Source organism: Candidatus Bathyarchaeia archaeon (assembly GCA_038873195.1).
GTDB lineage: Archaea > Thermoproteota > Bathyarchaeia > Bathyarchaeales > Bathycorpusculaceae > DSLH01.
In genome coordinates, this window is sequence record JAVZEV010000002.1 from 1 (window position 1) to 57237 (window position 57237).

64 protein-coding genes, 1 other RNA gene and 1 CRISPR repeat array (1 of these 66 only partly in view) are annotated in these 57237 nt (G+C 41.3%); of the genes, 38 read left to right on the plus strand and 27 right to left on the minus strand.

Annotated features, from left to right (window positions below):
- On the minus strand, positions 1-894 hold an 894-nt coding region (locus tag QXW63_08135), incomplete at its 3' end, for an HAD-IC family P-type ATPase (protein MEM3461859.1).
- Positions 895-1019: 125 nt separating this feature from the next.
- Positions 1020-1406: a Mov34/MPN/PAD-1 family protein gene (locus QXW63_08140; protein ID MEM3461860.1), complete on the minus strand. Its 387-nt coding sequence runs from the start codon at positions 1404-1406 to the stop codon at positions 1020-1022.
- A gap of 100 nt (positions 1407-1506) precedes the next feature.
- On the opposite strand from QXW63_08140, the gene QXW63_08145 reads away from it, so the two are divergent.
- From QXW63_08145 to QXW63_08170, 6 genes are all read left to right on the plus strand, one after another.
- On the plus strand, positions 1507-2505 hold the full coding sequence (locus tag QXW63_08145) for an ATP-binding cassette domain-containing protein (protein ID MEM3461861.1): 999 nt from the start codon (positions 1507-1509) through the stop codon (positions 2503-2505).
- Positions 2506-2511: 6 nt separating this feature from the next.
- A complete protein-coding gene (locus tag QXW63_08150; protein ID MEM3461862.1) occupies positions 2512-3273 on the plus strand; it encodes an ABC transporter permease in 762 nt (253 codons plus the stop codon).
- 75 nt (positions 3274-3348) lie between these two features.
- Entirely contained in the window at positions 3349-5949 is a 2601-nt protein-coding gene (gene mgtA / locus QXW63_08155) for a magnesium-translocating P-type ATPase (protein ID MEM3461863.1), read from the plus strand.
- Between the two features lie 85 nt (positions 5950-6034).
- Complete coding sequence (locus QXW63_08160) at positions 6035-6541, plus strand: hypothetical protein (protein ID MEM3461864.1); 507 nt, start codon at positions 6035-6037, stop codon at positions 6539-6541.
- 167 nt (positions 6542-6708) lie between these two features.
- A complete protein-coding gene (locus QXW63_08165) occupies positions 6709-7704 on the plus strand; it encodes a zinc-ribbon domain-containing protein (GenBank protein ID MEM3461865.1) in 996 nt (331 codons plus the stop codon).
- Positions 7705-7769: 65 nt separating this feature from the next.
- Complete coding sequence (locus QXW63_08170) at positions 7770-8459, plus strand: DUF1614 domain-containing protein (protein ID MEM3461866.1); 690 nt, start codon at positions 7770-7772, stop codon at positions 8457-8459.
- A gap of 279 nt (positions 8460-8738) precedes the next feature.
- Here QXW63_08170 and QXW63_08175 read toward each other — a convergent pair whose 3' ends face one another.
- The 3 genes from QXW63_08175 to QXW63_08185 form a co-directional block, all read right to left on the minus strand.
- Complete coding sequence (locus QXW63_08175) at positions 8739-9434, minus strand: NEW3 domain-containing protein (protein MEM3461867.1); 696 nt, start codon at positions 9432-9434, stop codon at positions 8739-8741.
- Positions 9435-9436: 2 nt separating this feature from the next.
- Complete coding sequence (locus tag QXW63_08180) at positions 9437-9820, minus strand: hypothetical protein (protein MEM3461868.1); 384 nt, start codon at positions 9818-9820, stop codon at positions 9437-9439.
- A gap of 123 nt (positions 9821-9943) precedes the next feature.
- Positions 9944-10273, minus strand: coding sequence for a hypothetical protein (locus QXW63_08185; protein ID MEM3461869.1), 330 nt, complete (start codon positions 10271-10273; stop codon positions 9944-9946).
- A gap of 234 nt (positions 10274-10507) precedes the next feature.
- Here QXW63_08185 and QXW63_08190 point away from each other — a divergent pair, with 234 nt between their 5' ends.
- The 8 genes from QXW63_08190 to cas4 all read left to right on the plus strand — a co-directional run bounded on the left by QXW63_08190 (position 10508) and on the right by cas4 (position 18594).
- Positions 10508-10939: a hypothetical protein gene (locus tag QXW63_08190; GenBank protein MEM3461870.1), complete on the plus strand. Its 432-nt coding sequence runs from the start codon at positions 10508-10510 to the stop codon at positions 10937-10939.
- A complete protein-coding gene (locus QXW63_08195) occupies positions 10936-12648 on the plus strand; it encodes a hypothetical protein (protein MEM3461871.1) in 1713 nt (570 codons plus the stop codon). Before QXW63_08190 ends, QXW63_08195 begins: the two co-directional genes overlap by 4 nt.
- Before the next feature lie 847 nt (positions 12649-13495).
- A CRISPR array of direct repeats spans positions 13496-14688; the repeat unit is 37 nt; unit sequence CTTTCAATTCCCTTTATTGGGATTTTTGTTCTGCATC.
- A gap of 87 nt (positions 14689-14775) precedes the next feature.
- Complete coding sequence (gene cas4a / locus QXW63_08200) at positions 14776-15711, plus strand: type I-A CRISPR-associated protein Cas4/Csa1 (GenBank protein ID MEM3461872.1); 936 nt, start codon at positions 14776-14778, stop codon at positions 15709-15711.
- 17 nt (positions 15712-15728) lie between these two features.
- Positions 15729-16763, plus strand: a complete 1035-nt coding sequence (gene cas1, locus QXW63_08205; protein ID MEM3461873.1) for a CRISPR-associated endonuclease Cas1 — start codon at positions 15729-15731, stop codon at positions 16761-16763.
- 6 nt (positions 16764-16769) lie between these two features.
- Entirely contained in the window at positions 16770-17060 is a 291-nt protein-coding gene (gene cas2, locus QXW63_08210; GenBank protein MEM3461874.1) for a CRISPR-associated endonuclease Cas2, read from the plus strand.
- 52 nt (positions 17061-17112) lie between these two features.
- Positions 17113-17436, plus strand: a complete 324-nt coding sequence (locus QXW63_08215) for a UPF0175 family protein (protein MEM3461875.1) — start codon at positions 17113-17115, stop codon at positions 17434-17436.
- The gene (locus QXW63_08220) at positions 17433-17963 is read left to right on the plus strand and encodes a DUF3368 domain-containing protein (GenBank protein MEM3461876.1); all 531 of its coding nucleotides are present in this window, start codon (positions 17433-17435) and stop codon (positions 17961-17963) included. The genes QXW63_08215 and QXW63_08220 overlap by 4 nt, the downstream gene beginning before the upstream one ends.
- Positions 17950-18594 (plus strand): CRISPR-associated protein Cas4, encoded by a 645-nt coding sequence (gene cas4 / locus QXW63_08225; protein MEM3461877.1) that lies wholly within the window; start codon positions 17950-17952, stop codon positions 18592-18594. Before QXW63_08220 ends, cas4 begins: the two co-directional genes overlap by 14 nt.
- On the opposite strand, the gene QXW63_08230 is transcribed toward cas4, so the two are convergent.
- The 6 genes from QXW63_08230 to cas6 all read right to left on the minus strand — a co-directional run bounded on the left by QXW63_08230 (position 18591) and on the right by cas6 (position 25668).
- Entirely contained in the window at positions 18591-20327 is a 1737-nt protein-coding gene (locus QXW63_08230; protein ID MEM3461878.1) for a DEAD/DEAH box helicase, read from the minus strand. The two genes, cas4 and QXW63_08230, sit on opposite strands and share 4 nt — an antisense overlap.
- A 22-nt stretch (positions 20328-20349) precedes the next feature.
- Positions 20350-21009 (minus strand): hypothetical protein, encoded by a 660-nt coding sequence (locus tag QXW63_08235; GenBank protein MEM3461879.1) that lies wholly within the window; start codon positions 21007-21009, stop codon positions 20350-20352.
- Entirely contained in the window at positions 20990-21793 is an 804-nt protein-coding gene (locus QXW63_08240; protein MEM3461880.1) for a hypothetical protein, read from the minus strand. The genes QXW63_08235 and QXW63_08240 overlap by 20 nt, the downstream gene beginning before the upstream one ends.
- Before the next feature lie 12 nt (positions 21794-21805).
- Positions 21806-22987: a hypothetical protein gene (locus QXW63_08245; GenBank protein MEM3461881.1), complete on the minus strand. Its 1182-nt coding sequence runs from the start codon at positions 22985-22987 to the stop codon at positions 21806-21808.
- Entirely contained in the window at positions 22984-24762 is a 1779-nt protein-coding gene (locus QXW63_08250) for a hypothetical protein (GenBank protein MEM3461882.1), read from the minus strand. Before QXW63_08250 ends, QXW63_08245 begins: the two co-directional genes overlap by 4 nt.
- Before the next feature lie 78 nt (positions 24763-24840).
- Positions 24841-25668, minus strand: coding sequence for a CRISPR system precrRNA processing endoribonuclease RAMP protein Cas6 (gene cas6, locus QXW63_08255; protein ID MEM3461883.1), 828 nt, complete (start codon positions 25666-25668; stop codon positions 24841-24843).
- Between the two features lie 349 nt (positions 25669-26017).
- Here cas6 and QXW63_08260 point away from each other — a divergent pair, with 349 nt between their 5' ends.
- Complete coding sequence (locus QXW63_08260; protein MEM3461884.1) at positions 26018-26911, plus strand: GNAT family N-acetyltransferase; 894 nt, start codon at positions 26018-26020, stop codon at positions 26909-26911.
- Between the two features lie 10 nt (positions 26912-26921).
- On the opposite strand, the gene QXW63_08265 is transcribed toward QXW63_08260, so the two are convergent.
- A complete protein-coding gene (locus QXW63_08265; GenBank protein ID MEM3461885.1) occupies positions 26922-27263 on the minus strand; it encodes a restriction endonuclease in 342 nt (113 codons plus the stop codon).
- 192 nt (positions 27264-27455) lie between these two features.
- Between QXW63_08265 and QXW63_08270 the strand changes: the two genes are divergently transcribed.
- The 17 genes from QXW63_08270 to QXW63_08350 all read left to right on the plus strand — a co-directional run bounded on the left by QXW63_08270 (position 27456) and on the right by QXW63_08350 (position 40181).
- Positions 27456-27932 carry a 30S ribosomal protein S13 gene (locus tag QXW63_08270; protein ID MEM3461886.1) on the plus strand — a complete coding sequence of 159 codons (477 nt, stop codon included), beginning with the start codon at positions 27456-27458 and terminating at the stop codon, positions 27930-27932.
- A gap of 2 nt (positions 27933-27934) precedes the next feature.
- Positions 27935-28498 (plus strand): 30S ribosomal protein S4, encoded by a 564-nt coding sequence (locus QXW63_08275; GenBank protein ID MEM3461887.1) that lies wholly within the window; start codon positions 27935-27937, stop codon positions 28496-28498.
- Entirely contained in the window at positions 28495-28899 is a 405-nt protein-coding gene (locus QXW63_08280; protein MEM3461888.1) for a 30S ribosomal protein S11, read from the plus strand. The genes QXW63_08275 and QXW63_08280 overlap by 4 nt, the downstream gene beginning before the upstream one ends.
- A gap of 104 nt (positions 28900-29003) precedes the next feature.
- On the plus strand, positions 29004-29828 hold the full coding sequence (locus tag QXW63_08285) for a DNA-directed RNA polymerase subunit D (protein ID MEM3461889.1): 825 nt from the start codon (positions 29004-29006) through the stop codon (positions 29826-29828).
- Complete coding sequence (locus QXW63_08290) at positions 29815-30177, plus strand: 50S ribosomal protein L18e (GenBank protein MEM3461890.1); 363 nt, start codon at positions 29815-29817, stop codon at positions 30175-30177. Before QXW63_08285 ends, QXW63_08290 begins: the two co-directional genes overlap by 14 nt.
- Positions 30178-30181: 4 nt before the next feature.
- On the plus strand, positions 30182-30622 hold the full coding sequence (locus tag QXW63_08295) for a 50S ribosomal protein L13 (GenBank protein ID MEM3461891.1): 441 nt from the start codon (positions 30182-30184) through the stop codon (positions 30620-30622).
- Between the two features lie 2 nt (positions 30623-30624).
- Positions 30625-31035: a 30S ribosomal protein S9 gene (locus QXW63_08300; GenBank protein MEM3461892.1), complete on the plus strand. Its 411-nt coding sequence runs from the start codon at positions 30625-30627 to the stop codon at positions 31033-31035.
- 14 nt (positions 31036-31049) lie between these two features.
- Positions 31050-31280 carry a DNA-directed RNA polymerase subunit N gene (locus QXW63_08305; protein ID MEM3461893.1) on the plus strand — a complete coding sequence of 77 codons (231 nt, stop codon included), beginning with the start codon at positions 31050-31052 and terminating at the stop codon, positions 31278-31280.
- 22 nt (positions 31281-31302) lie between these two features.
- Entirely contained in the window at positions 31303-32556 is a 1254-nt protein-coding gene (gene eno, locus QXW63_08310; GenBank protein ID MEM3461894.1) for a phosphopyruvate hydratase, read from the plus strand.
- A 7-nt stretch (positions 32557-32563) separates the two neighbouring features.
- On the plus strand, positions 32564-33262 hold the full coding sequence (gene rpsB, locus QXW63_08315) for a 30S ribosomal protein S2 (GenBank protein ID MEM3461895.1): 699 nt from the start codon (positions 32564-32566) through the stop codon (positions 33260-33262).
- A gap of 5 nt (positions 33263-33267) precedes the next feature.
- Entirely contained in the window at positions 33268-34119 is an 852-nt protein-coding gene (amrB, locus tag QXW63_08320; GenBank protein MEM3461896.1) for an AmmeMemoRadiSam system protein B, read from the plus strand.
- Positions 34120-34128: 9 nt separating this feature from the next.
- Positions 34129-35112 (plus strand): mevalonate kinase, encoded by a 984-nt coding sequence (gene mvk, locus QXW63_08325; protein MEM3461897.1) that lies wholly within the window; start codon positions 34129-34131, stop codon positions 35110-35112.
- Positions 35099-35899, plus strand: a complete 801-nt coding sequence (locus QXW63_08330) for an isopentenyl phosphate kinase (GenBank protein ID MEM3461898.1) — start codon at positions 35099-35101, stop codon at positions 35897-35899. Before mvk ends, QXW63_08330 begins: the two co-directional genes overlap by 14 nt.
- A gap of 2 nt (positions 35900-35901) precedes the next feature.
- Positions 35902-37005, plus strand: coding sequence for a type 2 isopentenyl-diphosphate Delta-isomerase (gene fni / locus QXW63_08335; GenBank protein MEM3461899.1), 1104 nt, complete (start codon positions 35902-35904; stop codon positions 37003-37005).
- 6 nt (positions 37006-37011) lie between these two features.
- Positions 37012-38082 (plus strand): polyprenyl synthetase family protein, encoded by a 1071-nt coding sequence (locus tag QXW63_08340; protein ID MEM3461900.1) that lies wholly within the window; start codon positions 37012-37014, stop codon positions 38080-38082.
- A 46-nt stretch (positions 38083-38128) separates the two neighbouring features.
- On the plus strand, positions 38129-39859 hold the full coding sequence (locus QXW63_08345) for a glutamate--tRNA ligase (protein ID MEM3461901.1): 1731 nt from the start codon (positions 38129-38131) through the stop codon (positions 39857-39859).
- A gap of 16 nt (positions 39860-39875) precedes the next feature.
- Complete coding sequence (locus tag QXW63_08350) at positions 39876-40181, plus strand: signal recognition particle subunit SRP19/SEC65 family protein (protein ID MEM3461902.1); 306 nt, start codon at positions 39876-39878, stop codon at positions 40179-40181.
- Positions 40182-40188: 7 nt separating this feature from the next.
- Here QXW63_08350 and QXW63_08355 read toward each other — a convergent pair whose 3' ends face one another.
- The 6 genes from QXW63_08355 to QXW63_08380 all read right to left on the minus strand — a co-directional run bounded on the left by QXW63_08355 (position 40189) and on the right by QXW63_08380 (position 46640).
- Complete coding sequence (locus QXW63_08355; GenBank protein MEM3461903.1) at positions 40189-40587, minus strand: 30S ribosomal protein S8e; 399 nt, start codon at positions 40585-40587, stop codon at positions 40189-40191.
- A 70-nt stretch (positions 40588-40657) separates the two neighbouring features.
- Entirely contained in the window at positions 40658-41257 is a 600-nt protein-coding gene (gene scpB / locus QXW63_08360; GenBank protein MEM3461904.1) for an SMC-Scp complex subunit ScpB, read from the minus strand.
- Positions 41229-41930, minus strand: a complete 702-nt coding sequence (locus QXW63_08365) for a hypothetical protein (protein ID MEM3461905.1) — start codon at positions 41928-41930, stop codon at positions 41229-41231. Before QXW63_08365 ends, scpB begins: the two co-directional genes overlap by 29 nt.
- Positions 41930-45481, minus strand: a complete 3552-nt coding sequence (smc, locus tag QXW63_08370; GenBank protein ID MEM3461906.1) for a chromosome segregation protein SMC — start codon at positions 45479-45481, stop codon at positions 41930-41932. The genes QXW63_08365 and smc overlap by 1 nt, the downstream gene beginning before the upstream one ends.
- Before the next feature lie 119 nt (positions 45482-45600).
- Positions 45601-46119 (minus strand): DUF2096 family protein, encoded by a 519-nt coding sequence (locus tag QXW63_08375; protein MEM3461907.1) that lies wholly within the window; start codon positions 46117-46119, stop codon positions 45601-45603.
- Between the two features lie 86 nt (positions 46120-46205).
- Positions 46206-46640 (minus strand): cation diffusion facilitator family transporter, encoded by a 435-nt coding sequence (locus QXW63_08380; GenBank protein ID MEM3461908.1) that lies wholly within the window; start codon positions 46638-46640, stop codon positions 46206-46208.
- A gap of 68 nt (positions 46641-46708) precedes the next feature.
- On the opposite strand from QXW63_08380, the gene QXW63_08385 reads away from it, so the two are divergent.
- Positions 46709-47056: a DUF488 domain-containing protein gene (locus QXW63_08385; protein ID MEM3461909.1), complete on the plus strand. Its 348-nt coding sequence runs from the start codon at positions 46709-46711 to the stop codon at positions 47054-47056.
- A 3-nt stretch (positions 47057-47059) separates the two neighbouring features.
- Here the strand turns inward: QXW63_08385 and QXW63_08390 are convergent, their stop codons facing one another.
- Both QXW63_08390 and QXW63_08395 read right to left on the minus strand, forming a co-directional pair.
- A complete protein-coding gene (locus tag QXW63_08390; GenBank protein MEM3461910.1) occupies positions 47060-47899 on the minus strand; it encodes an FTR1 family protein in 840 nt (279 codons plus the stop codon).
- On the minus strand, positions 47900-48298 hold the full coding sequence (locus tag QXW63_08395; GenBank protein MEM3461911.1) for a helix-turn-helix domain-containing protein: 399 nt from the start codon (positions 48296-48298) through the stop codon (positions 47900-47902). It lies immediately after the preceding gene.
- 83 nt (positions 48299-48381) lie between these two features.
- Between QXW63_08395 and QXW63_08400 the strand changes: the two genes are divergently transcribed.
- Together QXW63_08400 and QXW63_08405 are read left to right on the plus strand one after the other, a co-directional pair.
- Positions 48382-49569, plus strand: a complete 1188-nt coding sequence (locus QXW63_08400; protein ID MEM3461912.1) for an FprA family A-type flavoprotein — start codon at positions 48382-48384, stop codon at positions 49567-49569.
- Positions 49569-50795 (plus strand): DUF438 domain-containing protein, encoded by a 1227-nt coding sequence (locus tag QXW63_08405; protein MEM3461913.1) that lies wholly within the window; start codon positions 49569-49571, stop codon positions 50793-50795. Before QXW63_08400 ends, QXW63_08405 begins: the two co-directional genes overlap by 1 nt.
- Before the next feature lie 51 nt (positions 50796-50846).
- Here the strand turns inward: QXW63_08405 and rnpB are convergent.
- Positions 50847-51151, minus strand: an RNA gene (gene rnpB, locus QXW63_08410) — RNase P RNA component.
- 99 nt (positions 51152-51250) lie between these two features.
- Between rnpB and QXW63_08415 the strand changes: the two genes are divergently transcribed.
- A complete protein-coding gene (locus QXW63_08415) occupies positions 51251-51838 on the plus strand; it encodes an adenylate kinase family protein (protein ID MEM3461914.1) in 588 nt (195 codons plus the stop codon).
- A 5-nt stretch (positions 51839-51843) separates the two neighbouring features.
- Here QXW63_08415 and QXW63_08420 read toward each other — a convergent pair whose 3' ends face one another.
- Positions 51844-52203: a restriction endonuclease gene (locus QXW63_08420; protein ID MEM3461915.1), complete on the minus strand. Its 360-nt coding sequence runs from the start codon at positions 52201-52203 to the stop codon at positions 51844-51846.
- 65 nt (positions 52204-52268) lie between these two features.
- On the opposite strand from QXW63_08420, the gene QXW63_08425 reads away from it, so the two are divergent.
- Positions 52269-52463 (plus strand): DUF1922 domain-containing protein, encoded by a 195-nt coding sequence (locus tag QXW63_08425; protein MEM3461916.1) that lies wholly within the window; start codon positions 52269-52271, stop codon positions 52461-52463.
- On the opposite strand, the gene QXW63_08430 is transcribed toward QXW63_08425, so the two are convergent.
- From QXW63_08430 to QXW63_08440, 3 genes are read right to left on the minus strand one after another with little or no spacing between them, the layout of a single operon-like run.
- Positions 52450-53187 carry a ZIP family metal transporter gene (locus QXW63_08430; GenBank protein MEM3461917.1) on the minus strand — a complete coding sequence of 246 codons (738 nt, stop codon included), beginning with the start codon at positions 53185-53187 and terminating at the stop codon, positions 52450-52452. The genes QXW63_08425 and QXW63_08430 overlap by 14 nt on opposite strands.
- Positions 53184-54176 (minus strand): TIGR00269 family protein, encoded by a 993-nt coding sequence (locus QXW63_08435; GenBank protein ID MEM3461918.1) that lies wholly within the window; start codon positions 54174-54176, stop codon positions 53184-53186. The genes QXW63_08430 and QXW63_08435 overlap by 4 nt, the downstream gene beginning before the upstream one ends.
- 18 nt (positions 54177-54194) lie before the next feature.
- Positions 54195-54800 (minus strand): DUF998 domain-containing protein, encoded by a 606-nt coding sequence (locus QXW63_08440; GenBank protein ID MEM3461919.1) that lies wholly within the window; start codon positions 54798-54800, stop codon positions 54195-54197.
- A gap of 120 nt (positions 54801-54920) precedes the next feature.
- Between QXW63_08440 and QXW63_08445 the strand changes: the two genes are divergently transcribed.
- Entirely contained in the window at positions 54921-55628 is a 708-nt protein-coding gene (locus QXW63_08445) for a nucleotidyltransferase domain-containing protein (protein ID MEM3461920.1), read from the plus strand.
- On the opposite strand, the gene QXW63_08450 is transcribed toward QXW63_08445, so the two are convergent.
- Both QXW63_08450 and QXW63_08455 read right to left on the minus strand, forming a co-directional pair.
- On the minus strand, positions 55625-56704 hold the full coding sequence (locus QXW63_08450) for an mRNA surveillance protein pelota (GenBank protein MEM3461921.1): 1080 nt from the start codon (positions 56702-56704) through the stop codon (positions 55625-55627). The two genes, QXW63_08445 and QXW63_08450, sit on opposite strands and share 4 nt — an antisense overlap.
- Positions 56705-56815: 111 nt before the next feature.
- A protein-coding gene (locus tag QXW63_08455) for a hypothetical protein (GenBank protein MEM3461922.1) crosses the window boundary here: on the minus strand, positions 56816-57237 show its end. It continues 640 nt past the right edge of the window; the window shows 422 of its 1062 coding nt (coding positions 641-1062); its start codon lies off the right edge, out of view — the gene reads right to left on this strand; it ends in the stop codon at positions 56816-56818.

Below are 57237 nucleotides of genomic sequence, written 5' to 3' on the forward strand. Positions count from 1 at the left end.
TGCTATAGCGCCTATTGCCATTGTAACTGAAAGAACAGCAGGCAATGCTGCTGTAATTGCTGCCACAGTTAAAACCAAAGCAAATTGGAGTATCTCAAGAATACTTTCATGGCGGAAAAGTGCTACAAAAAAGATGACAGCCACCAATATCATGGCGAGAACTATTAAATAATCGCCAATCTTGATTATGGCTTTCTGAAAGTGGCTTTGAGTTTTAGCCTCTTCTACAAGCCTAGCAGTCTTACCAAAATATGTATTCATGCCAGTGGAAACCACCAGAGCATTCATCTCTCCATGCCTTACTATGGAACCCGCATACCCAACGTCCCCGACATGCTTTTCTACCGGCAGAGATTCGCCTGTCAATGCCGATTCGTCCACAAGCAAATAGTCGCCCTCAAAAAGTTTGATGTCAGCTGGGACTATATCACCTAAGCGTACACGCACAACATCGCCTGGCACAAGTTCCCTAGCTGGAATTTCACGCCATTTGCCATCACGCAAAACTCGCGCTTTCGGCGCAAGCTTCTGTTTCAACATTTCAATAGCATTGCCTGCCTTATGCTCCTGCCAGAAACCAACCACTGCATTAACCATAAGAAGCACGAAAATAATTCCAAAATCAATCCAGTGTTGGATAAACGCCGACACAACAACTGCCGCTTCAATCATCCATGGAATAGGACCCCAAAAATAGCCTAAAAACTTTACAATTGGATTAACTTTTTTCTCAGGAATCTCGTTAGAGCCAAACTGTTGAAGCCTTTTCTCCGCCTCTGAAGTGGTAAGGCCGTTCTCGTTTGAAGAAAGTCTCCTGAATAATTCCGTTACAGAGAGCTTCTTAGCCTCTTCTGCGCCAGTAAAAGCCGAGCTTTCGTTTTTATGAGACTTCATGTTTGATGCACTTCCGCTAAACTTTTGTCTCTTGATATTTAAGGTTGTTTTGGTCATGCACTAGCCTGACAATAATTAGGCGTAGAGAAATTTTGGGCGATAAATAAAGGCTTGCACTCTTATGTTTATGTGATTTCCAATGTCAGTCTTTCTCCTTCATGATTGTATGCTGCAACATTTCTACTATCTGCAAATGGAAAGCCTATGATCATTAGTATTTTTCCCCAAAAATGGTTCAAATCGGCTGGTGAAGGCGTCAAGTTTCCTGATGGATGAGAATGTACTGTTCCAATAATGGAAAAATCCATGGGCAACATGTGTGTTGGGATATTGGCGAAGCCTTGTCCATACGTAGCTAATGGAGGCACGATTAAATCAGTAATTTTAATGGTGTCTTTGCTTCTTTCACCGCGAAGCAATAAAATGCTCTCCTTTGGATAAAGTAATTTTGCATTTTCTAAAATTGCCTTCATTAATGTTTGGCTAATCGAAACGGTTGTACGAGGCTTCATATAAAACACTCATTAACGCGCAATTATTTTTACCTGTTGTTTCTGTAAAGTTTTTAAGCAAGTGTTGGCAAGCTAATTGGTTGCTTTCGAGGGATAGTGAATGGATTTTGCGGTTCAAGTTAACAGTCTTGTTAAGGTTTATGATGAAAAGGTGAAAGCCTTAGACGGTGTTAACTTGAATGTGGAGCCTGGAGAGGCATTTGCGTTGCTTGGTCCCAATGGCGCTGGAAAAACCACGCTTATAAGAATTTTGACAACACAGCTTAAGCCTACCGCTGGAGAAGCGTATGTCTTCGGGTTAAATGTTGTCCGTAATGGTGGCAAGGTTAGAAGGTTAATAAGTTATGTTCCTCAGGAGATGAGTGTCTGGACAGACATTAGCGGTTATGAGAATCTTCTAGTGTATGCAAAAATTTTCGACATACCCGGTCACGAAAGAGGTAAGATAATTGATGAAGTTTTGGAAAATATGGGTTTAACCCAAGTGAAAAACGAACTTGTTAGGACATATTCTGGCGGGATGATAAGAAGGCTTGAAATAGCCTGCGCCATGCTCATTAAGCCCAAAATTATGTTTTTGGACGAGCCAACTATTGGCTTAGATCCTGCCGCCCGAGAAGTTGTTTGGGAAAGACTCGGCGTTTTCAAGAAGGAGTACGGCGTAACCATATTCTTTAATACACATTATATGGATGAAGCTGACTTATACGCGGATGACATAGCCATAATTAATCAAGGAAAAATAGTGGCAAGAGGCACAAGCGAAGAATTAAAACACTCCTTGGGCGGCGAAACTATCGCATTTACACTTGAAAAGACCACCCTTAAACCTGAATTAGTTGAAGAATTTCGGAAATTAAGTTTTGTAAAGGACGTTTTTGTGGAGAATGGAAGTTTAAGCGTGTTTGTTGATGATGCTGAATCCACGTTGCCAAGTCTAATGACTGCCTTGAAAGGTAAGGGCATATCTGTAAGGAAGGTTTCTATAACTAAGCCAACTTTGGACGATGTTTTCCTTAAATATGTTGGGACACGGCTTGAGGAGAAGGGTAGAATCAGCGATGTTACGCATATGCGTTACATGATTAGGAAGGGATAAGGCATGATGGAAGGCTTTAAAAATATGCTGGTTATGATTGAGCTGGAATTGAGGAGACTACGCCATGACAGGACGGAAATCTACTTTAGAGCTGTTCAACCAATCCTTTGGATAGTCATTTACGGTCCTGTGATGAGCAGTGTTAGGGCTATACCGACCGGCGGAGTGCCATACACAGACTTCATAACGCCGGGGGTTATGATTCAAACAACAACTTTCGTCAGCATATTCTATGGGCTGATGATGGTTTGGGAGAGGGACTCCGGCATATTGAAGAAGTTGCTCGTCACTCCAGCTTCAAGGTATTCCATGGTGATAGGCCGATCCATGGCTTCAGGCGTGAGAGCACTATTCCAAGCCCTAATAATTCTGCCCATAGCCCTCATAATTGGTGTGCAGTTTATACCAAACCCAGCCTACTTCATCCTAGCCTTCACAATAATATTCTTTGCCTCAGGCGGATTCGCAGCCATATCCATACTCGTGGCCTCCTTCATGAAAACCAGAGAACGATTTATGGGCATAGGCCAAGCCATAATTATGCCCCTATTCTTTGCAAGCAACGCCCTATACCCCATCCAAATGATGCCGCCGATCCTAAGAGAATTTTCAACGTTCAACCCGCTAAGCTACGTTGTCGATGCAGTAAGAGGGCTGCTAATCACTGGAGACCTTTCAAATCTTCTAATAGATTTGGTCGCAATCGCTATTTTCGATGCTGTGCTATTCATTTTGGCGTCAATAAGCTTCAAGCGCATTATAGAATGATAATAACAAAGCAATACATGACTGTTTTTATTTCAGCTTAGAAATGTAATATTGGGAGATGGAAAGCGAAGGAAAATGTTTAAACAAAACAGAAAGAATCTTGTTGCAAGTAAGGTTAAGAGTTGGACTTTACCAAGCGATGATGAGCTTTTAAGCATACCCATCGATGAACTTCTAGCCCGTTTAAATACGTCCTCGTCTGGGCTTTCTTCTGAGGAAGCAGAAGAACGCTTAAGAATATTCGGTTTTAACGAGCTTGCTAAAAGGCGAAAACGAGCTGCCATTGTTGAATTTCTCTCCCATTTTCGAAGCCCATTAGTAATCATATTACTGATCGCTGGCTTGATTTCTGGCTTCTTCGGAGAAACAATAAACGCTCTCATCATACTTTCAATAGTGCTTCTAAGCGTGATACTTGACTTTTATCAGGAATCAAAAGCTGAAAGAGCCGCTGAAATGCTTAAGGAAAAAGTGACCACAACTGCGACTGTGCTGAGAGATGGCGTTAAACAAGAAGTTAAGCTTTCCGAAATAGTTCCAGGCGATATAGTGTATCTTGCAGCCGGAGATATTGTGCCTGCGGATGCGCGATTGATTACCGCAAAGGACTTGTTTGTTAATCAGTCAGCATTAACAGGCGAAGCTTTTCCCGTCGAGAAAACGACTTCGCCATTGAAGACAAAAACCATGACAATTACGGAATGGTCCAATTACATTTTTATGGGTACATCAGTCGTAAGCGGAACAGCAACGGCTGTTGCGTTAAAAACTGGAAACTCTACAGAGTACGGGAAAATAGCCAAAAAACTTGTTGCAAGAGAACCTATAACAGAGTTTGAGAGAGGGCTTAGACGATTCGGCTTCATGATTATGGAAATCACGTTTCTTCTTGTTTTATTTGTCTTTTTCGTAAACGCGCTTTACAAGCGTGGTGTATTGGAGTCCCTTCTTTTTGCGGTGGCTTTGGCGGTAGGTTTGACACCTGAACTCTTGCCAATGATAATGACTGTAAACCTTTCAAAAGGCGCACTTGCAATGTCGAGAAAAGGCGTCATTGTAAAACGTTTAGAATCCATCCAGAACTTTGGAAGCATGGATGTACTATGCACCGACAAAACTGGCACATTAACGGAGAACAAAATAAAACTTGTGCTGCATATTGATATGGAAGGAAGCGACGACGAAAAAGTGCTTTTGTACTCTTTTTTGAACAGTTACTATGAAACTGGGCTGAAAAGCCCGCTTGATGAAGCCATCCTCAGACATAAAGGTATCAGAGATATAAATGCACGGGCATACCAGAAAGTGGATGAAATTCCATTTGACTTTGCGCGTAAACGAGTTTCGGTTGTTGTTGAGCATGAAGACCAACGATTTTTAATTGCTAAAGGTGCGCCAGAAGAGATCGTTAAAGTATGTTCACGATGCGAGCTAAAAGATAAGATATATGATTTGACGAGTGATTTGCTGAATAAGATTGAACAGAGATATTATGAGTTGAGCTCCGATGGGTATAGGGTTTTAGGAGTATCTTACAAACTGGTCAACGAAAAGAAGGATACGTACTCCGTGAACGACGAAAGCGATATGGTGTTTTTAGGCTTCGTGGCATTTCTTGACCCGCCAAAGGAAACCGCAAAAGAGTCTCTACAGCTGTTAAGAAAAGCAGGAATAGAATTGAAAATTCTGACAGGCGACAATGAGCTTGTTACAAGAAAAACCTGTGAACAATTGGGCTTTGAAGTTAAAGGAGTTGTTCTGGGAAGCGATATAGCTCATATGCAAGATGATGCTCTTGCGAGGGTTGTAGAAGAGGCAAACATTTTTGCAAGGGTTACGCCTGCCCAAAAAGATAGGATAATAGGTGCATTAAAGAATAATGGTCACGTTGTTGGTTATCTTGGAGATGGTATTAACGATGCGCCTTCTTTGAAGACGGCGGATGTAGGTATTTCCGTTGATAATGCGGTTGATGTTGCAAAAGAATCTGCGGACATAATACTTCTTGAGAAGAGGTTAAAGGTTCTACATAATGGCGTACTAGAAGGACGGAAAACTTTTGATAACACCCTAAAGTATGTGATGATGGGGACAAGTTCAAATTTCGGGAACATGTTTAGTGTAGCAGTTGCATCACTCTTTTTGCCTTTTCTCCCCATGCTTGCTATACAGATACTGTTAAACAACCTTCTTTATGACTTGTCCGAGTTAACAATACCAACCGATAACGTTGATCAAGAAGCTGTTGAAAAGCCAAGAAAATGGGACATTTCTTTTATAAGGAAATTTATGGTTATCTTGGGACCTGTAAGTTCCATCTTTGATTTTATGACATTCTTTATAATGTTACATGTTTTTAAAGCTACGGAACCGTTATTCCAAACAGCGTGGTTCATCGAATCTCTATGCACTCAGACATTAGTTGTTTTCATTATAAGAACTAGAAAAACACCGTTTTATGGGAGCAGACCAAGCACTCTTTTACTCTTGAGCAGTTTAAGCGTCGTCGCCATTGCACTGCTGTTGCCATTTACACCAATAGGTAACATTTTTGGATTCGTAACCCCACCGCCATCATTCTTCGCGTTCCTAGTGGCCTTGACTGTTTCTTACTTGTTATTGGTAGACCTGATCAAGAGCGTGTTCTATAAGATGTTTGTGCATTATCCAGATTAGTCGGCATAAAAATGACGCTACGCGGATAAGATATATAAAGTGCCCACCGCAATTGGTTAGCGTACTCGTTAGAAGGAATAAAGCCATGTCAGAAGCAATTCTTGTTTTAAAAGTTGAGAATCCGCATTTTACTGTTCGACTTTATGAGAATTTGCTGAGAGTAGATTTGAAAGGAAGTTTGAAGAGCGAGCTAGAAGAGGCTCTTGAAAACAAACCAATTCTTAAAGAAACGCTCGGCGGATTACTAAGCATATTTGTTCCATTACACATACGCCTAAGCGACATAGATTCTGTGCAAATGAACGACGCTGGAAAGGTAACGATAAACCTTCCATATCATCGGAATATCGTAATCCCGCTTGAAAGGAAACACGCAGAAGAATTCGTAAACAAGCTCAATCAGTTGATTCAAAAAGTGAAAGACCGTGAAATCAGAGAACGGACAATGAAGAAAAGGGCTAAAAGAAAAACGAAGAAAAAACCGAGTGGAGTTCCCCCGAGTTCCTATTTGACTATTCCGTATTATTTTCCTACAGAACAAGTTGACATCGTCGACAAGTTGAAGCGAAAGAAAAGGAAAGTGAAAAAATGAAAGCTTCTAAAAAGTGTTGACATGCGAAGTTTAATAATGTAACAATTGTCAGTGTTGAAAGTGTCAACATTCACTTTATATTAATGAGCGATTAATTTTTCTAAGAAATATGCAGTTGAGAGGTAGTTGTAATAAGGGAATGGTTCTATTATTAACAGGTGAGCGTGATGACTTTGTATTGTCCTAAATGTGGTGCACAACTTCCAGATGATGCAATATTCTGTATCAAGTGTGGAACTAGGATTTCTGCTTTACCTATGCCGCAGGCTCCATCAACGCCTGTTATCGCCTCTTTAGAAGCTAAGTCGCTTAGGTGTCCTCACTGTGGTGCTCCAATTACGCCGAAATTCGGTGAGATGGTCATAAGCTGTGAGTACTGTGGAACTGCCGTAATATTGGGGAGCGAAGGTTGGAGAGGCATACATAAGCAGACAATGCTTCCGCTTAAGCTTGCAGAACAAGACAAGGTGGTTGCTGAAATTCGCAGCTTAATGGATAGAGGGTTACTGCATAGACACTTTTACGAAGGATCAAGGCTGGAGGAAATGAGCTTAAGCTTTGTTCCATACTGGATTGTCTCAGTTTCAACAAGAACTTCGGTAATAGCTAGTGACATAGCAGTTCAAGCTGGAGAAATTGCAACAACAGCAGCTCTTTTCGGCGTTATGGGGTCAGCGATGAGCGGCAGAAGACGTGGAGTAGGCATAGCTGGGCCTCTTCTTGCAGGAGCAATGCTTGGCACTATGATGGGACCCGGCCAAGCGGGTGCAAAAAGAGCCTATCAAATGGACAATAATTACAACATAGCCATTGTAGCTGTCAAAGCATTTAACGAATATCAGCCAAAAAGCTATCAATTCAACTTGCATGAGAGAATGCTGTTTGATGTTTCTAAAATTCCAAAAAGCGTAAAAATTTTGAACGGAGACGTAGGCGAAGAAGCAGCAAAATATCAGGCGAAAACTCTTGCAGACCAACTGCAATCAGAGAAGGCACATGCACAGTACCATATGATCCAACAACTTCACACAGATGTGGATGTTACAGAAACTGAACTGCTTTATGCGCCGATATGGTTCGCTCAATACGACCATAAAGGCAACAAGATAATCCTAGTCATTGATGGCAACTCAGGCGGCGTAATCAACAGCATAGGCTTATAATTTGACAGAGAAGCAACATGTTTATGAATCCTTTCGAACGTTTAATTTGCATTGAGGATATATTATTGAGCAAGAAAACCATTTATTGTCCTCACACTTATGGCATTTTTATAATTTTGTTGCTGTTTCTTGTTTTAGTCGTCGGCTTAGTTTTTGTTGGCGCTGTAGGCCTTGCCTTTCGTCAAGTTGGATTTAGCTCGCAAGTGACCGTGCTGATTTTGGTGACTACCTTTTTTGGAAGTTACGTGAACATTCCATTGTTGAAGCTTAAGGCTGTGATTCCAATTGTCAGAGAGGAATACGTAAGTTTTTTCGGCATAGTCTTTAGGATTCCACAGTTTGAGTATGGAGAAACAACCACGCTTGTTGCCATAAACATGGGCGGCGCAATAATCCCCACGTTAGTATCCTTCTACCTGCTCTGGAAGCTGCCATCAGTCACACTCTACGCTTTAATTGGAATAGTAATCGTTGCAATAGTAACACATTTGCTTGCCAAACCAGTTAAAGGACTAGGCATAGCCACACCAGCTTTCATTCCACCATTAACAGCAGCGTTAGCAGCCTACATTCTGCCCTCTGACGCACCCACCATAGTAGCTTACGTTTCAGGGGTGATAGGCACATTAATAGGAGCAGACATAACCAACCTGCATAAAATTCCAAAACTCGGAGCAAAAATAGCAAGCATAGGCGGAGCAGGAACATTCGACGGAATCTTCCTAAGCGGAATAATAGCCGCCCTACTCGTCTAAAACTTATGCCAAACATCGCACACATCCGTTAGTGTCTCTTAGCAGAAAACTATGTAGAGGCTAAAGCGGAAACTCGAAACTAACTCGGGTCACATGCCCTTCATAGAAAGGAGTGAATATACAAAAACGACAGCGACAAACTGACCTTGAAAGAATGCACGGTTAATTAAATTATGGAGATTCTTAATGCGAACAGAAGTGCACCTTACCTGATCTACGGTTTCACAATAAAAATAAAAGTGGGGGAGTTGATGCTGTGCTACGTTATTTGTTCTTGAGCTAAATTGGAATGCAGAATATGCTTACGCTTGCGTCTCCGTAAGCATTGACGTTTGCGGATCCAAGGGCGTTTCGTCCATTGATTAACTTGGCGCTTGCTGATGCCTTGTATGTTCCTGGGTTAAGGACATAAAGCTCTATATTTAACTGAGATGAACCGAATGCGCTAGAGGCGCTTCCTGAAGTCACATACCGACCTGACGCGTCATACAGCACTACTGTTCCCGCTGTGAGCTCCGCTGTTGAGTAGAGTATTGCGGTCACCTTTATTCCTCTAACAGCTTGAATATAAGACTGACCTAACTTGGTTGAATAGAGTGTTCCATAGCCGTAGGGATTATCGTAATACGTAGCTATAGCATAGATGTACCCAGACGTTTCATATGATGGTGCTTTTACTTGGAAAGTCAACGCTCTTGAGTTTCCGGGAGATAATGTACCTATGTTTGTAGGGTTACTGCCCCATGCTACAGAGAACCCACTGGGAACATACAGCCTAACCGATGTATAGTATGCTGGTGAAGACCCATAATTGTTAATATACACGGTTACACTGAATACTTGGTTTCGAGGAACCTTGCTAGGTCCTGTGGTGTAACCATACACTCCCGGCCATGCAAATGCGTTTGGAATCAGCAATATTGACATGGAAACGAGTGCAACAGCCAACAATCCTATATTTTTAATTTTTTTCACAACTATCCCTCCAATTTTTCATTTACCTCCCAACTCACCGGAACTATGTCCGGCAGAGGCCAGGATTTTGACGCCTCACTTTGAAGAGCGGGTTTTAGAATTGGTAGAGCCGAGAAGATTGCATGTATCAATTTCGCTAACTCTCTGTCTGCCATGTTTTCAAGCAAGGGAAGGAAAGCGTTATCAGTAAATACATCAACAGTCACTTTTGGAAATCCAGTTAAATTGTCATCCGCCCAGAAACAGATTTCTACAGAGTACTTGAGCCTACTTGCATGCATTTTTATTTGATCTTTTGTGGCTTGAAGCGAAAAGCCAAGTTCTGTGATAACCGGGGACAAATTTTCTAGGTTTTGTTGTAGCCAGTTAAATTCGCTTCTGGTCAACAAAGCTTCCTTTGTTATACGAATGTGGTTATATAGGTAGTCCTGATCACCTTCTTTTTGTTTGAAATCATTTAGCGAGGTACACTTCATACAGTAATCCCTTCTAAGTTACAGGCCCTTTATCTACGTAATATATTTGCAAGCTTCTGTGGTGCCGATTAGGGCATCTATTTCTTCCATAGCTATCTCTACAAAATCCTCGAGACTACGCAGTTGTTTAGCTATACCTGTGATGATTATCAAATCATTGTAGAAATCGATGAAGTAGCAAAGTACTGGATTTTTTTTCACAAATTTTAGAATTATCCCGTCTTCCTTGTCTCGCACCTCATGGAATGTTAGCTCTGCAGCTATCTTCCTTATAGCATCCATTTTTACTGAAACGTAGTTCTTCTCAGACTCATCAAGACTGTAATAGATTTTTGCTATAAACCCCACGTTTATTTTACTCATTTTTCCTTCCTCAAAAAACCACTATTTTTGATTTGAACTATAAACATATGCGCAACCTGGAGCAGATGTGGATAACATTTCTTATAGGACGTAAAGAAATTTCGGTTAAGGAAAAAAAGAAGTCGTAAACTGAGACAAAAAGTTGGACAAAATAACAAAATGTAATGTAATTCAACTCAACGTGGCTTCAAAACTGATTAAATGCTTACCCTTATGATTGTATAGTGAATAAAGATGTCTCGTAGCAAATCAAAAGCATTATTCATCTACTTAGATGTTAACAATCTTTCCGAACTGAAAGGGAATCTGAAATCTGTTGTTGCTGCAGACGAAGAAGAAGCTAAAAGACACGTTTTGAAGGCCAAAAAGTTTAGTTACGTGATTATTTTGCGTGTCGTCAAATCCATCGATGGTACCTATGTTAGGCTACCTTTCGGTCAAGAGATGGGTCCAATGAACTCAATGCTGGACTATCTTGAGAGGTTAGGTTTTGAAGTTGGAGCATACAGCTTCAACGAAGATTCTTTTTTCTATAGATGTGTCTATACAAATGACTACGGTCCTAAGAAGACAGATATAAAAATTTATGAGATTATAGCTCCTTCAATAGAATCACTTAGAGCATGTCATCAATTCCTCAAGAAGCACTTTGGTGATAAACGATGAATGAGAATAAGAGTGAAACCCTCAAGATTGATTATTTTGCATCTTTAAGCAGAGGAAATAGAATTCTTAAGGTATTGCATGATATTCCAAGTGAGAAAGTTTCACGTGGAGGGTGCTCAAAACAAGAAATAGAAGAACGTATAGCGGAATACACCAAAGAGCTGTTTGCTAAAGGTCTGGTGTCAACGGGTAAGGGGAGGGGTTATGTAAGGTCGCTTGATAAAGAGCTTAACAATTTGAAGGAAGCAGGCCTGGTGCTTGAGCAGAACACTGACGGCACACGTCTATACAAACTAAGCATTGACTCCTTGTTTTACATTCACGGTATGTATTCGACTATTTCAGATTTTAAAACCGTTACAAAAAAAGACATCGAACAGCCACGCTTTTTGACACCATCCACTCCAGGAGCCATTCTTTTAGATGAAATAGTTCTGGCTCCAGCTTCTATTACACTTATCGGTGAACACGGTGTATTATTGGGTCGACCAGCTGTGGCTCTTCCAATACCTATCTTTCTGGCTATTCATGCAACGGTATCTAAATACACCGGACCTACTGTAGTCCATTGCTTTGCGCCCGACCTCGATTTTTCATGCAAAACATATGCTGAATTGAGCTGTTTCCCCGGGCTTCCTGTCCCTATCTATAGGATTTCCGACAGCTCATTCCGATTTAAGTTGTTGCAAGTTGAACGCTTATTTATAAGTAAACTAAAAAAAGTTCATAAAGAAGGCTATTACATCGTTCTACAGATACGAAGTCAAATTCCTCCATGTGTTGGTTTAGGAAGTAGCGGGGCGTTATGCGCAGCACTTGCAATATTGCTTGACCGAATTATAAATCCAGAGGAGACTAATCCTCTAATTTGGCGGAAAGAAAATCCAGATCGGTTGTTGAAAGGCGAAGTCTCTCAGTTTAATAAGATATTTCTTAATGCGGTGGAATTTGAAAGAGAAATCCATGGGAAAACATCCGGAGTTGGGCCGTTCGCAAGTCTAGTGGGCGATGATTGTTTCACACCTATCTGGTACGAACTGGGTAGCGGATTAAGTAACAAAGAAACCTTTGTAATGAACGAAATACTTGATCAAAAAAAGGATGAAGATGAGGTCAAATTGAATTTAAAATGTATGAAAGGTTCTGCTAAAGCCCAAGAATACCTGAGTAATGAAATGGGACTGGCTGCAGTTTACACGACTCAGAGTCGCCGAGACATAAAGGCAACTCTTAGCGATGATGAATTTATAAAAGCCCTAAAAAGAGGTGACTGTCGTAGAGATTTCGTCGCGACCACTAAGAAACTATGGAAAAACTTGTGTGTTGAACATGAGAGCAGACGAGCAGATGACATGGAAGATGTTATCACATGCATCAATTTGTTCGGTGAATACGAGGAAGGATATCTAAAGATGCTAAGAAATGAAAGCGAAGCAATCGCTAGAGAATTAATATATCGATTGCGCGGGGCTGGTCTAGGAGCAAAGTATACTGGTGCAGGTTTTGGCGGGGACATAATTCTGATCGGTTCGAAAGAAAAGTTGAAAACCATGCTGATCCCAAATTATTATCCCGTACACTACACTAACATAACCCTAACTTACCAATCGCCTGAAATTGATTGGCGTGCCTGTCCAAAAATAGTCCAGAAAAATGACTTTGCAAGTAATCTCTTGCCAAAATTTTTAAACCGTGCGGTGCGAACTTAGAGTACCATTAGATTGCTAGTAAATACCAAAAAGTAAGATTTGCAAAATAGATTAAAATGTAGATATTTAAACCATTTGAAGAGTTGAAATTCCACAAAGAAATTAGCAATAATTAATACCGAGTACTTGTCGTTGACTTCATATTTGAAGATTAGCAGAGTTGGCATATCTCGTAACGAGCCGTTTCTAGAGTTGCTGCTGGTAAGCGCGCGCATACGAGACCATTATTAACGAATCTTCTTCAGAAGGTAGAGTAGTTGACATATCCGTTAAATATTATCTTTGGCGCGGAAGAGATATTGATCTATACTGGGATGTGCCAGCTCTCTGGTTTAGCATTAATGACGAAGAAAGAACAGAAGTAAAAAAGTGCCTTAGACTTTACAGAGCATTGAAATTATTGAATAAAGATATAATAGATTTAGCATATGATAAATATCAAACAACGAAAACTCCTATCACGGCCTTAGATTTTAGATAAGGGCAAACGCATAAATACTCTAAGATAATCCAAAAAATTGAGCAAGATTTACAAAGGAAGTATGATGAATCATTAGGCAGTTTAGATAACAAAATTGCTGAGAAGATCAGAGGGATTTTAGAAAAACTTGAACTTTGAAAACTTCACTCCAGAGACCTAGGTTGAAGTAGTGTTTTGCCTTTAAAAATTGTGTCATTCAAAATTTAAAAGGAATTTTAAGTATGCAATAATAGATTTAGCTTACCTAACGATGACCGTTATTGAAAATTGCGAATCCCTATAGTTAACCTGCAACCCCTATAAACTTTAATGGCATCATGCAATGTTCAGTTAGTCGCTGTTAACAGAACAGTGTCAATTAAATTTCTTTCAATTCCCTTTATTGGGATTTTTGTTCTGCATCGACATGTTTCAAGAAAATCTTCCTTTATAATTTTGGTGGCTTTCAATTCCCTTTATTGGGATTTTTGTTCTGCATCTTGATGCTAAGACTTTGAGGTTGCAAGTTTTAAAGTACTTTCAATTCCCTTTATTGGGATTTTTGTTCTGCATCTGAGGTTGACAATGCGAATATTACTTTTCATTGTGTGTTCTTTCAATTCCCTTTATTGGGATTTTTGTTCTGCATCCACGAACAAGACCCAGACGGAACAGTTAGAAAGATGCTTATGAGAACTTTCAATTCCCTTTATTGGGATTTTTGTTCTGCATCCACGAACAAGACCCAGACGGAACAGTTAGAAAGATGCTTATGAGAACTTTCAATTCCCTTTATTGGGATTTTTGTTCTGCATCTAGTTCCCACGCTTGCATCATGGGTTCGATTCCTTTTTCGCTTTCAATTCCCTTTATTGGGATTTTTGTTCTGCATCCTGTTATTACGTTAACGCTCCGGGGAGTGGAATTTCCAAACTTTCAATTCCCTTTATTGGGATTTTTGTTCTGCATCTAACGGGCTTGTTTGGTCTCCAACTACAAAACTGCTTATGGAACTTTCAATTCCCTTTATTGGGATTTTTGTTCTGCATCCTTCTTTGGTGTCCATAAAGGTTTCATCGGAGAAGAAAACTTTCAATTCCCTTTATTGGGATTTTTGTTCTGCATCTTTACATAGCGACTTAAGAGAAACCTACGGCATCCTACTTTCAATTCCCTTTATTGGGATTTTTGTTCTGCATCTAGGTGGAGTTTGCTGTTCCGTTAACGCTTGGTTTTGTTCTTTCAATTCCCTTTATTGGGATTTTTGTTCTGCATCAATATAATGTAAAAAAAGATTATAGAGAATAAAGGAGGCTTTCAATTCCCTTTATTGGGATTTTTGTTCTGCATCCAAGTGGAACAAGACGAAAGCTTACTTGAACTTTAAATGGGCTTTCAATTCCCTTTATTGGGATTTTTGTTCTGCATCTTTACTGGCGAAATCCTGTTCAATCTGTCTTGCAACGTCTTTCAATTCCCTTTATTGGGATTTTTGTTCTGCATCGATAAATCTGGTTGATACAATTAACACAATAAACACGATCTTTCAATTCCCTTTATTGGGATTTTTGTTCTGCATCCGTAGGCTTATTTTGGCGGTTTTGTTGTTTGAGGCTGTTTTTAGGTTTAGTTTTAATATGTATTTTCGATTATTATTAGGATGCAATTTGATTTATAAAGATAATCGAAATAGGCTTTTTAATGGTTGGATAAGGTTGTATTTCCTGTCTGATGTTGAGCATAAGTATTTGCTTTATCAGCTTTTGCCCACCGCCCGAGATGTTGGTGTCAGCAAAGAGTTGCGTGGTTGGAGTTGGCATCAGCCTCCATTAAAGCCCTATTACGATAATGTTAAGCTGCCCATGTACGCCGTATGCTCCAAGTATTGTCCTACAAACCGTGATGTGTATCTGCGTTATGTGGAGAAGATATCGCCTATTCCTAGTGGTAAAGTGGCTTTGGGCAAAATTCTCCATGGAGTTGTCAGCGACTGTTTAAGAGCATTTGCTCAACGACGCAACATCGATTTTGAATCTTGGTGGCAAACTATTCGATGGTCTGAAATCAATGAAAAGCCTGAAAACTTGAAGGAGCCTTCCAGAAAAGTTTGGGATTTTCTACAAAAAATCTGTGAAGCACGTTTAGCTGAGTTTTCCAGTAGACAGCCATACGCCTCCGAACTTGACTTGATAGCGTCTGCTGTTCCATTTCTGGTTGAGCACAAAATTTCTGGAGAGTTGCTTGGCTTAAGCGGTATACTCAGCTTGGACTGTTATGATTATTTGAAGGCTTTAATGTTCGATTTAAAAGTGGCAAGTGAACCGCAGGAATGGCATAGGCTTTCGCCAGTGGGCTACGCTCTTGTCTTCGAAAGTGTCCACGAGGTTCCAGTAGACGTTTGCTGCAACGTTTACCTTGATGTCAAAGACGGAAAGGTCTTTGTGCGTAGAGATCTATTTTTTGCAAGCGATGAATTGCGACAATGGTGGATCGAAGAGCGCGACAGAAAGCTCGAGATTGTAGCGGAAGGAAAAGATCCTGGCAAACCCAATCGTTCTCAATGTCCAGTGGATTGCATGTACTTCAAGTTTTGCTATGAATAGACATGGTGGGTGGTTTTATGAGGATTTTCTTGGATGATTTTGGCATTTTCTTGGGGAGGAAGAGGAACCGCTTTATCGTGAAAAAGAAAGGTGAGGTTAAGGAAATAGTCGCAGATGACGTTGACTCTATAATTTGCTGCTCGTCCGGTGTAGCATTTTCGGCAAGCGCATTGGACTTGGCAATTAAGAACAACATTCAAGTTGTCTTCGCCCGTTACGGCGGTTGGCCATACGCCGTTTTAATGCCTGCTTCAATGACGGGTTCTGTTAGAGCCCGAAGAGAACAGTTCACAGCCTACAACGATGAAAGAGGCTTCATTTTAGCCAAAAAGTTTGTTTCTGGAAAGCTTACCAATCAAGCGAACTTGTTAAAGTTAATGGCTAAAAATAGACGCCAAACAGATCCCACGCTTTCCGAAAAGCTTTACGAGGCAGGTAAAGCCATAGATCAAATCAACATGAAAGTTGACAAGGAGCATGGTTTAAGAATTGATGATGAACGGCAAGACTTGATGAACTTTGAGGCTGAGGGCGCACGTTTCTATTGGGAAGCTATACGCCAGATACTTCCATCTGAGTTGGGCTTTACTGGACGCGAAACAAGAGGCGCCCGCGATCCCTTCAACGCCATGCTGAATTTCGGCTATCAAACAATCCTTTTTCCGGAAGTTTGGAAAGCTGTAAGCTATGCTGGCTTAGACTTTTATGCAGGTTATTTACATGCTGATAGGCCGGGTAAGCCCTCGCTTGTTTTGGATTTAATGGAGGAGTTTCGGCAACAGGTTGTAGATAGAACTCTTATTGGTTTGATAACGAAGAATGTGATTAAGCCTGGCGAGATTGTTGTTGCCGAGGCTTTTGAAGAGGACAGAGTTTTAAGCAGAGAGGCGATTAAAACTTTGCTTACGAGTTTTCAGGAACGCTTGGATACAGAGGTTATGTTTGACGGGCAAAGGAGCTCCATCAAAGGCTTTATTCACCATCAAGCACGGCGTGTGGCACGTTTTCTTTTACGTGAGGCTGATTACGCACCGTTTACTCTGGGATGGTGAAACGAAATGCGCTACTTGGTGATTTATGATATTACGGATGATAATTTGCGGGCTTTAATTGCTGAAACGCTGAAGGATTATGGGTTGCAACGTATTCAATACAGCGCATTCATTGGTAGTCTGCGCCGCGACGAATTAAACAGCCTTATTGTGGACTTAAAGAATCTGATTAAGGATTTGGTTGAAAATGTTCAGCTTTATCCCCTCTGCGACACTTGTTTTAAGGGAAGACGGGAAGTTGGTAAACCTAAAAAGTACGAATTAAAGGAAGAGAAAGAGAAGGTGGCTTATTTTTGAAATGCGCAACTCTTATGTATGCGTTTGGTATCTTTTGTTTACGGTGACGAGGTTGGCCCTTAAGCCTTTAGCTGTGAGAATTCCAGAGAAGATAGAGAGGGAAATTCAGGAGGTGGTTGAGCAGGAGGGTTTGGATAAGGCCACTGTTGTTAGGACTCTTCTTGAGTTGGGTATTGGTGAATGGCGTAAGCAAACAGCCCTTGAGTTGCTGCGTGATGGGAAGGTGACCTTTGCTAAGGCTGCTGAAATGGCTAAGCTTTCGCTTTGGGAGTTCGCCGACCTACTAAAGCAGCGCAACATCGAATGGGTTAGATATTCGCCCCAGGAAATTGAGAGAGAGTTTAAGGAAGCGTCTGCGGCGGTAAAGTGGAAATGAAGTTGCTTGTGTTCAATTCCACTCCGTTAATTTACATAACGAAAATTGGATTAAGCCGAATTTTTGAAGAGTTAAAAGGAGAGAAATTAACTTCTCCAAGTGTTAAACGTGAGGTTGTGGATGAAGGCAAGCGTAAGGGCGTTGCAGACGCCATGGTTTTAGAAAGGTTATTTCAAAAAGACGTTTTCAAAGTTGTAAAACCTAAAGACACAAGTCTCCTAGAGACTTTTTTGCAAACAAGGGGGCTTCATGTGACTGACGCTGAAGTTTTAGTCATAGCGAAGGAACGCGACGGAATCGCCATAATCGATGATGAAGTTGCAAGGAAAACAGCTAAAATCTATGGGATAACCTACGCAGGAACACCATATGTTTTGGTTAAGGCGTTTTCTCAAGGGCTCATTACAAAGGAAAAGGCGAAACAAGCAATAAACGATATGATTTTTGCTGGGTGGAGATGTAGCGTTGAAACTTATGCGAAAATTATGGAAAGTCTAGAAAAGATGGGAAAGAATGAGCAAGACTGAAAAACGGCAGAATTTGCCAATCTCAGATATCGCTGAGCCTTTGGTTTCGGTTACTGATGTTAAGCATTATGTTTATTGTCCACGGCTTGTGTATTTTGATCGGGTTTTGCATGCTCAGCCTGTTTTTGGCTCTCAGCAGGAAGAAAGCCAAGAACTGCATATGGAGTACGTGCGCAAAGAGCTTAGGCGAAAGGATGCGGTTTATTATTCGCCTGAATTTGTTGGCGCCGAGAAGCTTCTTTTCGTTCCACTTATTTCAAAAAGCCTTCAGCTTCATGGCGTAGTAGACTGTATAATAAGGACGGTTAAGGGCGAGTATGTTCCAGTCGAGTATAAGAACATGAACTCTGATAGGGGAAAAGCCTACATGGACCATAAGTACCAGCTTGTGGCTTATGCCTTTCTTGTGGAGGAAAACCTTGGCACTGTGGTTAAACGTGGTTTTGTGAATTATATTCCTGAACAGTTAATTTTAAAGTTTGAGATAACGCCTACTATGAAAAGTTATGTGAAGATGGTTGTTGGGCACATTAAAAGGATAATTAGGAAGGAGAAGCTTCCGCTCGTGAGAGTAGCCCAAAACAAATGCCAAGGCGGATGCGGACACAAACAAACATGCCAGCAATCCTAATTTACACGCTTTTTAGTCACGTAGTACCCAAGTTCAACATTATCAACTCTGACAGATGTTTCCATGTTTATTTTCTTAAAGATAAAAATTTTAGGCGGAAAAACCAAGCCACGATTTACGAGATGTTTCTTATTAAGATATAGATAAACTCTTCTCGAATACAATGATTGTCTACTAAGCCTCGGGTATATATTTTCATCAGGATCAAGCTTCTTCCATAAGCCATCGTCGTAAACCATTACGATAAAGTTGATGTCTTCTCTACGCTCTCTAGTAGCGAAAATATCATAACCGGTTTTCAAACGCAAATAACTTTGGGGCAATTGCTCTTCTTCAGTTTCTTTCGGAAAATTCAATCTTTTTGTATTTTGGACAAAAAATACGTCTAATGTAGGGGGTGCTTCTCGAGTATAGGGTATTCCTTCAAGCCATGCGTCAACGTAACTAACATCCATTCCATGCACAAACTTGATGATATTACTCAATCTGGCATCCAATTCGGAATCTATTTTAGGTATTTCCTTCATTTGGGATTTGAATTTGGCGATGTCAAGTTCAGTAACTACTCGTTCTTCCAGAAAACTTTGTAGCAGTTTTTCATATTCCGTCAGATTGACAAGCTCGGATTTTTCACATTTTCTATTTAAAGTTTCCATATTGCCGAATACTATGACCTTACCTCGTTTCGCACTTGCAAAGCGACGCACTCTCCCTAACAGCTGAATAAGTGAGAACGGATCAGTTATTTCAATAAACATGCAGTCAGCGTTTAGATCACATCCTTCCTTTATGGCATGAGTTGTAACGAGAAAGTAACCTTTTGCTTGTTCATCCAATGATTTGATTTTTCTATATCTAAATCTCTTGGCATCACGAAGAAGGCGTCCGTGATAGAAAAAACAATTCTCATATAGTTGGTTCAAACACCAACGGTAGAATTCAAAAGCATCACTTATATAGGTAAATACTGCGATAATTTTCCTTCCATTCGAGACTTCGCTTTGAACAGTCTCTTTCAGGTTCAGAAATCCTTCTTTGCTTTCAGTTTTAATGTTTAGATCTGGCCTGTATTGTAAAGTTTTTTCCAAGGTCTTATCAGGTTCGGTTTCAATTATGGGTTTTATATCGATGAGTTGCATCCCTAACTTACTGACCAATGATTCCTTCAAAGCAGTGGGCATTGTTGCACTCATCACGTATGTTCCGATTTTCTTATTCTTCAACAGTTTAACTATTCTATAGAATAATGTGAACCCCACAGAGTCAAGAGAATGGCATTCATCAAAGCAAACATGGCAGTTTTTCTCGACGCGCCATGGGTAAAGATAAGCCCATCTCCAATCACCATAGCCCATAACTCTATAAATAAACTCATCATAAGTGGTAAGCACAATGTTTGCATCATATGTATGTGTTTGAATACGCTCTAATCTGTTATCTGGATGAAACGTGACTTTTTCCTTTCTTTCACCTGTGTCAATAATATACGATAAACTTTCTTGAGTTTGCTCACTCAGCTTACTTAGCAACCTTTCAATTCTTATCTCTAAATCTTCAGTTAACGAGATGGTAGGTTCATTGAAAATCAGAGTTTTGCCTAGTGCTAATGTAGGTGCTAAAACAGAAAGAGTCTTTCCGCCAGCTGTAGGAATATCAATTAATATTGGAAAGTTACCTTCAAATGTTTGCTCAGCAACAATTTTTTGGTATTCATAAATCCTCTCCTTAAGTATTCCACTTGCGGCATAGACATCTTCATAATTCGTCTTGAATCACCACAGAGAATTCTTCATCAAACGAACACTTTTGAATCTCCTCTGAAAGATACCTGAAATTGCGAAGCTTAATTTCACTGAATTTATGCCTTAGCTCAATCGATTTTTGGTTGAAAGGATAAGGTGATAGTTTCGCAACAATCTCTTTTTTTGGCTTATAGAATATTGAAATTCCTAAGATGCTGAGTGCTTTAGATGTCAAAGTAAATGATGACCCAATTAACGCACTATCCAACTTATCACAAAATTGCAGAATGAACAAATCATCTGCAAATGCTTTCTTTTCTCTTTCCTCTATAAGCTTGTTTATGGATAGTATAATGTCCGCAACCGAAAAAGCATGATGTAATCGTACAAGCCTTTGTACATATAGATCTTGATGTGAAAAATTCTTTGCGTGACCACGAAAACTGGGAATCACAGTGTTATCTTTCATAAATAATGTGAAAAAATTCGGTTTCATGTCATCGTGATGAGAAGCAGCATAAAGTAGTTTATCTCTTATTCCTGCTTGGATGTACCTATCGTTCCAATTTTCTACAAGATTCTTGACATTTTCTTCATGCGAAGTAAGGCTGAAAACATAAATCTTATCTCTTAACTGGAGTAATCTGGCCACATTAGCCCTCAAGTAAGGCATTTAACCATGCCTCTCCACCCAGTTCCTTGATAACTGAAAGGGATATAGGAATCCCATCAGCATCAACATATCTGGTCTTATATGGCTTCTTAGGGAAACTAATAGCAAAATTTTTGAATCCATAAGCAACTCCATTGCTAATAAGATGTGAATAGCATTTCAAAATGACTCTGTCGATGTTCTGTGGCACATTACTCTCTACATCATAAGGTTGGGGGATAATTTCGTCTTCTTTAGTATTTAGATTTAAAGAACACACCTTTTTATTTTCTATATACGCATAACCATTCTTGCCAATTTTACAGCCGTAGTTTTCAATATTGTCGAATTCATCGAGGCTTTTCGTCAAAACATAGCCTATCATTTCGTCCACCAGCATATAATCCCACATATGCGGTTGGTATTCTGCAAGATCCGGTAAGGCCAATTTTGTTGCCGCTGAACCATAATCAAATAACTGGCTAAATCTATTATGTAAAAATGAGCGAGGTCCTTGCCTATATGCTGTGTGAACACTTAACTCTTTTCCATGCTGAACGAATGCTCCCAACGGAAGATGTTTAGTATAGTCCAATGTGTAATATTGGTATCCTTTATCGCTGTAGACTGGTGTGAACGAATCATCTTTTAGCATTTTTGAGTCAAGTATTCGCCTGATGAAACCTGATAAAGTAGAGGGTGGTATGAATCTAATGCCACGAATAACCGATTGATGCCAAGGAAATTCTCTGATGGTGAATGGTCCACTAAATTTGAGTGCCAAAAATAAGAGATGCATTTCCATACCTAATTTTGGTCATAATTGAGCGCTTTGTTGAAGTTTTTGGAAGCCTTTTTCACTTAGTTCTTTCAAGCGAACATAAGCCTTTTCACCATAATATCGAATGAAATGCTTTGATTCAATTTTTCCATCGTTATACTGCCCAGCCTTTACATTGAGCGCTTTTATTCTAAAATCCTTTATCGCTTCTTCCACACTATTTATTAGCGCAGAGACTACTGGTCTATCTCCTTGAGGTATTAAGTATTCGTCAATAACAATCATTGGCTCTGTCTTTTCGCTTTCTTCATTGAACTTGTTGTAGTGAAAGTTGAATCCCTTAGGATGCCCCGCACCATATCTGGGTAAAGAGTTAAGAAAAGCATAGGCTGCTAATCCTATTTCGTCTTCATCAACAAAAAACATGTGGTAATAGGTTGGAAATAACAAGGACGGCTGTCCATACTGTTTCTTAAATGGTGTAGAAACATCTTCCACGCTTTCGATGGCGCTGCTCGTTGACAATCGCTGTTTCCATTCCGGTGGAAGTGGCTGAATAGCCACTCCCCCTCCATATTCAATACGACTGGTAATGCTGAGAGGTCTCTTTTCTTCTTCTATTCGCAACTCTATGGACTTTCTCAAATTCTCCAAAATACCTTTCTTTGCGTCTATTTCTTCTTTAGTAACACCTTCCTTTGATTTTCCTTTAAGCAAACTATCAATTCCTCCCCTTAATGTTTCAAGTTTTATCTGATTCTTTCCCTCAACTTTTCCAAGAAGTTTTTTAAACAATGGCTTTTCTGATGTTGGGAGATCTAGTTCGTCCATAATCTTGTTTATGAAGTCTTCATCAGATTGGCCTTCTTCCCTCGATATGAATGTTCCTCTCCTTTCTGTTGAAATGCCGCCATAAAGTCTGCAAACCGCGCAAACTCTACACGTTCTGGGCAACCCGCAACCTACTACGTCTTGATATTGTCTTTCGCCATTTTTAGTCATGACTTTAGTCCATAAGAGCGTTCTTCTGTCAACACCTCTCCTTTTTGTAGGAGAAAAATAGACTTTTTCTACACCATTCTCTTTGCTGCCGTTTGACACCCACACAGTCTCTATGGGCATTTTGTTCACACCCGGGATATTTCCAAAGAAAATTTCTTGAGAGGCTTCCAGCAAGGCGTAAATATCACAAAATCTTTTTCCAGTAACCTGGCTCATCTTTTTTCTCTCCTTATTTCTGCAGGAAATCTTGATAACAATTCATACATAACTCCTTCTTTGAATCTTTCGTCATTTAATTTTTTTGCGTTTGCTAACGACAGAACATGTTGAAAAGCTCTTCTGATGTCGTCTATGTAAATCTCAATGTAATTTCGATTGCTTTCCATCTTCTCTCTTTTATCAACGTCTATCCCAAGCTTTTTCATATACTCCACAAGGCATTTATAGCTTGCAGCATTTTTGTCTCTATAATAAAATCTTGCCGTGTCTCCTGCATTTTTTACCAATTCATACTCGAAAGAAGTAGTGAAGTCGAGGTCAAAGGCAATTTTAGTAGGCTTATCAGTTTTCCTCAAAAACGCCTCAAGCAATCCTGCTAATCCTAAGCACAGATCATATTCTTCCCTTTTTTCCATTTCGCATATCTCCAAGAGTGTGTTTATATAACTTTCATGGATGTAATTATAATTATGCTTAGAAATATTTTTAATATAAACATAATAAGCATGAAAAGGCCGATTAGACAAGGCAAGGTCGATTATTTCCCATATTGCATTTCTTTTTTCTCTCACGGGAAAAGGAAGATGAAGTTGGGCAAGTAGTACGGCAATTTTTCCATCAAATTTTTCTTTTCCATCAGGTGTATGAAGATACCACTCTCCACTTATATATTCATTCTCCATCACTTTCCTTTTCTCAAAGGGTTGGTTACTAAGGTAGTTTGACAGTTTCCAATAGGCGTAATATTGTTTTGCCTTTTCATAGAGGAAAGCTTTCTCAGTCCACTCGGTGGCTCTTATCAATTTAAGACGCCCAACGCCAAAAACCTCTTTTTCTGAAAGGTCTATGAAGGCTTGCCAAGAAAATCTGCTATCAATTCTCTCCAAGACAAGTAAGGCAAAAGATGGATAGATTGGGGAGAACTTCCACGAGGAAGAGCAAAGTTTACAGACTTTTACGTGCGACTTTCCACTGGGTACATCTGTTTGTGTTCGATAATCAGTTTTGGTACCAATTGCTTTTGTAGCATCTAAAGCTTCATTTTCGTCAACGACTGCGCCACAATAGTAGCATACAATTTTCTTTGAAGCCTTGGTTCCACATCTTTGACACTTATTTGCCTCAACAATTGAATGACAATTTTCGCAGATGCGAAAAGAAGTCTCGGCTCGGTCACCTGCTACTGGAACTTGTAGCTCTACACATTTTAGTGGAGGAGCAATTTTGTCAAAAATATTATTGTTTAGTCTTTCGACTATATCCTCAGCAAATCTTAACCTTTTATTCTTCACCGAACGAGTAGCTTGAAATAATCCCTTCCTTTCCAAACAACTATTAAATATGTCCAGCGTTTCTGATACTTTCTTCCTAAGATAATCTTTAGATATTTTTTGAATAATTCTCTCAGCCTCACTGCTGGTAACAAACCCGTCAGAGAGTAGAAGCAAAGCCAACGTACACACAGCGTCATCCTCATTTACGACGGTGACGGCCAGTTCTCCCGCGCCCATTCCTTTCTTCAAATAGACTGTACGGAGGAAAATCTTCAAAGTTGTTTCAAATTTCTCTTTAAAAAACGTTTTCAGAAACTCATTCCAAGTCAATTCTGCATTGGCAGAATCTAACCGCACATCATTATTGCTAAGCTTATAATCATACCGCTCTTCTTCCAAAAACGCCAGAAAAAGATCCTTAAGCATAAGATAGTTTAGCGAGAGCCTTTCATCTAATACTTCTGGAAATGAAATGACTGCGCTTGATTTTGAACTCATTCACAGTCACTTTACTCCTAGTAATTAATCAACATATTAATCTTGTTGCGAAAACACTTAAAGCAAACAGAAGTATTGTTAAGAGAGTTTAGAGGTAAATTTTGTTACGCCGTATCCTGCTGTTTTGTTTCCTCCTATGTTTGAGTATTCCGCGTATTTAGCCAGCATAACCGTCACCCTATTCCATTCACTTTCCAAACCCCCCATCTCATAAGCACACCATCCAGTAAACCCCAAAGCCTTCTTATCACGCATAACAGCCAACCTTGTACCAAGCCTATACCCACAAACCCCAACATTTTTCGCCAACCACTCCTTATAAGCCAAAAACTCCTTTTTACCAAAATGTCTACCGTCACTAAACTTGTTCCAAATACGCATCAGCCCAGAAAATACTCTTACCGCATCAGGGAACATCCAACGATAACTGCTACCCAAACAAGGCAAATAAGTAGGCGTCTGAAAAACAAGCCTAAAACGCTCAACAGCTTCAGCTTCACGCTCCAAATCCCCATAGCTTTTGCTCTTAATACTTAAAGAAGCTATGCGAAAAACAGCGTCAAAAATCATAACGCTGTTCTGCCTCTCAAAAAACCTCAACATATAATTAGCCAAGTTATCACTTAAAAACCTAAAACCCAAACGACAAGGATGAGCAGGATCCAAAACAAGACCATTCTCAACCCGTGAAATACTCTTGAAACGCAATGGCGTAACGCTGTAAGGCTTAGAAATATTCAACTCATGCAAAACACCAGCCGCCTTAGGATCCACTCGCCTAACAACATGCAACAACAAACCCCTAGCCACATGCCCAGTGAAAAACGGCAAAACAATGCTCTTCTCACCATACAACTCCAAACCAACCTCAACAGGCAACCCAATCACTCCCACAACGGGATTCACATATTACTCTTACATCAAATTACATACCATAAACACTAATTAAAACTTTAAAGAGTAGCCTCTGTTAATTGCAGTTAACAGAGAAAAAGCAAGTTTCAAGATTTTAGAATAGAAAAAGAGGGGATGCGCGGGAGAAATCACCAATCTATTCCTTGATACGATTTATGACTTATTATACAGCCTTATAGATTAATCATGGCGACTTATTTGCGGTTTCTGGCATATGCGTTTCTGTGTGCTCTTTTTGTGTCTAGCCCCCCCTTATTTATAGGTTGAACTTTTCCTTGTGCGAAAAATGTTGCGTTGTCTGGGGCAAACTTCATTAGGTCTTTTTATAACGCATATAGCAATGAAGAAAATGAGCGGAAACCCGCGGATTTGCGTTCGAAGAGCGCGTGCTTCAGACCGTGCAGCAGTATTCAAAATTTGTGAGAAAACATGGAGTTGGGGAGATTACATACCGAAAGTTTGGGACCGATGGTTAAAGGATAAGAATGGCAGAGTGTTTGTCGCAACTATCAATAGAATTCCCGTCGGCATCGCTCAGTTAAGCATTGACAAGCCACATGAAGTATGGCTTAGAGGCGCAAGAACAGACCCAAACTATAGGCGAATGGGCGTCGCCACTGCCATAACTGAAAAATGCTTAGAATATGCCAAGCGAAAAGGCGTGAAAGTGGCGAGGCTAGTAACAGAAGCAGACAACATAGCTGCACAAGCGGTACTACGAAAACTTGGATTCCAACCAGTGGCAGAATTTGCTGAAATGACAACCGAAAACATAACTCAAGCCGAAAGCAAAGGCGTTAAATGGGCTGAAAAAGATGAAACCGAAGCCATATGGGCTTATTTGCAGACTTCAGAAATCTACCGAAGAGCCGCCGGCTTATACACAATCCTTTATCAATGGTTTTCGCTGGAAAAACAAGACCTTGAACGTTTCATTACGCAACAAAAGGCAATCATACACAAAAACAGAGAAGAAAAAGTGGACGGTTTAATGTTAGTTGACGATGTCACAGCACGAGAATGGCGTGAAAACTCGATACAAACATGCTATATGGACGGCGACCACGAAACCGTGTTGGATATGACAAAATTTCTCAAAAACCACTGCTGCATGTTAGGCGTCAAAAAGATTTACGCGTTCACGCCTAATTGCAAGCCGGTAACTGCAGCATTGGAGAAGCTTGGTTTCAAAATGCCAGATGCAATATCAATAGTTTACGAAAAGAAACTATAGAGGCAAACGGCTAGGAAGAAACGTGCCTTATGAAAGTTTCAGGCGTGTACTGCAATATTCCACGAGCTTGATACGCAAATCCTTTAGCAACCAAAACTTTCAAAATTTTTTCTGGACACAAACGTTGCTGTATCAAAAGTTCTAAGGCATGTGTATAATTACGGTTAAGCTCTCTAACGGCTAACACTTGCTGTTTGCTCGATAACGCATAGTCTTTACATTCAACAAGATAAGCCAAACTCATATCAGGCTTAACCGCCAAAACATCACAATGATTTCTACGCGTAAAAACAATGTAACCCTTCTTCCGAAACGCTTCAGCAACCGTGTCTTCAAGAACAGTGCCACTCATTGCAATCCACGCCTATAAACCATGAATCATAGATTGCCCTATTCAAGCATTCTTCTACTTTTTTACTAGATGGATTATCATTCAATACAAACACACCTTAAGAGACACAACCTTCAGAAATCACCAGTAAGGTTTAAATAAATTATGACTTATTTCCGTAGTTAGCTTCAAACAATAAACGGACGGCAATAAATGTCACAAGAATTTCGCCACATACTCAGAATCATAGACAAAGACGTAGACGGCACTCTCAAAGTGCCATACGCTGTATCAAAAGTTAAAGGAATAAGCCTGAGCCTCGCAAACGCAATCTTGAAAAAAGCAGGCGTAAACCCGGAAAAAAGAGCTGGCTTCCTAACAGAAGCAGAAGTTGAAAAAATAGAAGAAATAATAAAAGAACCAACAAAATTCGGACTTCCAAACTGGCTCCTAAACAGAAGAAAAGACCAAGAAACAGGAAAAGACATGCACTTAATCAGCGCAGACCTCGTCCTAAAAACCAAAATGGATATAGAACAAATGAAAGAGATAAAATCATGGCGCGGATACCGCCATGCTTATGGACTGAAAGTACGCGGGCAAAGAACAAAAACCACAGGAAGATCAGGAAAAGCCTTAGGAGTCAAGAAGAAAGCACTCGTGAGACCGCCATCTGAAGAAGGAAAGTAGCCATGGGAGACCCGAAGAAACAAAAAAAGAAATATGAAACTCCACGTTTTCCATGGAGAACTGACATTCTCCAAGAGGAACTCAAACTTTTAGGTCAGTATGGTTTACGAAATAAGCATGAACTGTGGCGACATAAAACATCATTATCAAAGTTTAGAAGCATAGCTCGTTCGCTAATAGGTAAGTCGCCTGAAGAACGCAAAAAAATGGAAGAAGAACTTCTCACGCGTCTGAAGAAGCTAGGCGTTCTCCATGAAACTGCAGTGCTAGATGACGTTTTAGACTTAACAATCGAAGATATCCTTGAACGAAGATTACAAACAATCATTTTCCGTAAAGGCTTAGCCAAAACAATCCATCAAGCTCGGCAATTAATAACTCATGGACACATAACCGTAGGAAAACGAAGAGTCACCGTACCAAGTTATCTGGTGACAAAAGAAGAAGAAAACCAAATTGTATACACGCCCAAAAGTCCACTTGCAAATCCAAGTCATCCCATGCGGCAAACAATAGCCGTCGTAACGACATCACAAACAAAAACAGAAACTGAGGAAGAAACATGAGCAGCACAAGCAAAAAAACCGAAAGATGGGCAGTAGTTCACATTTACAGCTCCTACAACAACACAATGGTGCACGTAACAGACATTTCAGGCGCAGAAACAATATCCAGAACATCCGGCGGAATGTTCGTAAAAGCAGATAGAATGGGCTCATCACCCTACGCAGCCATGAGAGCAGCCACCGCAGCAGCAGAAATAGCCAAAGACAAAGGAATAACAGCAATACACATCAAAGTAAGAGCCCCAGGCGGGTCAGGTCCAAGAACTCCCGGTCCGGGCGCGCAGGCAGCCATTAGAGCTTTAGCGAGAGCAGGTTTTCGCATAGGACGTATAGAGGAAGTCACGCCTATACCACATGATGGCACACGCAGACCCGGCGGCAGAAGAGGAAGAAGAGTCTAGCAAATTCACGTTTTCCATGTATTAATAGAAAAATTGAAATAATGCACCAGTATTCTATTGAACGGCACAGCAGTTATCATATTCATCACGGAGTGTTCAAATAAGTGGAAATAGAAGTGCTTGAAAAAGACGATAAAAGCATGCGTCTGCTTATTCGCGGAGCGGACGTGCCGTTCATGAATGCTTTACGAAGAATAGTAATTGCAGAAGTTCCGTCCATGGCTGTTGACGAAGTTGTAATCCTTGAAAATTCTTCCATATTACAAGACGAAACAATAGCCCACAGGATTGGACTCATACCGCTTAAGACCGACCTGGATAGTTACAACCTACCAGAAGAATGTCCCTGCAAAAGCGAGTTCGGATGCAACCTCTGCAGAGTCACTTTCACATTAGATGCAGAAGCAAAAGAAGGAACAAGAACAGTTTATTCTGGCGAGTTAGTCTCAGAAAACCCCAATGTAACCCCAGTAAGTGGAAATATTCCAATAATAAAACTTGCAAAAGGACAGAAGCTAAGGCTTGAGGCTTACGCAAGACTTGGAAAAGGAAAAAACCACGCAAAATGGCAACCGGTTTCCATGTGCGCATACAAGTATTATCCCAAAATAGAAATTTCCAGTAAAAATTGTGACGCGTGTGGGAAATGCGTGGAAATCTGTCCGAGAAAAGTCTTTGTTAAAACTGACGATAAAATAAAAGTTCGCGATTTAATGGCTTGTACCCTTTGCCAAGACTGTGTCGAAGCTTGTCCACAAAACCCTAAAGCGATAAAAGTTGGTTGGGAAGAAAACAACTTCATATTCAGCCTCGAATCTACTGGTGCACTTCCGCCAGAGAGGATTGTGGCAGAAGCAGTGAAAACATTGGATAAACAGCTAAATGAGCTTGAGAACCATATTAAGGTGAAAAATGATGAAGAGAACTGAAATGACAAATCCTGAACTTATAGCGCTTATTCGTTTTCTGAGAAAACAAAGCAGGGAAAAGAACGCGCGTATCTGGAGAGACATCGCCGAACGCCTACAGAAGCCCAAGAGAAAACGCATAAGCGTAAACCTCAGCCGCTTAAACAGATACACACAAAAGAACGAAATAGTCGCAGTTCCAGGCAAAGTATTGGGCGCAGGAGAAATAGACCATCCTTTAACTGTAGCGGCATTTTCTTTCTCTGCAAAAGCCAAAGAAAAAATCACAGCCGTAAAAGGCAAATGTTTATCGTTTCCCGAAATCATCGAGAAAAATCCTAAAGGCACAAATGTCAAGATAATTGGGTGATAAAATGCAAACAACAAAACCACTCACCATAATTAACGCTGAAGAACTTATTCTAGGCAGAATGGCAAGCGTCATTGCAAAGCGCTTATTGAACGGCGAGGAAATAGTAATCGTTAACGCTGAAAAGGCGGTACTCTCTGGGAAAAAGAAAAGCAAAGTAGCAGAAGCCAAAGAATTCTTGAAAGTAGGAAGCCCGAAAATGGGTCCGTTTCACCCTCGAAGACCCGACAGAATAGTGAGAAGAACAGTGCGAGGAATGCTTCCTTACAAACAGCCAAAAGGCAAACAAGCATATAAGCGACTCAGAGTTTTCATAGGGCTACCAGAAGAATTCAAAAACCAGAAAATGGAAACAATAGAAACCGCCCAAGCCAACAAACTAGCTTGCCCATACTTCACAATAGGCGAATTCGCGAAAGAGTTAGGATGGAACCCTGGTGAATAATAATGCCAGCAAAAAAAGTTTTGGTTGTTAGCGGTAAAAGAAAAACAGCAGTAGCAAGAGCCGTCGTTAAACCAGGCATAGGAAGAATACGCATAAACAAAACCCCCATAGAAATATTTGAACCAAAAATTGCAAAAGAAAAAATTATGGAACCACTTTTACAAGCAGGAGACAACGTCTGGAAACAATTAGACATCGACATAAAAGTTTCAGGAGGAGGCTACATGGGACAAGCAGAAGCCGCAAGAATGGCCATCTCCAACGCACTGCTAAAATGGACAAAAAGCACACATTTACGCTCACTATTTACCGAATATGATAGAACCATGATTGTTGGAGACGCAAGAAGAAAAGAACCTAAAAAATTCGGAGGACCAGGAGCGCGGGCAAGAGATCAAAAGAGCTACAGGTAAAGGAGCCAAAATGAATGATTATACCAGTTAGATGTTTCACCTGCGGAAAATTAATCGGCGACAAATGGGAAGAGTTTGCACGAAGAGTAAAAGCAGGAGAAAGCGCAGGCGAAGTTTTAGACAGTTTGGGAGTAAAAAGGTACTGCTGCAGACGCATGCTACTTTCACACGTAGAAATCATCGACGAAGTCCTACGATTCTACGAAGAAGCAGAAAAACGCAAAGAAGCAAGAAACTACTACTAAACAAAAGAAAAAAGGGAAAAACATGTCAGCAATTATTGAAGACATACTCGCAAGAAAAGTCTTCAACAGCCGCGGAGAAGAAACAATAGAAGTTGACGTAATAACAGCCTCCGGCTTCGGAAGAGCCGCAGCACCAGCAGGAGAAAGCCGCGGAAAAGCCGAAGTAGTTTATTACCCACAAGGCGGAGTAGACCAAGCAATAAAAAAAGTTGAAGAACTCATAGCGCCTGAACTCGTCGGGTTAAATGCGGCTTTTCAAGAAGAAATCGACAAAACACTACATGAAATTGACAGCTCCAGAGATTTCAGAGCAATAGGCGGAAACACCGCCTTTGCAATTTCCCTTGCCAATGCTGAAGCAGCAGCAAACTCGAATGGAGCACTTCTTTTCCAATATTTAGGAGGACACATCGCTAACGAGCTACCTTACCCGCTTGGAAACACAATAAGCGGTGGAAAACACACAAAAGGGAAAAGCCCCGACATACAAGAGTTTCTAGCTCTCCCATTCGGAGCTGAAACCTTTTTTGAGGCTGCCTTGGCTAATGCTCAAATTCACAGAAGAATAGGCGCCATTTTGAAGAAGAAAGATAAACTTTTCAGCGGCGGAAGAAGCGACGAAGGCGCCTGGGTTGCAAACATTAAAAATTTAGACGCGCTTGAAGTTTTGGCTAGAGTCTGCGAAGAAGTTGGAGAGGAAGTAGGTTTTGAATGCGGCTTTGGCGTTGATGTTGCAGCTTCTTCATTATGGAACAGCAAAGAAAAAGTTTACGTTTACGAAAGAGAAAAGAAAAAAAGAAACACGGGCGAGCAACTGGAATATATTTTGGAATTAATTAGAAAGTATCATTTGGTTTATGTTGAAGACCCCTTTCATGAAGAGGACTATGAGGGTTTTGCAGAGCTTATAAAGAAAGTGAAAAACTGCTTGATTTGCGGCGACGACCTTTTTGTCACAAACACCGAGAGACTAACGCGTGGAATAAAAATGCGTGCTGCAAACGCGGTTATAATTAAGGTGAATCAGGTTGGCACGCTTACTGACGCTTGGGAAACCGTTGAAGCTGCAAAAAGAAACGGATACACACCAGTAATGTCGCATCGTTCAGGCGACACTTGCGATTGGCATATTGCCCATCTGGCGGTGGCTTTTAAGTGTCCAGTGATAAAGACTGGAATTGTGGAAGGGGCGAGAATTGCAAAAATCAATGAGTTAATAAGGATAGAAGAGTTTTTAGGAGACAGAGCCAAGATGGCTAGTCTCCAGATACTTTGAGAGGGACATGAATTTGCCAGAAGATGAAGAAATTAAAGAAGCTGAAGAAAAAGAAAAATCAGAGGAAGAAACTGCAGCAGCGGTTCCAGAAGAGGAGCTTCTGTTACCACGAGACACGCTGCTTTCAGCGGGAATTCACATTGGAACGAGAATGAAAACCGGCGACATGGAACAGTTCATTTACCGTGTTAGACCAGACGGCTTATTCGTCTTGGACGTGAAAAAAACAGATGACCGCATAAGAGTTGCCGCCAAATTCCTTGCAAGATTTGAACCGTCAAAAATTGCGGCAGCCGCAGCTAGATTATATGCGCAGGAGCCTGTTAAGAAATTCTGCGAAGTAATCAAAGCCACGCCCGTGATTGGTCGTTTCATTCCAGGATTGTTGTCAAATCCATTGTATCCGAACCGCATTGAACCTGAAGTGCTTGTCGTTTCCGACCCAAGAGCTGATTTTCAAGCCGTTAGAGAAGCATCTTCCGTTGGCATTCCTGTAGTGGCTTTATGCAGCACAGATAATGAATTTTCGGATGTGGACTTTGTTATTCCAACAAACAATAAGGGTAGAAGAGCCTTAGCGGTTATTTACTGGCTTTTGGCAAGGCAAATATTACGTGAAAGAGGAGAATTGCCTCCAGACAAAGATTTACCTGTAACGATTGATGATTTCGAAGCTAAGATTTTGAAGGAAGAGGAGGAAACTTAGCAGAGATGGCGAAGATTCGGCGTCCAACGCAAGCTGGAGCCTTCTATGAAGGAAACGCCGAATCCTTGAGAAAACAGATAGAGCAGTGTTTTTTGCATAAGTTGGGACCGGGAAAACTGCCCAGAGTGGGTGAAGTTGGTCCGAGACGCATCATTGGTTTGGTTTGTCCTCATGCGGGTTACATGTTTTCTGGTCCGGTAGCAGCTCATGCCTATTATAAGCTGGCTTTGGATGGTAAACCGGACATTGTTATTCTTTTTGGTCCGAATCATACTAGTTATGGCAGCGCCTTAGCCGTTATGAATGATGGTGTTTGGCGTACGCCTTTAGGTGATGTTGAAGTAGATGGTGAAACAGCCAACCGTATTGTGCGTGAATCGCGCATAGTTGATGTTGACGATTCCGCTCATCAGTTTGAACATTCAATTGAGGTTCAGCTTCCATTTCTCCAATATCTTTACGGTTCAAGCTTCAAAATTGTGCCCATTTGCTTTTTGATGCAAGATTTGCCCTCTGCGAGAGAAGTTGGACAAGCTGTGGCTAAGGTTTTAGCCGAGAAAAACGCGGTGGTAATTGCGTCTTCGGACATGACACATTATGAGCGGCAGGAAAAAGCGGCTAAAAATGATGGGTTGGCTCTAGAAGCCGTCGAAGCAATGGATGAAGCTAAATTTTATTCAATTATAGAAGCCTACAATATTAGCGCGTGTGGATACGGTCCAATATCAGCTTTAATTGCAGCAGCGAAAATTTTGGGGGCAAAAGAGGCAAAATTATTATGCTATAAGACTAGTGGAGATATAATTGGCGACTACTCAAGTGTCGTTGGGTATGCTGCCGTCTCCTTCACAAAATAGTGGTGTAGAATGGGGGTTGTTGCCTCTGCTCCCGCGAAGATAATACTCTTCGGAGAGCACTTTGTCGTCTACGGCGAACCAGCAATAGTACTAGCCATCGATAAAAGAGCCTACGCCGAAGCAGAACAACGCGACGACAAACGTCTTTGCCTGCACTCTGTAAACTTAAACCTAGCTGGTTACTTCGAGAATGGAACCTTCAAGATTGAGCAAGGCGACGCAAAAGAGGCAAAATCAAAGTTTGAGCCGATTAGGTTTGCTGTGGCAAAAGTTTTAGAAAAATATGGAGAAAATGTTGGGCTAAACATCAAAATCAACTCGACAGTTCCGGTTGCTGCAGGGTTAGGTTCTTCAGCAGCCGTAGTTGCAGCCGTCACAGCAGCGGTAGGCGCACTTTTGAATGTTAAAATGTCTAAGGAAGATGTTTTCCGAACTACTTTTGAATCTGAGAAAATTGTGCATGGCACACCATCCGGAATCGACCCTGCAATTTCAACTTTCGGCGGAACACTTCTTTTTCAAATGGACACCGGTTTTAAACCATTAGAAGTTAAAGCGGATATCCCGCTTGTTATTGGAGACACGGGAGTTGAAAGGTCTACGCGCGCTCAAGTGGAAAAAGTGCGGAGCATAAAAGAGAAGTATCCACAAATCGTAGAGCCAGTAATGTTGGCAGCGCGTGAAATTGTCTTGCGAGCCATAGACGCCTTAAAAGAAAATGACTTAGAAACTCTTGGAGAAATGATGAACATCAATCACGCGTTGCTTTACGGTGTCGGAGTTTCAGACGAATCATTAGAATGGCTCGTGAATGCGGCACGAAAAGCTGGAGCTTTAGGTGCAAAGTTGACCGGAGCAGGCGGCGGAGGATGCATGATAGCACTAGCAAAAAATGAAAATCTTGAACGCGTTTTTGAGGCTATTCAGAGAGTTGGCGGAAGACCTTTCATGGCAAGAAAAACCGACGAAGGGGTGAAGATTGAGCGAACCTAAACCGACAATTTTGAAAATAGGCGGTTCAGTAATAACCGACAAAAATGGAGAACTAGCAGCACGAACACAAGACATAGCGCGTCTAGCAGAAGAAATACAGAACGCAAATGTCAAAAATCTGATAATTGTTCACGGCGGCGGAAGCTTTGGGCACCCAGTAGCGCAAAAATACTCCATAAACATGGGATTCAAAGAAGAAAACCAGAAAGTTGGTTTTGCAGAAACGCATCACATGATGACGGTGCTTAATGGCTTGCTGATGGATGCATTAATCTGGCGTGGCATCCCGGCAGTAAGCGTTACACCATCCTCATGCATAATGACCAAAAAGGGCAGAATTCAATGTTTCGAAAAAGCACCACTAACGTCTTTATTGAAAATGGGTTTCTTGCCCGTCATGTATGGCGACGCAGTTCTCGACACAGAAATGGGCTTCGCAATATTATCAGGCGACCAGCTTATCTCGCATATCGCTGTAGATTTTAACGCAGAACGAATCATAGTCGGAGTTGACGTTGACGGTTTATACGACAACGACCCTAAAATCGACAAAAACGCCAAAATTTTCACACGTCTAACATTGAATGAACTCAAAAAACTTCAAGACAAACTAGGCAAATCCACAGGTCGCGATGTCACAGGAGGCATGTTCGGCAAAATAGTTGAGCTCATATCCGCCGTCGAAAAAGGAATACCAATAACAATTGTAAATGCCACAAAACCAAATTATGTTTACAAAGCTCTAAAAAAAGAGAAGGTGCAAGGCACCTTAATAGAGAAGGAATAAATTTGACTAAGGAAACGAGAAAACGCAAAGCAGAACACATCAAAATTGCCTTAAATGAGAACGTTCAAGCCAAAAGAGCCACAACAGGCTTCGAAGACGTCTTCTTTATCCACAAGGCTCTACCAGAAATTGACAAACAAAAAATAAACTTGTCAACAACCGTTTTTGGTCACAAGTTTGCTGCGCCAATCATCGTAGGAGCCATAACAGGCGGAACCCCAGAAGCAACAAAAATCAACGCAAACTTAGCCCAAGCCGTCGAAGAGTTAGGCTTAGGAATGGGCGTCGGAAGCCAACGGGCCGCCATAGAAGATAAAAAACTTGAACAAACCTTCAAAATAACAAGAAAAAAAGCTCCAACAGCCTTTCTGATAGCAAACATAGGCGGAGTACAACTCGCTCACGGATATAGCCTAAAAGAAGCCAAAAAAGCCATTGAAATGATTGACGCAGACGCTCTAGCAATACACTTAAACCCATTACAAGAGGCTGTTCAGCCAGAAGGACAAACCAACTTCAGAGGCGTAATCGAAAAAATAGGCGAAATCGCAAAAGGACTAGACAAACCGGTCATTGTTAAAGAAACGGGCGCTGGCATAGCCGCAGAAGAAGCGAAAAGACTTGAAGCATTAGGCGTTAAGGGTATAGACGTGAGCGGCGCTGGAGGCACAAGCTTCGCGGCAGTTGAATATTACCGAGCGAAAGGACGAAAAAACAGTTTCCAACGTAGGCTAGGCGATGTTTTCTGGGACTGGGGCATCCCAACAGCCGTAAGCATCGTTGAAGTTTCCCAATCCGTCCACATTCCAGTTATTGCTTCTGGAGGAATACGGGAAGGGTTAGATGTTGCGAAGGCATTGGCTTTGGGCGCAAGCCTTGCAAGCCTCTCACAGCCAATTCTTGAAACAGCAGTTAAGGGCTTAAAGGAAACAAAAGATGCACTTTCGCTTCTGATGGAAGAATTGAGAAATTGCATGTTTCTCGTAGGCGCAGACTCCATTCATTCTCTGCGAGAAAAACCATTAATTTTAGTGGGTAAAACGGCTGAATGGTTAAAACTGAGAGGATTCAACATAGAAAGTTACGCGCGGAGAGGAAGGAGCTAAAAGAATTTGGATATTGAAAAATTCCTCGAAGAGAAAGCTGCGCTGATAGATAAAACTATTGAAAAGTACATTCCAAGAAAATTTTCTAAGGACTCAGCTGTTTTTAGGCTCAACCCGCCAAACTACGCATACAATTTAGACGCTTTAAACAAGGCAGTAGCCGAACCCATCTGGGAGTTTCTCGACAGAGGCGGAAAACGATGGCGTCCAGCCTTGTTCTTGTTAATATGCGAAGCCTTAGGCAAAAAATCAGAAGACTTCGTTGATTTCGCCATAATTCCAGAAGTAGTTCACAACGGAACATTAATGGTAGACGACATAGAAGACGCATCCGAACTCCGAAGAGGAAAACCATGCACATACAAAATCTACGGATTAGACATTGCCATAAACGCTGGAAACTCCATGTATTACCTGCCACTTCTGCCACTAATTGAGAAAAAAGCAAAAGTGCCTCCTCAAAAACTTTGCAAAGTTTGCCAAATCTACGTGCAAGAAATGATAAGCCTCAGCCTCGGTCAAGCAATGGACATAGCTTGGCATAGAGGCTTAGCAAACGCCGATGAACTAGGCGAGAAAGACTACTTGCAAATGTGCGCTTATAAGACTGGAACATTAGCTAGAATGGCTGCAAAAATGGCTGCTGTATTGGCGGATGCAAACGAGGAGCTTGTTGAAAAACTTGGCTTTTTTGCTGAAAGCATAGGCGTAGCATTCCAGATACAAGATGACATTTTAGACTTAACAAGCGGAGAATTTGCAAAAAAGAAAGGCAGACGCGGACAAGACATAACAGAAGGAAAAAGGTCGCTCATAGTGATTCACACATTAAAAGTCGCCAACACCAAAGACAAAAACAGACTCATCGAAATCCTCAACATGCACACTTCCAACCAGAAACTCATAGAAGAAGCCATAGCAATAATGGAAAAATACGACTCAATAAATTACGCAAAAAACCTCGCAAAAGAAATGGTTAAGGAAAGCTGGAAAAAAGTTGAAAAACTTCTACCAGCTTCCGACGCAAAAGAAAAACTGAACGCCTTTGCAAAATTCTTAATTGAAAGGAAACTCTAGTTCTAAAAGAGCGTTAAAACCTTTGGTACTCAAAGAGAACACTGAATTGAGGGAGATAATTCGAAAGGCTGCTTTACTAAATGCCATTAGGCATTATGGCAAGGCACAAGCAGGACCAGTTATTGGAAAAATTCTAGGCGAAAAACCAGAACTGAAAGGCAAAATTAAAGAGTTATCCACCATCATCAATGAAGTTATCCAAGAAGTTAATAGCCTATCCTTTGCTGAGCAGAAGCGTATCGTCGAAGAGAAATGGCCGGAAGCTCTTGTGAAAGAGAAGGTAGAAGAGGAAAAGCGTCTTCCACCATTGCCAAACGTCGACAAATATGCAATGGTTGTTACGCGTTTTTCGCCGAATCCAGACTGTGTTATACATTTGGGTTCAGCAAGAGCGATTATACTTTGCCACGAATACGCACGTATGTATAAAGGCAAATTTATTCTGCGCTTTGAGGACACAGACCCAAAACTTAAGCGTCCCGTTTTGGAGTTTTATGAGCGCATCAGAGAAGATTTAGTTTGGCTTGAATGCAAACCAGATGAAGAGTACATCCAAAGCGATAGGATACCTATTTACTACGAGCACGCGGAAAAATTGCTGAGAGAAGGCAACGCTTACGTCTGCACGTGCCAGCCAGAAACGTTTCGAAAGAAAATCCTAGCCAACAAGCCTTGTGAATGTCGCAATTTGCCGCCAGAAGAACACCTCACAAGATGGCAACGCATGCTCAGAGGCAATTATGAAGAAGGCGAGGCAGTGCTTCGAGTGAAAACCGATTTGAACCATCCAAACCCAGCAGTTAGAGACTGGCCTGCAGCCCGCGTTATAGACACTGAAAAGTATCCGCATCCGCGTGTTGGAAGCAAATATCGTGTTTGGCCTCTGTACAATCTGGCTTGCGGTGTAGACGACCACTTAATGGGCGTAACCCATATAATCCGCGGAAAGGAACATTTAACAAACCAAGCTCGACAGGAGTATCTCTACAAGCATTTGGGATGGAAATATCCAGAAACAATACATTATGGCAGGTTAAAGATAACTGGAGCCTCTCTAAGCAAGTCAAAGATTGTTCAGGGAATGCGAGAAGGCATTTACAAGAGCTGGGATGACCCGCGACTTGCAACTTTCGCAGCGCTAAGAAAACGTGGAATAACGCCGGACGCAATCAAGAAAATGATAATTGATGTTGGACCTAAAACTTCTGATGTAATTCTGAGCTGGGAAAACCTCTATGCATATAACCGCAAAATCTTAGACCCAACAGTTAACCGCTACTTCTTTGTGCACAATCCAATAGAGTTAACCGTGAAGCATATTCCAAAAACTTTCAAAGCAAAGCTTCACTTGCATCCTGACAAGCCTGAAAAGGGAAGCAGAGAATATATAGTAAAGCCGGAAGGCGAAGCGCATTCTGCAAGCTTCTGGGTTTCCAAGAAAGATGTGGAAGCCTCAACCGTTGGAAGCCTTATTCGCCTCATGGAGCTTTTTAACATAGAGATTGAAAAGAGGGATGCATATTCTGTTGATGCGTTGTTTGTCAGCGAATCCTACGAAGAAGCGAGAAAAGTTAAGGCTCCGCTCATTCATTGGATACTCGTGGGAGAAGACATGCCCTGCCAAGTAGTGATGCCAGACGCTTCGGTTGCCGAAGGAATCGCCGAGAGCATTTGCAAACAGCTAAAGCCCAACACTCTAATACAGTTTGAAAGATTTGGCTTTGTTAGAATCGACAAAGTTAACACGAAGTTAACAGCATACTACGCTCACAAATAGCTAGAGGAGAAAAAACATGCGAAAACAAGACAAAGTAATAATCTGGCCAGCCTATTTCGATTCAACAAAAACAAGAAAGGAAGGAAGACGGGTTCCTCAAAACTTAGCTGTGCCGTCTCCAAAAATCTTAGAGATAAAGGATGCTGCAGAAAAAATTGGCTTAGAATACGAGCTTGTTTTGGATGCTGGTTATCCTAAAACGCCATTTTTACCAAAATCGGGCATGATGCTTATCAAGAAGAAGGAAGCAAAACAGAAGGTAATTGTGAAAATTGCGAAACAGCTTTTGAAAATTCGAAGCTCGACTCCTACGGCAAAATAGGCGTGTGTTAGCTCTTTTCTTCTTCGCTGATTAATATGGCGTTAACTACACCGTTTTGTCCAGGACGAGAAGTGACACGCGCCAAACCCAACGAAGTTTCTATGACGGCACTTTTAGTTATGACGCCTCTACGGTCGTAATCGATGTTTGTGGGATTTTTAACGACTCGTATAATTTCAACTTTTTTTGTTTTTCCACTTTTAGGGTCGGTTACACACGCATACTTGTCGCTTAAAATCTTAACTTTTAAGTTTCCGCCTCTTCCTCTGGAGATTTTGCGTTTAGGCTCACCTACAATTGTTTCTACTGGAAATGAGCCTTGTTCAAACTTCCGTTTTCCTCTGTAGGCTCTTTTTCTGCCTCCCGATGGCTTTTTCTTGTGCAGATCACCATGCCAAACTGACATGCTTATTTCCCTATTCTTTCAGTTTAAGTGTTCACTATCAACATTTATTTTGCATATAAACCTATCCATTTCAGGTTTGGGGAGTTTCTTGTTTTGAAAAATCTTCAAAAACATGTTTTAACTCTTTTTTCATAGTTGCAGTGTCGTGGCTCAATCCGAAGTAGTCTGCAAAGTATTCTGTGGTTTTTAGAACCCATGACCGCCCGCTTCTTTCGCTGGCAATTAAGCCCATCTCCTTCAACAGTTTAATGTGTCCGTAGGCGTGGTGACCGCGGACATCGACGACTCGTTTCTGTGAGACAGGTTGCCTATAAGCTATGTAAGAGAGTGTTTTTAATGGGCCAGTGGAAAGCAAGGGTCTGTTAACAAGTCTTCTAACAAGAGGTGTGAATTCTGCTTTTAGTTGTAGAACGTATCGTTCGTCTTTTAGCTCCAGAATTTCCAGAGCGGTGTTTCTGTTTGCATAATCCTGCATTATATTTTTCACTAGTTTTCTAACCTTGTTTTTGGAACGAGTTTTTAAAACCGAACACAATTCGTTTAGGTCTAAGGGGCGACCTGCAACGTATAAGGCAGCTTCTACCAAGGACAAGTCACGCTGCATTTTTTCTGCAGTTTGCTGTTGAAGACTCGTATCTAAATTAACTGCTTGCTTCTCGGTTTTCTGCAATGTTCAAATCTCCAACAGTTATGTATATCTCTTCAGTTTGTTCATCTTGCCACAATTTTATTTTTCCTTCCTGCGCCAAAAACAGCAAAAGTATGAATGTGCGAATGGCTTCTAGCCGTCCGATACCTTTGATTAAGGTTGAAAATTCTATTATGCCCGCACCTTTGACTCTTTCAGAAAGCGAAGTGTAAAGTTTTTCCATTTGCAATTCGATTTCCATTAGGTAAATATCCAGTTGTGGAAGAATTTCTGATGGTGTTGGCAGAATGGGTTCTGCTGCAGCTTTTTCAAGGTGTATTAGTTTTTCGCCTTTTAAGACGTCATCCAGAACTTCAAGCAGATGCTTAATGGTTGTTGATGTTAACTCGTGTCTAAGTGGCAAAAACAAGGGTGGGGGCAAAAAGTCTTGTGGAGGTTTAGGCGGCGGTGGTGGTTCCTCAAGTTTTAGCAGAAGCTTTGACTTCATCAAATATATAAGGGCTGAAGAGTCGAGAGCTACGCCTGAAGCTCTAAAATCCACTTGTCCAACCCTTTCCATTTCTTCAAGAAATGTGGTAAGTAAATAGGAAATGTTGATGTTCCAAGGTGTTAACTTTTCAAGTTTGTGAAATTCGAATAGAATGTTCCATGGGGGACGCATGTAAAAGGGCTTTTTGAGTGTTGCAGAAGCCATTAGCTTGGCACCTCTAAGAATTTGGCTGAAATGACATTTGAGACTCCATTGCGTCCGTAAACACCGTAAACTTTCTGCGCTTTGTTTACCATTTCAGGCTTTAGAGTGATGACTATGAATTGGGTTTTTTCGGATTCTTCCAATAAAACGTCTGCAAGTTTTGAGACGTGGAAAGCATCAAGATGCGCGTCTATTTCGTCGAGTATGTAGAAGGCTGCTGGAGTAAACTCTTTCAAAGCGAATATAAAGGCGACCGCTGCGACCGAACGTTCGCCACCACTGGCTCCGCTTACAACTATGGAAGGTTTGTTGGGAAACTGAACAATCATGTCGATGCCGCCGGAGAAGGGCTCATCTGGATTCTCGAGTTTCAGTGTGGCGTTTCCGCCTCCTGTTAGTTTTGCGAAGTACTTTCCAAGGTTGCTATTGATTTTTTCGAAGGCATCTATGAATACTTTGCGTTTTTTGCGTTCTATCTCATCCATAAACTGTACTATGGCTTGTTTTTCTCTTTCCAACTCGTTTAATCTCATGGAAAGTTCTTTGTAACGTGAGATTTGTTCTGCGTAATGCGAAAGGGCAAGTTGGTTTACTGCGCCTATTCGTTCGAGTTCAAGCTGCATCATTCTTATTGATGTTTCAGCTTCTGCGACTTGCGAGGGCGTCACTGTTAATGGTTGTTCATAACCTAACTGTCTAAGCTGGTTTCTGTATTGTTCAAGCTGTAACAGAGATGTTTGAATGGTTAGCTGAAGCTGATTCAACAAGCGGTCAGCTTGCTCATACTCTGAATCAAGCTTACGCAGTTCTTTATCTATATCATCAATTTGAGCGGTGAAATTCTTAGCTTCTTCCCTTGCTGACAAAACACTCTTTGAAAGTTCAACACGGTTCTTTTCCAGCTCCGTCAACTCATGCTTAAGCGATTCCCGCTCTTGCAATGCACCTTCTACTTCTTTCTCAACTCTCCTAAGCTGCTGTTCAACCTTTGCAAGCTGGATTTTTGCGTTTTGGTATCCAACTCTTAAAACGTTATCAAATTGTGACTGCAAAGTTGAAGTTTCCGTTTGTATTGTGCCTAGTTTCTGCCTTAAAGTGATTATTTCTTCTGCAAGTTTCTCTCTTTTAACTTCCATCTCTTGAATGTGCGACGGGTCAGTTTTCCGTCTTAGGGAAGCCAATTCTTTCTGAAGCTTTCTCATCTCTTTCTGAATGCTGCTTTGTTCAGCCTTGTGCAGCCACATCTGTGTCTTTTCATTTTCAACCTCTTTCTCAAGCCGTCCAATGATATGTTCTACTCGCTTAACATTCGATTTTGTTCTTCTCATGCTTCTTTTAACCCTAGCTATCTCTCTGTCAAGCGTTGTAATAGCCTCTGATAAGCGAGTAATTTCAACACGTGTTCTATCAATTTCATCCTCGAAAGTTGTTATGTCGCTGCCTCGCCTCGAAAGATGCTGCTGAAGAGCACTCACAGCTTCTTCAAGGCTTTTGATTGCAGATTCGCTTGGGATGATTGTGGAAAAATCAATTGGCGCACGGTAATAACCGCTTTCGAAGGCACCGCCCACTTCGTAAAGGTCTCCGTTGACTGTTACTACACGGTAGCCTTCATTGGATAAGGCAAAGGCGGTTTTGTCATCTGAAGCTATGAGCGTGTCGCCTAAGACAAAGTTAACTGCTGGCTCATAATGCTTCTCGCATTTCACAAAAAACGGGGCAGCACCATTCACGCCTTCCCTTTCTGGAACTTTTGAAACCTTAGGCTTCAACGCACCTTCAAGCGGAATTATCTTTATTCGCCCCAGCTTCATCCTCCTCAAAGTTTCCGTGCACGTAAACGCAGCATCAAAATCCTTCACAACTATCGCATCAAGCCATCCAGCCGCTGCCGCTTCAATCGCCTGTTTATAGGCTTTGTCAATCTTAATTAGATTGCGTAGTCTGCCATACACGCCTGAAATTACGCCAAGGTCGCCAAGCTCTTCTATGCTTTTAAGAGCTTTTTCTTCCGAAGCCACAGTTTCCGCGAGTTCTTTTTGCGTTACAAACTCAATAACTGCTTCGCGTGCTGAGTCAGCTATCTTTCCAGCTTCAGCAATTTCGCGTTCCACAGCTTCTTTTTGGGCTATTCGTCGTTCGAGTGCGCGTTCAAGATTTTTCAGTTGAGTTTTCTGTTCTTTTTGCACTTTTTCAAGTTCAGTTAATGATTTTTCAAGTTCACTGAGTGTCGCGGCGAATCTTTCTCTGCGTTCTTTCAAGTCTTTGAGTCGTCTTGCGCGTAGTTTGATGGCTGTGTGGCTTTTCACCTGTTCAGACCTTAAGTAGGTTAACCTTTTGTAATTGCTTTCAAGTTTCTGTTCTATTTCATGGATTCTTTTGCTGTTTTCTCCAAGATTTTCCCATAGTTGGGCGGTTTCCTTTGCTAACGTGTCATGCTCTGCTTGCTTTGCGGTTATCTGGTTCAGAATTTCTTCATATTCAGTTTTTAGCCGTTTTATTTTCAAGCGGTTTTCGCGGATTTCATCTCGGATGGTTTGGTATTGTTTAAGATTGTTCTCTCTTATCCGTTTTAGACCTTCCAAACTTGTTTTTCCAGAACTTATCTTGGTTGTTAACTCCGTTAATTTCGATTTTAATTCGCCAATTTTTATCTGAACCCTTAAAACTTGTGAGCCACCTTCTTCGACAAGTTCTGAACTTAGCTTACGCCATTCTCCTTCAATTTCTCTTCTTTTTGACCTACGCTCTTCACGTAACTGCCTTAACTTTTCAACCATGCTTCTGAGCTTGTCTGCTTGTGAAGAAGTTTCTTTTGTTTTTTCCTGTATCTGCGCCATATCATGCGAAAGTTTAACAGCTTCAAACTTTTTTATTTCATTCTGAATAAAACTGAACCGTAATAACTCGTTGCGTTCCCTTTCTAGGTCGTCTACGCGCTTTTGCACTTCGTCTATTCTGCCCATAGCTGTGCGAATTGAGACGTCAGCCGCGCGTAGTTTCTCCTCCGCCTCAGCCTTCTCAGCATCATACTGGGCAATTCCAACCAAATCCTCAATGATTTTCCTACGCTCTGGCGGAGAAATGTCTGTTAAGCGAGTTATTGTGCCTTGCAAGATTATGTTTTGGCTGGTTGAGCTTATTCCAGCCATTAGTAGAATTTCCAGAATCTGCGCACGGGAGATTCTTCTTCCATTAAGTCTGTAAACGCTTTGTCCGTTTCTGTAAACTTCCCGTGAGACAGTGACTGTTGTTGTGTCAACTGGCATGCGCCCGTCCGAGTTGTCAAACTGAATTATTACCTTAGCCATCTTCGCTTTTTCTAATCCAGCCTTTTCAGAACCGTGAAAAATTAGTTTAGCCGCATTTTCTGCACGGAGGCGTCTGGTGCTTAACTCGCCCAAAGCGAAAAGAACTGCGTCAACAATGTTTGTTTTTCCGCTTCCGTTCGGTCCCGTGATTGCCGTGAAGCCTCTATCTAGAGTTACTTTAACGGTTTGCGGACCGAACGATTTGAAACCTTTAACTTCGATTTTTTTAATGTAGGGCATCTAGTTTGCGCCCTCACCCTCACGGGAAGATAGAGCATTCTTATTATAGAGACTTCTGTAAGATTTTTCTATAAAAAGATTACATTCCAATGTTTTAACGGTTATGCACGGTTTAAAGGCTATTTTTCAGCTTTTACTCCATACTTTGTAGCCATTTTCTTTACAAACTCTTTAAGGCGCTCGTCTTCGCCATACACAAGCAAGTAGCCATCGTTTTGAAGTTTACAGGATAGGTTTGATTCTTGAGCTAACGTCTTCAATTTTTCAATGGGCAACTCGGCTGAAGGCTTAACTCGAATCCACCTTTGTTCTCTCGGCAATCCAGGAACGAATCTTGTTTCTTCCTCCTCCAAGTCGGGCATGCGCACGCTGGCTTCGTCTAAACGTTTAAGCCATTCATCCGCGTATTCAACTCCGAATTTTTTCTGTCCTTCAGAGATAAGGTAAGATTCAACATTACCAAGATATTCCTCGATTTTCTGCATAGTCTCTCCACGATATGGGTCAGCCTTCAAAATTTTAATCATGGTCCTAGCAGATTTTAGGTTATCCATAACATCCACTGGAATTGAGATACCTTTTTTTCGGAATTCCATAATCATTTCTTCCAGAACTTTCCACACAGCCAAATATCCCATACTGTCAATTCACCATTCTCTGAATTAGCATCGAAACTATAAAGGGTTATCACAAAATGGTTAATTTTTGGCTGGGTCAACGTGAATTACGCAGTGTTGACATCCTGTTTCACGACTGATTTTTTCTTTACCTCTTCTGCAATGCGATCTGCTTCTTCTATTGGCGTGCCCCTTGCAACTTCTATGTGAAAGCCGGTGTGAATAATGTTAGGTCCAACGTATTCAGCCTTCAAATCATGAACGCCCAGTACGCCTTTCACGGATTTGGCTGTGGATTCTATTTTTTCCATAAACTGTCTCTCGGGTGCTCTGCCTATCAAATAGTGAACGTTGTCTTTAAAGAGGTATATGCCGCTTAATGCGATTACCGTGGCTACGATAATAGAGGCTACAGGGTCAGCTAAGTGGTATCCTTGACCTACAAGAATTACCGCAATCAACGCGGCTACGTAAGAAAACTCATCCTTAAGAAGCGCAATCAACTGCGCTTTAACCGAAGCTCCTTTTGTTTTTACCCTCAAAATGTTCTTTTCGTTGCGTCTACTTAAAAGATTTAATACTTAAGAGCAAAGTGTAGTGTGTGATTTGGATGATAAAGATAAAAAGAGTTTATGATACGCCCTCAAGGGAAGATGGTTACAGAATCCTTGTAGATAGATTATGGCCGAGAGGATTATCAAAAGAAAAGGCCAAAGTTGACTTGTGGTTGAAAGAAATTGCGCCTAGTGACGAGTTACGAAAAAGGTTTTGTCATGACCCTGCGAAATGGGAAGAATTTAAAGAAAAATACGCTGAAGAGTTAAAAGGCAAGAGGGATTTGCTCCTTAAGATTAAACTGCTTGAGAAAGAAAAGGAAACTGTTACACTTCTTTATGCTACAAAGAACGAAGAACAAAATAACGCAGTCGCATTGAGTGGCGTATTGAAAAGTGTGTAAACTTTAAGCCTTCACTATGTTTTTTCTGTAAACCCACATCACAAGAGGGAGTGCTATCGCCAAATAGGAAATGTGAACGATTATTCTTGCCCATTCTGCGCTTACCGTATAACCGAACAACACTGCAAATATAGAGCCTATTACGCCTTTATGATGAAGTGGGCTGTCCGCGGGAATGTTCAAAGCATACGCTGATTCGCTTAGCCAACCAGCTTTGAAACCAGTTTCTTCATAATATTCCAAAAGTTCATGCGTGCCATAGCCGGCTAAGCCGCCCGCGAGCAGAATTAACATTACGCTTGTTAAATAGAAGAATCTTTGCAGGTTAATTTTCATGCCAGCTACGAAAATGCCGTAAGCCAACAGAACAGCGGTTAAGATTCCTAAAAGCATTCCAGTCAGCGTCGCTATTGCATCGTTTAATAGAAACGGTGTAAGAAAAAGGACGGTTTCGAAACCTTCTCTGAAAACCACGATAAATCCAAGGGAAGATAATCCGATTATGGCGCTTCGTGATGCTGCACGTTCAACATGTTTCTCCGTTTCTTCACGAATGTGTCTGCCCTTAACAGCCATCCAATAAATCATGAAGGACAAAACTGCAACGGCGATAAATGCTGCCAATGCTTCAAATAGTAGCCTAAAAGTGTCTGGAAGAATGCCATATGTAAACCAAACAATCACGCTTATACTAAGGCTGGCGACTACGGCTGAGGATATTCCATACCACACGTAACGCGTCAAACCATGTCTACCGCTTCTAGCTAGATAAGACAATATTATTGCGGCTATTAGCGCCGCTTCAAGGGTTTCTCTAAAAGTTATTAGGTATTGTCCAAACATTTACATGCACTTCAACGCATCTGTGAGTAGGCATAATTCACATTTTTCGATATCAATTGCGGGGTCAAGGGTCTTGTGCATTTGACACAGCAAGCCTTTGAAACGTATTGTTTTGCAGATTTCGCAGAATGCTTGAATGAAGCTTTTACGGGATAAATCACCTTTTGCTAAGGCTTCTGCCAGATTTTCTATTAGTTTTGTTATTTCTGGGTCGTTTTCTAGGTTTATGGCTTTGCCGCGCATTTTTCTTTCGTATAGGCTTATGGCGGGTTGGCTTATTCCTAGTCGTTTAGCTGCTTCTGTCTGTGTTAGGTTATACTTTGTTGTGAGTGTTTTGGCTATCATGGCGCGGACTGGGGGTAATAGGCATTTTACTGCTACTTCGCAGGGAAGCGACATTTATGTTGTCTCCGGATAGTATTGTGTAGAAAGGCATAAATATACTTTATTACAATTGTAATATTAAAATGAGGGAACACAACATGAAATGGAGAAACATAACCAAACTTTCAGAAAACGTTTACTGGGTCGGCGCAAGAGACTGGAACCGCAGACTTTTCGACGCATTAATTCCACTACCAAAAGGAACAAGCTACAACGCCTACTTAGTAATAGGCAAAAACAAAACGGCATTAATCGATACGGTAAACCCAGGCTTTGAGAAAGAACTAGAAGAAAAAATACGCATGGTTGTAGACCCAAGCGAAATTGACTATGTAGTAATGAACCATGCAGAACCAGATCATGCAGGCACAATACCATATATTATGGGACTTAACCATAAAGCTAAACTGGTGACAACAAGCAAAGGCGCCAAAATGGCCCAAACATTCTACAAAGTCCCAGAAGAACGAATAATAACGGTTAAAGACCAAGAAACCATCGATTTAGGCGGCAAAACCTTACGTTTTATAGAAGCACCAATGCTTCACTGGCCAGAAACAATGTTCACGTATCTGCAAGAGGATAAAATTCTGTTTCCATGCGACTTTTTCGGTTCACACTTGGCAAAGGGACAATATGACGATGAAGTGGAAGACTTGCTTGTTCACGCTCAGAGATATTGGGGTGAAATAATGATGCCTTTTGCCGTTATGGCTAAAAGAGCGTTAGAAAAAATAAAGGATTTAGAAATTAAGATGATTGCGCCAAGCCATGGACCAATCCATAGAAATCCCGAACGCATACGAAATGCCTATTATAAGTGGGCAAACGGAGAAACAAAACAAAAAGCAATCATTGTTTACGTAACTATGTGGAACAGCACAGAAAAAATGATTCAATCAATCGCGGACACTTTAGCGTCCGAAGGCATCGAAATCGCACTGTATAATTTAACATTAAGCGATATTGGAGATGTCGCTAAAGATTTGGTAGACTCGAAAGCCATAGTGTTAGGCGCACCCACAGTTTTAGGCGGTGCACACCCATTAGCCGTTTACGCCACTTATTTGGTGAAAGCCTTAAAACCGCCACTCAAATTCGCCGTCGTTCTAAGCTCTTATGGGTGGGGCGGAGGCGCAATAAAGCAAGTTCAAGAAGTTCTCGGTCCATCAAAAATAGAAGTTGTCGGCGCGTTAGAAGTTAACGGTCCACCAACAGAGAATGATATCAGTAAAATAGTTGAACTGGGTAAAACTCTTGCTGGAAAGATTAAGGAGACGCCGTGATGAGCGAAATAGCCGAGAACAAGAAGAAAATGCTGAAAGAAATAATCACGCAGTTGCATGCGGGTGTTCCGCCTCAACAAGTAAAAGAGAGATTTAAACAATTTTTAGGAAGCATAAGCTCAGAAGAAATTGCTAAAATTGAAAATGAACTTCTTAAAGAAGGCATGCCAAGAGAGGAAATTCAACGCCTATGCGATGTTCACCTTGCAGTTTTTAGGGAACAGTTAGAAAAGCAGAAGCCAGAGATTCCTCCAGAACGTCCGATTGGAATTCTATTAGAAGAACATAAAATTATGTTGCAACTCGCAGAAAAACTCGCTTCTGTTACAAACAAGATTAAGCAGATAAACGACAAAAATTACGTTGGAGACGCAATCCACCAACTGCAACACATAGCAAGAGACTTCACAGACTCAGAAAAACATTACTTACGCGAAGAAAACGTGCTCTTCCCAGTCATAGAAAAACATGGAATCACTGAGCCACCAACAATAATGTGGATGGAGCACAACCAGATAAGAGAGAAAAAGAAACAACTCAGCAACCTAGTCGGAAAATACGACAACACAGATTTTCAAGACTTTAAGAAACAGCTCGTAGAAGCTTCTGCTGCATTAAACGAAATTCTCCCAAGCCACTTTTTCAAAGAAAACAACATACTATTTCCAACCGCAATTAAAATTATTACAACCGAAGAATGGACAGATATCAGGCGCGAGTTTGATGAAATTGGATACTGCTGTTTCACACCGCCACACATTATAGCAGCACCAAAACTCGAAGAAACAAAAAAAGAAGAAGTATTAGCACATGAGGGCGTACTACAATTTGAAACTGGCTCTCTCTCAAAAGACGAAACCGAAGCCATTTTAAACGCGCTTCCAATAGACATATCATTCGTCGACGCAAACGACACCGTGAAATACTTCAACAAAGCAGAAAAAAGAATATTTATCCGCACAAAAGCCGTCATTGGACGCAAAGTTCAGCTCTGCCACCCACAAAAAAGCGTCCACATAGTAAACAAAATCCTAGAAGCCTTCAAAACAGGCAAAAAGGACATGGCGGAATTCTGGATTACAATGGATAACCGCCTAATACACATAAGATACTTCGCTGTGAGAGATCAAAACGGAAAATACCTCGGAACAATAGAAGTAACACAGGACTTAACAGACATAAAGAAAATTGAAGGAGAAAAAAGACTTCTAGACTGGAAGGAATGAAAAATCTTCAAAAAAACATGTAGAATTTTGGTGCATCATTCAAAAAGGCTGGCGTGTTGGCTGTAACCCGCCTTCTGTTCCGTGGCATTTGACTAATCGGGCTACCCGCGCCTTGGGTAGATTCCGCATCAGCGTCTGTTTGCCCTTTCCACTTGCAGGACGGCCGTTTCACCGCTTCCAGCCCAGCATTCTCAACAACTTAGTATGCATCATCGGCACTTGCGGGGTGGACGTTTCGTTTCTGCTCCGTTGCCAAGGCTCTCGCCTTACATCCTTGCGGATGTTGCAATTCTACGTGTGGGCGGAGTTTCCTCAAGCCTTCTGTTACGAGGCTCGAAAGCCACTCACCAACTCGCCAGCCCAAAATATGAAAGGTAAACACTGCTCAATAAGAATTTTGGAAACCTTAATTTTGTTAAGTCTATACCTTAATTGCGTTAGCGAGTGGCTAGGGCATGTTTAAGCGTGTTATTTTAGTGACGGGAACTCCATGCGTTGGAAAAACTTCAGTCGCGCGCTTGCTTACTTCCAAGCTTGGTGCCTTGTACATTAATTTGACCGAGTTAGCTACACGTGAAAATCTTGTTTCTGGAAAGGATGAACAGCGAAACTCCATAATTGTTGACGAAAGCAAGATGCGACGGAAAATTGATGAAATCGTTAAGAGTTCCGATAAAGATAACGTCATCATTGATGGACATTACGCTGTGAACGTTACTCCTAAAGAGCTTATAACTCATGCTTTTGTTTTGAGGCGGGACCCTGTTGAACTACGTGCTTTCATGGAGAAATGCGGTTTTTCCAACCGCAAACTGTGGGAGAATTTAGCGGCTGAAATTTTGGATGTTTGTTTGGTTGACGCTTTAAACGTGCTTGGAAAGGATAAGGTTTGCGAGTTAAATGTGTCTGGTAAAAGCGTAGAAGAGATTGCGGAGGAAATCATAGAAGTTTTGGAAAAACGCAAAAAATGCCGCGTGGGCATTGTGGATTGGATAGGAAAGTTAGAAAGTGAAGGCTTGCTGAGTGAGTTTCTGAAAATTTGATGTTTTCATCTCAAACTAAGAGCGATTTGTTGTCTTGTTAGCAGTGTGACTTTTCTTCTGTTTGCGTAAGCTTTTGCGTGGTCGCTGAAGTTTTCTCCAATCAAAATTGGATTTGACAAACCTGCGTCTTCGGAAGCCTTGTCCAAGTTTATTACAACATTTATGCCTATCGTTCGGTTCCAGTCTCTTATCCAAACTCCTTGGGCGGTGCGTCCTTTTTGGACGATTAGGTCGAATTTTCTTGAGATTCCACTGTAGCCTTCGAGAGCGGTTGTTTCTTGTATTTTGTAGCCTGCTTTTGTGAAATAGCGCATTGCAAGCTTGGCTAGGTCAGATGGCGTTTTTGTCTTCTCTTCGCTGTTCATTTGTTTTCCTCGTGTATTAAGCGTTATTTAGTTGTGTGTGGAAAAGGTTTTCGGATGGTGCCATTATGGAGTCGTTCTTAATAGTTGTTTGCGGTAGTTGTGGAGGATTTTTGCTGGCTAAGGCTGAGCAAAAAACGAGGACATGCCCATACTGTGGCTCTAAAGTCGAGTTGAAAAAAGCTAAGAAAGTGGCTTCAGCGAAAAATGCCTACGAGGCGTCAGCAATTCTGCGCAAGATAAAAGGTGCTAAGCGCCAATAGCAATTTTAAGGTAAGCCATCAACACTATTCCCAATAGAATGACTATTAACTGAACTAGTGATTCAGAGGCACGGAATTTTTTGTGAAGTTCAGGCATTAGGTCTGTGGCCGCGACATAGATGAAGCCGCCTGCAGCAAAGGGAACCAGCATAGCGGTTACGTCATGAAGATAAATCAAAAAGTAAGTTATCAATGCGCCTAAAATTGCTGTTATGGCGGAGATAAAGTTGTACGTCAGCGCCTTCTTTTTGCTTAGACCCCCATAAACAAGCACACCAAAATCGCCTATCTCTTGCGGAATTTCGTGGAAAATTACAGCCAGTGTTGTGGCAAAGCCTAAGTCGAAACGAAACATGAACGTGGCGGCTATTACTGCTCCGTCAATAAAATTGTGAATCCCGTCTCCAATAAGATTAAGGTATACAAACATGTGCACTGGGCATTCTTCTTCGTGACAGTGGCGCCAATAAAAGAACTTTTCTAGGGCAAAGAAGACGACGATGCCGAGGATTACATAGTAAAAAGTGCTTGTTCCATTTGCTTCGTAAGCTTCCGGCAGTAAATGCAAGAATGCTCCGCCTAATAGAGTGCCTGAGGAAAAACCTACCAGCGCCATTAGGATACGTTTTAAGAAACCCTCTTTTGAACCTATGAAAATTATTCCTGCAAATGCTATTAGGCTTACAGTGGTTACTGAAGCTAAAATAGCAGCTAAATCGTTCATTGCTTTTTGTTCAAACTCCTCTTGTTTATATGAATATCGGTCTTTTTGCGTATCTGCTTAAGCATCTGGCAGGTTCTGCACACTTTTTCGGTTGTTGGCTCTCCACATTCACTGCATTCGCTTAATCCTTCTTTCTCTGCCATAGCTTCCAATGCCGGTCGGATTTTTTCGATAGATTTAAAAATTGTGAATTTTATTCCAGCATGCCTCTCTTCCATTCTATTTAGCATTACTCGAACGTCGTTTCTTAGCGCTTCAGAAGCGTATGGACATGGAACACTTTGAAACTTTACCTTTTTAACATACGCATATAGAGCTGTTTCTTTTTCTGGAATTTCGCAGAAGGGTTTTACACGTTGTACAAGTTTCGGGTATGCTTCGTCCGTGACTGGTTTTTCTCGGGCTATACGCAAAACGTCACCATGAAAGACGTTTAACAGAATTGTTTGTGTTTCATCATCCAGTGTATGAGCGGTTACAAGTTTGTCGACTTTGAGTTTTCTAGCTACCGTGTTTAATGCTCTTCTTCGCATTACACCGCAAAAGGCGCATGGTGTGGGTCCGCTGTTACCTCTTAATTTTAAATGCTTAACAATTTCGTCAAGTGTGCAACCGAAAAGTTTTTGGAAAGAAACTACGTGATGTTTGATGCCAAGTTTTCTGCAGTTTTCAGCGGCTATTTTCAAAGCTTCGTCACGGTAACCTTTGATTCCTTCGTCCACCGTAACCGCAACAAGCGAAGCCTTCGGATATTGCCGCTCCAATTTAGCCAAAATATGAAGAAGACTCACGCTGTCTTTTCCGCCGGAAACAGCCACCGCTATTTTATCATTAAAATTGAGCATTTGGTATTTGGCGATGGTTGCTTTCACTTTTGTCTCGATTGATTCAGTGAAGCATTTTTTGCAGAGTTTCTCTCCAGAGTAAGGTCTTGAGAAAAAAGCTTCTTTGCGGTTACAGGCAGTGCAGATAATTGTATTGGCGGTCACGGTTGTTTCACATATTAGTTAACTGAATTCTGCTTTAAACATGTTGTAGACGAGTAAGCCAACGTAGCCTAAAGCTGTGAAAACTGTGAACCATTCAAATATTGGATTGCGATAAACTAACACGAAAAGCAAGTTAATTGCAGCTACTATAAAGCCATAGAAAGCTATTGGTTTCATGTATTTGGGATGGGTAAACAACGCCCCGCCTAGCAGAACAAGAACTATTAGGTTAAGAAAGAAGAAAATGGAAGACCACAAACTGTGAAGACTGCTGTAATCCTCGGAGAAGACGCCAATCATAATCAGAGAGAAAGCGGCAAGAAACCCTGCTATCTGCGTACCTATTAACAAGGTTTTTCGCCACTTTTCATCCGTATACCACTTGTATAAACCGCCAAAAAATGGGAAAAGTGCTATTCCCGTGAGAACACAGCCAATATTGTATAGGATTGCACCTGATGGGTTATAAGTTGAATTTCCTAAATCGCTAAGCCAATTGTCGACTGGATTGTAAGGCGTCGGGAAGAGAGCCCACGAGGAAAACGTGAATATGCAATAAAGAAGGATGACTGGTATACCTGCGATACAACTCAATGGCAACTTTGAAAGATTCAATTTTCGCATTCAACTCCTAATCTGCAAATATGCTTGCTGTTCATATTTTGTTGCCTTTTCGCTTATAATAATTATCAGCAAATTACTAAAATAAATAAAGAGACTTGTCGTTTAAAAAGAGGCAAAACAATGACTACTAAACCTGAAAGACACGTAGAGTACCGAGAAATAGTTTATGACGCTGAACGTTGGAGTCTACTCAAAGAGTTTAGGCAAAAAGCCACGCAGTTAATGGAGGCTTTAGAAAGTTTTCATTTGGAATCCGTGGTGCATGGAAGCATTGCACGCGGAGACGTGAACAAGAAAAGCGATGTTGACGTTTTCATTCCCTCTCAAGTTTCATCTTTCACCGTGGAAACAGCGCTGGAAAAGAGGGGTATACCAGTTAATAGGCGCGTGGTTGTGCAAGCCACGCCAACATACGCCATGAAAGCCTACATCGAAATAGACGAAAACACGAGCGTCTCGTTTCCTTTAATGAAAATGCGCACAGTAGAGAGAGAATTTTACAAATTCGGCGGTGAGGCATCACTAGAAAACTTGAAAGATAACATGCGAGTTTGCGGTGTGGATAAACGTTTGATGCTCATTGAACCTACCAAAGAAGGACACAGAGAAATTATCATTATTGGGCGAGAGGAACAAATTGCCAAACTGCTTGGCATATCTGTTGAAACTGTTTTGGACCGCGTTCATGCTTTGCTGAGAAGAGATGAAGTAGGTAGAACAGGAGTTTTTATTGAAAAAGAACTTTCAAGCGACGAAACTTTTGAGATGGCTTTGAAAAGACTTGCGGACCAGAATCCCGCAGTTCGTAGGCGAATGAAATCTGTCTAGTGTATTGCAAACCGTAGTAGAGCAGCTATTCCTCCCAATGCTAAAAGTTTTTCACCAGCCTCATGCTCTGTGCTTAAGACAATTATGCTTCCGCCTTTTTGTTCAACACTTTTCATTAAATCTTCAATTAACAAGCGATTTTCGTCTGAAGATTCACGCAGCATCGTGTCAGCCAAGACGAGTTTTTCAACAGCGCTCATTTCCACTGCTTTACAAACTTCTGTAAGACCATAGGTAACATTTCCTTCACCTTTTCCAAGCCTTTTCAGAATTTCTTCCATAACTTCCGCTTCTTCCAAAATTCGAAACCGCTTCATAGTTTTCAGCAAAACGCCTGAACGCAGAGCTTCATGTATTCCTGCCACACCGCCATTGTTGACGTTTTTCACATCCACAACTGATTTAGCAACATCGGCCGCTTCATTTCTCAAGAATTTTGCAAACTCGTCTTTCACAAAACCAACACCAATAATTGCAATTGGACCGTGTAAGGCTGTCCATATTTGGCGTAGGCTGTCTAACGCTTTCTGAAAGTATTCCTTTGTTGCAGCGGTTCGTTTTTCCGCTTCAAGCTTTCCGGGAAGCTTCACACTTTGCTCTACTTTCACTTCTACGCCGTACTGGGCGGTAACGGCTATTGCGTAGCCTTCGTCGTCGATGGCAACGATTATTATTGGTTTTTCAGAGGTTCGGCTTGCTCTCTCTAACCTCTCAAGATGATGCCTTGCCCATTCCTTCTTCACGATGGTCAACGGCTTGTTTAATGCAATGTTCAGTGTATGGTGCGCGCCGTTTGGAATTATCTCTGGCGCTTCGCATATGGTTCCATGAATCCTAAGTCTGCCCAAAAGTTTGTTCCATGAGACAGAATCAACCTTCACGCCTAAGAATACTGATACTCGTTCGCCACGTTTAGGTCTCGCGTATCCTCCCTCGTCGGGCTTGATTTCTCGTGAAGTATAAGCATAAACCCTATCATTTTTGTAGATGAGGTTGTATAAATGCCAAAAATCATCAAAAGTTTCAGGAATAACCTTAACAAAGCCTTTTTTCAGGTTTTTTTCTAAGATTTTCAAAATCGCTTAGCCTCTTCGCCTTGTTTGGTTACGTGTACTAATCAGAGTTTTCTTATTAAAAAGTGTGAATGATGATTTGAAGATTTTGCAGACAGCGAAATGGAGTGTGTTTTATGTTGGTGGGGGCGGTGGTGGAGGCGGCGGAACAGCTGGTTTCGGTGGTTGTGTGGAAAGTTGTTTGACCGAAACGGCAATGGTTAAGGCCGCTGCTATTAGAATTATTATTCCTGATATGCCGAGTATTAGGAAACCGAAGAACATTACCCAGAGAGTAGCCATTATAGAGCCAGTATAAGGTAGGATTTTGCTGAGCAGCGAAACTGTTGAAAAGTTGAAGTACAAAAGACCTACAGAAAATAATATGCCTCCAACAGACAAGATAACTCCTACAATTGAACGTTTAGCTTCACCTTCTCGTGCTAAAAATGCAAAGAGAAGAGCGCAAATCGACGCCATCATCAACGTTACCGTCTCAAGAGTTGCCTCGGACAAAAGTATTCCAGGGAGAGGAGGCAAAGAAACTAACAAGATTG

Coding starts and splice junctions, on each gene's coding strand:
- QXW63_08140 (MEM3461860.1), bottom strand. CDS start 1,406: ATGAAGCCTCGTACAACCGTTTCGATTAGCCAAACATTAATGAAGGCA.
- QXW63_08145 (MEM3461861.1), top strand. CDS start 1,507: ATGGATTTTGCGGTTCAAGTTAACAGTCTTGTTAAGGTTTATGATGAA.
- QXW63_08150 (MEM3461862.1), top strand. CDS start 2,512: ATGGAAGGCTTTAAAAATATGCTGGTTATGATTGAGCTGGAATTGAGG.
- mgtA (MEM3461863.1), top strand. CDS start 3,349: ATGTTTAAACAAAACAGAAAGAATCTTGTTGCAAGTAAGGTTAAGAGT.
- QXW63_08160 (MEM3461864.1), top strand. CDS start 6,035: ATGTCAGAAGCAATTCTTGTTTTAAAAGTTGAGAATCCGCATTTTACT.
- QXW63_08165 (MEM3461865.1), top strand. CDS start 6,709: ATGACTTTGTATTGTCCTAAATGTGGTGCACAACTTCCAGATGATGCA.
- QXW63_08185 (MEM3461869.1), bottom strand. CDS start 10,273: ATGAGTAAAATAAACGTGGGGTTTATAGCAAAAATCTATTACAGTCTT.
- QXW63_08190 (MEM3461870.1), top strand. CDS start 10,508: ATGTCTCGTAGCAAATCAAAAGCATTATTCATCTACTTAGATGTTAAC.
- QXW63_08195 (MEM3461871.1), top strand. CDS start 10,936: ATGAATGAGAATAAGAGTGAAACCCTCAAGATTGATTATTTTGCATCT.
- cas1 (MEM3461873.1), top strand. CDS start 15,729: ATGAGGATTTTCTTGGATGATTTTGGCATTTTCTTGGGGAGGAAGAGG.
- cas2 (MEM3461874.1), top strand. CDS start 16,770: ATGCGCTACTTGGTGATTTATGATATTACGGATGATAATTTGCGGGCT.
- QXW63_08220 (MEM3461876.1), top strand. CDS start 17,433: ATGAAGTTGCTTGTGTTCAATTCCACTCCGTTAATTTACATAACGAAA.
- cas4 (MEM3461877.1), top strand. CDS start 17,950: ATGAGCAAGACTGAAAAACGGCAGAATTTGCCAATCTCAGATATCGCT.
- QXW63_08235 (MEM3461879.1), bottom strand. CDS start 21,009: ATGCCTTACTTGAGGGCTAATGTGGCCAGATTACTCCAGTTAAGAGAT.
- QXW63_08240 (MEM3461880.1), bottom strand. CDS start 21,793: ATGGAAATGCATCTCTTATTTTTGGCACTCAAATTTAGTGGACCATTC.
- QXW63_08245 (MEM3461881.1), bottom strand. CDS start 22,987: ATGAGCCAGGTTACTGGAAAAAGATTTTGTGATATTTACGCCTTGCTG.
- QXW63_08250 (MEM3461882.1), bottom strand. CDS start 24,762: ATGAGTTCAAAATCAAGCGCAGTCATTTCATTTCCAGAAGTATTAGAT.
- QXW63_08260 (MEM3461884.1), top strand. CDS start 26,018: ATGAAGAAAATGAGCGGAAACCCGCGGATTTGCGTTCGAAGAGCGCGT.
- QXW63_08265 (MEM3461885.1), bottom strand. CDS start 27,263: ATGAGTGGCACTGTTCTTGAAGACACGGTTGCTGAAGCGTTTCGGAAG.
- QXW63_08270 (MEM3461886.1), top strand. CDS start 27,456: ATGTCACAAGAATTTCGCCACATACTCAGAATCATAGACAAAGACGTA.
- QXW63_08275 (MEM3461887.1), top strand. CDS start 27,935: ATGGGAGACCCGAAGAAACAAAAAAAGAAATATGAAACTCCACGTTTT.
- QXW63_08280 (MEM3461888.1), top strand. CDS start 28,495: ATGAGCAGCACAAGCAAAAAAACCGAAAGATGGGCAGTAGTTCACATT.
- QXW63_08290 (MEM3461890.1), top strand. CDS start 29,815: ATGAAGAGAACTGAAATGACAAATCCTGAACTTATAGCGCTTATTCGT.
- QXW63_08295 (MEM3461891.1), top strand. CDS start 30,182: ATGCAAACAACAAAACCACTCACCATAATTAACGCTGAAGAACTTATT.
- QXW63_08300 (MEM3461892.1), top strand. CDS start 30,625: ATGCCAGCAAAAAAAGTTTTGGTTGTTAGCGGTAAAAGAAAAACAGCA.
- QXW63_08305 (MEM3461893.1), top strand. CDS start 31,050: ATGATTATACCAGTTAGATGTTTCACCTGCGGAAAATTAATCGGCGAC.
- eno (MEM3461894.1), top strand. CDS start 31,303: ATGTCAGCAATTATTGAAGACATACTCGCAAGAAAAGTCTTCAACAGC.
- rpsB (MEM3461895.1), top strand. CDS start 32,564: ATGAATTTGCCAGAAGATGAAGAAATTAAAGAAGCTGAAGAAAAAGAA.
- amrB (MEM3461896.1), top strand. CDS start 33,268: ATGGCGAAGATTCGGCGTCCAACGCAAGCTGGAGCCTTCTATGAAGGA.
- mvk (MEM3461897.1), top strand. CDS start 34,129: ATGGGGGTTGTTGCCTCTGCTCCCGCGAAGATAATACTCTTCGGAGAG.
- QXW63_08350 (MEM3461902.1), top strand. CDS start 39,876: ATGCGAAAACAAGACAAAGTAATAATCTGGCCAGCCTATTTCGATTCA.
- QXW63_08355 (MEM3461903.1), bottom strand. CDS start 40,587: ATGTCAGTTTGGCATGGTGATCTGCACAAGAAAAAGCCATCGGGAGGC.
- QXW63_08365 (MEM3461905.1), bottom strand. CDS start 41,930: ATGGCTTCTGCAACACTCAAAAAGCCCTTTTACATGCGTCCCCCATGG.
- smc (MEM3461906.1), bottom strand. CDS start 45,481: ATGCCCTACATTAAAAAAATCGAAGTTAAAGGTTTCAAATCGTTCGGT.
- QXW63_08375 (MEM3461907.1), bottom strand. CDS start 46,119: ATGGGATATTTGGCTGTGTGGAAAGTTCTGGAAGAAATGATTATGGAA.
- QXW63_08385 (MEM3461909.1), top strand. CDS start 46,709: ATGATAAAGATAAAAAGAGTTTATGATACGCCCTCAAGGGAAGATGGT.
- QXW63_08390 (MEM3461910.1), bottom strand. CDS start 47,899: ATGTTTGGACAATACCTAATAACTTTTAGAGAAACCCTTGAAGCGGCG.
- QXW63_08395 (MEM3461911.1), bottom strand. CDS start 48,298: ATGTCGCTTCCCTGCGAAGTAGCAGTAAAATGCCTATTACCCCCAGTC.
- QXW63_08400 (MEM3461912.1), top strand. CDS start 48,382: ATGAAATGGAGAAACATAACCAAACTTTCAGAAAACGTTTACTGGGTC.
- QXW63_08405 (MEM3461913.1), top strand. CDS start 49,569: ATGAGCGAAATAGCCGAGAACAAGAAGAAAATGCTGAAAGAAATAATC.
- QXW63_08415 (MEM3461914.1), top strand. CDS start 51,251: ATGTTTAAGCGTGTTATTTTAGTGACGGGAACTCCATGCGTTGGAAAA.
- QXW63_08420 (MEM3461915.1), bottom strand. CDS start 52,203: ATGAACAGCGAAGAGAAGACAAAAACGCCATCTGACCTAGCCAAGCTT.
- QXW63_08425 (MEM3461916.1), top strand. CDS start 52,269: ATGGAGTCGTTCTTAATAGTTGTTTGCGGTAGTTGTGGAGGATTTTTG.
- QXW63_08430 (MEM3461917.1), bottom strand. CDS start 53,187: ATGAACGATTTAGCTGCTATTTTAGCTTCAGTAACCACTGTAAGCCTA.
- QXW63_08440 (MEM3461919.1), bottom strand. CDS start 54,800: ATGCGAAAATTGAATCTTTCAAAGTTGCCATTGAGTTGTATCGCAGGT.
- QXW63_08445 (MEM3461920.1), top strand. CDS start 54,921: ATGACTACTAAACCTGAAAGACACGTAGAGTACCGAGAAATAGTTTAT.